Origin of the sequence: Breoghania sp., assembly GCF_030066895.1 — a bacterium.
Classification (GTDB): Bacteria; Pseudomonadota; Alphaproteobacteria; order Rhizobiales; family Stappiaceae; genus Breoghania.
Window position 1 is genome coordinate 111,993 of record NZ_JASJAV010000002.1, and the last position, 57,377, is coordinate 169,369.

At 62.7% G+C, this 57,377-nt stretch carries 49 protein-coding genes, 1 tRNA gene and 13 pseudogenes (1 of these 63 only partly in view); 33 read left to right on the forward strand and 30 right to left on the reverse strand.

Going from position 1 to position 57,377, the window contains the following annotated elements:
* The 6 genes and pseudogenes from QNJ43_RS03675 to QNJ43_RS03700 all read right to left on the reverse strand — a co-directional run.
* Positions 1-36, reverse strand: the 5' end (the start) of a protein-coding gene (locus QNJ43_RS03675) for a hypothetical protein (RefSeq protein ID WP_300467474.1). It extends 738 nt beyond the left edge of the window; only the first 36 of its 774 coding nucleotides appear in the window; it begins with the start codon at positions 34-36; the stop codon falls past the left edge of the window.
* Positions 37-457: 421 nt separating this feature from the next.
* Positions 458-1,009 carry an NUDIX hydrolase gene (locus tag QNJ43_RS03680; protein ID WP_300467476.1) on the reverse strand — a complete coding sequence of 184 codons (552 nt, stop codon included), beginning with the start codon at positions 1,007-1,009 and terminating at the stop codon, positions 458-460.
* Positions 1,010-1,160: 151 nt separating this feature from the next.
* Entirely contained in the window at positions 1,161-1,634 is a 474-nt protein-coding gene (locus tag QNJ43_RS03685; protein WP_300467478.1) for a DUF934 domain-containing protein, read from the reverse strand.
* A 55-nt stretch (positions 1,635-1,689) separates the two neighbouring features.
* The gene (locus QNJ43_RS03690) at positions 1,690-2,346 is read right to left on the reverse strand and encodes a phosphoadenylyl-sulfate reductase (RefSeq protein WP_300467941.1); all 657 of its coding nucleotides are present in this window, start codon (positions 2,344-2,346) and stop codon (positions 1,690-1,692) included.
* A 91-nt stretch (positions 2,347-2,437) separates the two neighbouring features.
* Positions 2,438-4,062: pseudogene (locus QNJ43_RS03695) on the reverse strand (nitrite/sulfite reductase).
* 93 nt (positions 4,063-4,155) lie between these two features.
* Positions 4,156-4,452, reverse strand: coding sequence for a DUF2849 domain-containing protein (locus tag QNJ43_RS03700; protein ID WP_300467944.1), 297 nt, complete (start codon positions 4,450-4,452; stop codon positions 4,156-4,158).
* Here QNJ43_RS03700 and QNJ43_RS26690 point away from each other — a divergent pair, their 5' ends adjacent.
* Positions 4,453-4,611: a hypothetical protein gene (locus QNJ43_RS26690; RefSeq protein ID WP_346432843.1), complete on the forward strand. Its 159-nt coding sequence runs from the start codon at positions 4,453-4,455 to the stop codon at positions 4,609-4,611.
* A 60-nt stretch (positions 4,612-4,671) separates the two neighbouring features.
* Here the strand turns inward: QNJ43_RS26690 and QNJ43_RS26695 are convergent, their stop codons facing one another.
* Genes QNJ43_RS26695 through QNJ43_RS26705 form a run of 3 tightly spaced genes read right to left on the reverse strand, consistent with a single transcriptional unit; the run spans position 4,672 to position 5,778 of the window.
* A complete protein-coding gene (locus QNJ43_RS26695; protein ID WP_346432844.1) occupies positions 4,672-5,175 on the reverse strand; it encodes an SAM-dependent methyltransferase in 504 nt (167 codons plus the stop codon).
* Positions 5,160-5,486 carry a hypothetical protein gene (locus QNJ43_RS26700; protein ID WP_346432845.1) on the reverse strand — a complete coding sequence of 109 codons (327 nt, stop codon included), beginning with the start codon at positions 5,484-5,486 and terminating at the stop codon, positions 5,160-5,162. The genes QNJ43_RS26695 and QNJ43_RS26700 overlap by 16 nt, the downstream gene beginning before the upstream one ends.
* Entirely contained in the window at positions 5,470-5,778 is a 309-nt protein-coding gene (locus QNJ43_RS26705) for an NAD(P)-dependent oxidoreductase (protein WP_346432859.1), read from the reverse strand. The genes QNJ43_RS26700 and QNJ43_RS26705 overlap by 17 nt, the downstream gene beginning before the upstream one ends.
* A 462-nt stretch (positions 5,779-6,240) precedes the next feature.
* Between QNJ43_RS26705 and QNJ43_RS03710 the strand changes: the two genes are divergently transcribed.
* The 9 genes and pseudogenes from QNJ43_RS03710 to QNJ43_RS03750 all read left to right on the forward strand — a co-directional run bounded on the left by QNJ43_RS03710 (position 6,241) and on the right by QNJ43_RS03750 (position 12,879).
* Positions 6,241-6,651, forward strand: coding sequence for a LysR family transcriptional regulator (locus tag QNJ43_RS03710; RefSeq protein ID WP_300467480.1), 411 nt, complete (start codon positions 6,241-6,243; stop codon positions 6,649-6,651).
* A gap of 39 nt (positions 6,652-6,690) precedes the next feature.
* The gene (gene modA, locus QNJ43_RS03715) at positions 6,691-7,230 is read left to right on the forward strand and encodes a molybdate ABC transporter substrate-binding protein (RefSeq protein WP_300467482.1); all 540 of its coding nucleotides are present in this window, start codon (positions 6,691-6,693) and stop codon (positions 7,228-7,230) included.
* The gene (gene modA, locus QNJ43_RS03720; protein WP_300467484.1) at positions 7,169-7,504 is read left to right on the forward strand and encodes a molybdate ABC transporter substrate-binding protein; all 336 of its coding nucleotides are present in this window, start codon (positions 7,169-7,171) and stop codon (positions 7,502-7,504) included. The genes modA (QNJ43_RS03715) and modA (QNJ43_RS03720) overlap by 62 nt, the downstream gene beginning before the upstream one ends.
* Before the next feature lie 6 nt (positions 7,505-7,510).
* Positions 7,511-8,188: a molybdate ABC transporter permease subunit gene (gene modB / locus QNJ43_RS03725; protein ID WP_300467486.1), complete on the forward strand. Its 678-nt coding sequence runs from the start codon at positions 7,511-7,513 to the stop codon at positions 8,186-8,188.
* Positions 8,188-9,308 (forward strand): annotated as a pseudogene (gene modC / locus QNJ43_RS03730) (molybdenum ABC transporter ATP-binding protein). Before modB ends, modC begins: the two are co-directional and overlap by 1 nt.
* Before the next feature lie 380 nt (positions 9,309-9,688).
* The gene (locus QNJ43_RS03735) at positions 9,689-10,042 is read left to right on the forward strand and encodes a hypothetical protein (RefSeq protein ID WP_300467488.1); all 354 of its coding nucleotides are present in this window, start codon (positions 9,689-9,691) and stop codon (positions 10,040-10,042) included.
* A gap of 336 nt (positions 10,043-10,378) precedes the next feature.
* A complete protein-coding gene (locus QNJ43_RS03740; protein WP_300467489.1) occupies positions 10,379-11,059 on the forward strand; it encodes a histidine kinase dimerization/phospho-acceptor domain-containing protein in 681 nt (226 codons plus the stop codon).
* Between the two features lie 6 nt (positions 11,060-11,065).
* Positions 11,066-11,305 (forward strand): ATP-binding protein, encoded by a 240-nt coding sequence (locus QNJ43_RS03745; RefSeq protein WP_300467491.1) that lies wholly within the window; start codon positions 11,066-11,068, stop codon positions 11,303-11,305.
* A gap of 220 nt (positions 11,306-11,525) precedes the next feature.
* Positions 11,526-12,879, forward strand: a pseudogene (locus QNJ43_RS03750) (sigma-54 dependent transcriptional regulator).
* A 12-nt stretch (positions 12,880-12,891) separates the two neighbouring features.
* Here QNJ43_RS03750 and QNJ43_RS03755 read toward each other — a convergent pair.
* The 4 genes and pseudogenes from QNJ43_RS03755 to QNJ43_RS26715 all read right to left on the reverse strand — a co-directional run bounded on the left by QNJ43_RS03755 (position 12,892) and on the right by QNJ43_RS26715 (position 16,546).
* Positions 12,892-14,250 (reverse strand): diguanylate cyclase, encoded by a 1,359-nt coding sequence (locus tag QNJ43_RS03755; RefSeq protein WP_300467493.1) that lies wholly within the window; start codon positions 14,248-14,250, stop codon positions 12,892-12,894.
* 261 nt (positions 14,251-14,511) lie between these two features.
* Positions 14,512-15,801, reverse strand: a pseudogene (locus tag QNJ43_RS03760) (FAD-binding oxidoreductase).
* Positions 15,802-16,040: 239 nt separating this feature from the next.
* Positions 16,041-16,217: a hypothetical protein gene (locus QNJ43_RS26710; protein WP_346432846.1), complete on the reverse strand. Its 177-nt coding sequence runs from the start codon at positions 16,215-16,217 to the stop codon at positions 16,041-16,043.
* Complete coding sequence (locus QNJ43_RS26715) at positions 16,181-16,546, reverse strand: hypothetical protein (protein ID WP_346432860.1); 366 nt, start codon at positions 16,544-16,546, stop codon at positions 16,181-16,183. The genes QNJ43_RS26710 and QNJ43_RS26715 overlap by 37 nt, the downstream gene beginning before the upstream one ends.
* Here QNJ43_RS26715 and QNJ43_RS26720 point away from each other — a divergent pair.
* A complete protein-coding gene (locus tag QNJ43_RS26720; protein WP_346432862.1) occupies positions 16,472-16,672 on the forward strand; it encodes a hypothetical protein in 201 nt (66 codons plus the stop codon). The two genes, QNJ43_RS26715 and QNJ43_RS26720, sit on opposite strands and share 75 nt — an antisense overlap.
* Positions 16,673-16,837: 165 nt before the next feature.
* Here QNJ43_RS26720 and QNJ43_RS03770 read toward each other — a convergent pair.
* Positions 16,838-18,175 (reverse strand): annotated as a pseudogene (locus tag QNJ43_RS03770) (glutamine synthetase family protein).
* A gap of 189 nt (positions 18,176-18,364) precedes the next feature.
* Complete coding sequence (locus QNJ43_RS03775; RefSeq protein ID WP_300467494.1) at positions 18,365-19,114, reverse strand: GntR family transcriptional regulator; 750 nt, start codon at positions 19,112-19,114, stop codon at positions 18,365-18,367.
* Between the two features lie 504 nt (positions 19,115-19,618).
* On the opposite strand from QNJ43_RS03775, the gene QNJ43_RS03780 reads away from it, so the two are divergent.
* The 6 genes and pseudogenes from QNJ43_RS03780 to QNJ43_RS03805 all read left to right on the forward strand — a co-directional run bounded on the left by QNJ43_RS03780 (position 19,619) and on the right by QNJ43_RS03805 (position 25,196).
* Positions 19,619-20,104 carry a hypothetical protein gene (locus QNJ43_RS03780; protein ID WP_300467496.1) on the forward strand — a complete coding sequence of 162 codons (486 nt, stop codon included), beginning with the start codon at positions 19,619-19,621 and terminating at the stop codon, positions 20,102-20,104.
* A 35-nt stretch (positions 20,105-20,139) separates the two neighbouring features.
* Positions 20,140-20,598, forward strand: a pseudogene (locus tag QNJ43_RS03785) (hypothetical protein).
* 170 nt (positions 20,599-20,768) lie between these two features.
* A pseudogene (locus QNJ43_RS03790) lies at positions 20,769-21,869 on the forward strand (polyamine ABC transporter substrate-binding protein).
* Between the two features lie 269 nt (positions 21,870-22,138).
* A pseudogene (locus QNJ43_RS03795) lies at positions 22,139-23,286 on the forward strand (ABC transporter ATP-binding protein).
* 11 nt (positions 23,287-23,297) lie between these two features.
* Positions 23,298-24,203, forward strand: coding sequence for an ABC transporter permease subunit (locus QNJ43_RS03800; protein ID WP_300467498.1), 906 nt, complete (start codon positions 23,298-23,300; stop codon positions 24,201-24,203).
* A gap of 210 nt (positions 24,204-24,413) precedes the next feature.
* The gene (locus QNJ43_RS03805) at positions 24,414-25,196 is read left to right on the forward strand and encodes an ABC transporter permease (protein WP_300467500.1); all 783 of its coding nucleotides are present in this window, start codon (positions 24,414-24,416) and stop codon (positions 25,194-25,196) included.
* A gap of 610 nt (positions 25,197-25,806) precedes the next feature.
* Here the strand turns inward: QNJ43_RS03805 and QNJ43_RS03810 are convergent.
* A complete protein-coding gene (locus QNJ43_RS03810) occupies positions 25,807-26,127 on the reverse strand; it encodes a hypothetical protein (protein ID WP_300467502.1) in 321 nt (106 codons plus the stop codon).
* A gap of 109 nt (positions 26,128-26,236) precedes the next feature.
* Positions 26,237-26,683 (reverse strand): hypothetical protein, encoded by a 447-nt coding sequence (locus QNJ43_RS03815; protein ID WP_300467504.1) that lies wholly within the window; start codon positions 26,681-26,683, stop codon positions 26,237-26,239.
* 220 nt (positions 26,684-26,903) lie between these two features.
* On the opposite strand from QNJ43_RS03815, the pseudogene QNJ43_RS03820 reads away from it, so the two are divergent.
* The 3 genes and pseudogenes from QNJ43_RS03820 (at position 26,904) to QNJ43_RS03830 (ending at position 31,423) form a co-directional block, all read left to right on the forward strand.
* Positions 26,904-28,846 (forward strand): annotated as a pseudogene (locus QNJ43_RS03820) (acetoacetate--CoA ligase).
* Positions 28,847-29,289: 443 nt separating this feature from the next.
* A complete protein-coding gene (locus QNJ43_RS03825; RefSeq protein WP_300467505.1) occupies positions 29,290-30,636 on the forward strand; it encodes a diguanylate cyclase in 1,347 nt (448 codons plus the stop codon).
* Complete coding sequence (locus QNJ43_RS03830) at positions 30,626-31,423, forward strand: EAL domain-containing protein (protein WP_300467507.1); 798 nt, start codon at positions 30,626-30,628, stop codon at positions 31,421-31,423. Before QNJ43_RS03825 ends, QNJ43_RS03830 begins: the two co-directional genes overlap by 11 nt.
* Positions 31,424-31,474: 51 nt before the next feature.
* Here QNJ43_RS03830 and ftsH read toward each other — a convergent pair.
* From ftsH to QNJ43_RS03840, 3 genes and pseudogenes are all read right to left on the reverse strand, one after another.
* Positions 31,475-33,243, reverse strand: a pseudogene (gene ftsH, locus QNJ43_RS03835) (ATP-dependent zinc metalloprotease FtsH).
* Positions 33,244-33,427: 184 nt separating this feature from the next.
* Positions 33,428-33,661 (reverse strand): hypothetical protein, encoded by a 234-nt coding sequence (locus tag QNJ43_RS26725; protein WP_346432847.1) that lies wholly within the window; start codon positions 33,659-33,661, stop codon positions 33,428-33,430.
* 45 nt (positions 33,662-33,706) lie between these two features.
* Complete coding sequence (locus QNJ43_RS03840) at positions 33,707-34,930, reverse strand: iron ABC transporter permease (protein WP_346432848.1); 1,224 nt, start codon at positions 34,928-34,930, stop codon at positions 33,707-33,709.
* 41 nt (positions 34,931-34,971) lie between these two features.
* On the opposite strand from QNJ43_RS03840, the gene QNJ43_RS03845 reads away from it, so the two are divergent.
* On the forward strand, positions 34,972-35,166 hold the full coding sequence (locus QNJ43_RS03845) for a hypothetical protein (RefSeq protein WP_300467980.1): 195 nt from the start codon (positions 34,972-34,974) through the stop codon (positions 35,164-35,166).
* 59 nt (positions 35,167-35,225) lie between these two features.
* Here QNJ43_RS03845 and QNJ43_RS03850 read toward each other — a convergent pair.
* Positions 35,226-36,285, reverse strand: a pseudogene (locus tag QNJ43_RS03850) (extracellular solute-binding protein).
* Positions 36,286-36,824: 539 nt separating this feature from the next.
* Positions 36,825-38,246 (reverse strand): exodeoxyribonuclease VII large subunit, encoded by a 1,422-nt coding sequence (xseA, locus tag QNJ43_RS03855; RefSeq protein ID WP_300467509.1) that lies wholly within the window; start codon positions 38,244-38,246, stop codon positions 36,825-36,827.
* 405 nt (positions 38,247-38,651) lie between these two features.
* On the opposite strand from xseA, the gene QNJ43_RS03860 reads away from it, so the two are divergent.
* Positions 38,652-39,329, forward strand: coding sequence for a universal stress protein (locus QNJ43_RS03860; RefSeq protein WP_300467510.1), 678 nt, complete (start codon positions 38,652-38,654; stop codon positions 39,327-39,329).
* 468 nt (positions 39,330-39,797) lie between these two features.
* Here the strand turns inward: QNJ43_RS03860 and QNJ43_RS03865 are convergent, their stop codons facing one another.
* Entirely contained in the window at positions 39,798-39,986 is a 189-nt protein-coding gene (locus QNJ43_RS03865) for a hypothetical protein (RefSeq protein ID WP_300467512.1), read from the reverse strand.
* Here QNJ43_RS03865 and QNJ43_RS03870 point away from each other — a divergent pair.
* The 3 genes from QNJ43_RS03870 to QNJ43_RS03880 all read left to right on the forward strand — a co-directional run bounded on the left by QNJ43_RS03870 (position 39,985) and on the right by QNJ43_RS03880 (position 42,281).
* Positions 39,985-40,995: a hypothetical protein gene (locus QNJ43_RS03870; RefSeq protein ID WP_300467514.1), complete on the forward strand. Its 1,011-nt coding sequence runs from the start codon at positions 39,985-39,987 to the stop codon at positions 40,993-40,995. The two genes, QNJ43_RS03865 and QNJ43_RS03870, sit on opposite strands and share 2 nt — an antisense overlap.
* A 99-nt stretch (positions 40,996-41,094) precedes the next feature.
* Positions 41,095-41,922 (forward strand): acetate--CoA ligase family protein, encoded by an 828-nt coding sequence (locus QNJ43_RS03875; RefSeq protein ID WP_300467516.1) that lies wholly within the window; start codon positions 41,095-41,097, stop codon positions 41,920-41,922.
* 23 nt (positions 41,923-41,945) lie between these two features.
* A complete protein-coding gene (locus QNJ43_RS03880; protein WP_300467517.1) occupies positions 41,946-42,281 on the forward strand; it encodes a GNAT family N-acetyltransferase in 336 nt (111 codons plus the stop codon).
* Positions 42,282-42,563: 282 nt separating this feature from the next.
* Here the strand turns inward: QNJ43_RS03880 and QNJ43_RS03885 are convergent, their stop codons facing one another.
* Positions 42,564-47,222, reverse strand: a complete 4,659-nt coding sequence (locus QNJ43_RS03885) for an ATP-binding protein (RefSeq protein WP_300467519.1) — start codon at positions 47,220-47,222, stop codon at positions 42,564-42,566.
* A 630-nt stretch (positions 47,223-47,852) separates the two neighbouring features.
* Here QNJ43_RS03885 and QNJ43_RS03890 point away from each other — a divergent pair.
* The 3 genes from QNJ43_RS03890 (at position 47,853) to QNJ43_RS03900 (ending at position 49,508) form a co-directional block, all read left to right on the forward strand.
* Complete coding sequence (locus QNJ43_RS03890; RefSeq protein ID WP_300467521.1) at positions 47,853-48,239, forward strand: phasin; 387 nt, start codon at positions 47,853-47,855, stop codon at positions 48,237-48,239.
* 597 nt (positions 48,240-48,836) lie between these two features.
* A complete protein-coding gene (locus QNJ43_RS03895) occupies positions 48,837-49,244 on the forward strand; it encodes a phasin (protein ID WP_300467523.1) in 408 nt (135 codons plus the stop codon).
* A gap of 187 nt (positions 49,245-49,431) precedes the next feature.
* Positions 49,432-49,508 (forward strand) — tRNA-His (locus QNJ43_RS03900).
* Between the two features lie 178 nt (positions 49,509-49,686).
* On the opposite strand, the pseudogene QNJ43_RS03905 reads toward QNJ43_RS03900, so the two are convergent.
* Positions 49,687-51,371, reverse strand: a pseudogene (locus QNJ43_RS03905) (thiamine pyrophosphate-binding protein).
* Between the two features lie 322 nt (positions 51,372-51,693).
* On the reverse strand, positions 51,694-52,005 hold the full coding sequence (locus QNJ43_RS03910; RefSeq protein WP_300467946.1) for an Hsp20/alpha crystallin family protein: 312 nt from the start codon (positions 52,003-52,005) through the stop codon (positions 51,694-51,696).
* A gap of 522 nt (positions 52,006-52,527) precedes the next feature.
* Here QNJ43_RS03910 and QNJ43_RS03915 point away from each other — a divergent pair.
* From QNJ43_RS03915 to QNJ43_RS03940, 5 genes and pseudogenes are all read left to right on the forward strand, one after another.
* Positions 52,528-52,812: a hypothetical protein gene (locus QNJ43_RS03915; RefSeq protein WP_300467525.1), complete on the forward strand. Its 285-nt coding sequence runs from the start codon at positions 52,528-52,530 to the stop codon at positions 52,810-52,812.
* A gap of 101 nt (positions 52,813-52,913) precedes the next feature.
* Positions 52,914-53,159: a hypothetical protein gene (locus QNJ43_RS03920; RefSeq protein WP_300467527.1), complete on the forward strand. Its 246-nt coding sequence runs from the start codon at positions 52,914-52,916 to the stop codon at positions 53,157-53,159.
* Between the two features lie 273 nt (positions 53,160-53,432).
* Positions 53,433-54,095, forward strand: a pseudogene (locus QNJ43_RS26730) (AAA family ATPase).
* A gap of 138 nt (positions 54,096-54,233) precedes the next feature.
* A complete protein-coding gene (locus tag QNJ43_RS03935; RefSeq protein WP_300467533.1) occupies positions 54,234-54,968 on the forward strand; it encodes a hypothetical protein in 735 nt (244 codons plus the stop codon).
* A complete protein-coding gene (locus QNJ43_RS03940) occupies positions 54,965-55,108 on the forward strand; it encodes a hypothetical protein (RefSeq protein ID WP_300467535.1) in 144 nt (47 codons plus the stop codon). Before QNJ43_RS03935 ends, QNJ43_RS03940 begins: the two co-directional genes overlap by 4 nt.
* Before the next feature lie 257 nt (positions 55,109-55,365).
* On the opposite strand, the gene QNJ43_RS03945 is transcribed toward QNJ43_RS03940, so the two are convergent.
* From QNJ43_RS03945 to QNJ43_RS03960, 4 genes are all read right to left on the reverse strand, one after another.
* Entirely contained in the window at positions 55,366-56,094 is a 729-nt protein-coding gene (locus QNJ43_RS03945) for a TRAP transporter large permease subunit (RefSeq protein WP_300467537.1), read from the reverse strand.
* The gene (locus QNJ43_RS03950; RefSeq protein ID WP_300467539.1) at positions 56,091-56,294 is read right to left on the reverse strand and encodes a hypothetical protein; all 204 of its coding nucleotides are present in this window, start codon (positions 56,292-56,294) and stop codon (positions 56,091-56,093) included. Before QNJ43_RS03950 ends, QNJ43_RS03945 begins: the two co-directional genes overlap by 4 nt.
* 78 nt (positions 56,295-56,372) lie before the next feature.
* Positions 56,373-56,696, reverse strand: coding sequence for a TRAP transporter small permease subunit (locus tag QNJ43_RS03955; RefSeq protein WP_300467541.1), 324 nt, complete (start codon positions 56,694-56,696; stop codon positions 56,373-56,375).
* Positions 56,697-56,976: 280 nt separating this feature from the next.
* Entirely contained in the window at positions 56,977-57,285 is a 309-nt protein-coding gene (locus QNJ43_RS03960; protein WP_300467543.1) for a hypothetical protein, read from the reverse strand.
* Between the last annotated feature and the right edge of the window lie 92 nt (positions 57,286-57,377).

A 57,377-nucleotide genomic window follows, 5' to 3' on the forward strand; every position in this document is an offset into this window, starting at 1 on the left:
CGAGGACTCGATCTTGAAATCCACAACGCGTGCCATCGCCGTGCTTGAAAGCAGCGACGCTGCGACCAAGCCTGCCGCCAGGGCAATGGAATTTGTCATGTTTTCACCTAATCACGATAGTCTAGGCTCCGATTTTGGGGACCTTCCCGGTCGGGTTATCAACTGGTCCGATTTTACGATTACCGGTTGTGCCGTTACGTGCCCCGATCACATGACTGAACGTTCCGTGTACGGTTTTATGGCGCTCTCGCGACGCACTGCCGCAGGCGAGAAAAGAGGTATAAAACACTGAGAGATGAGGGCCTGATCGCCTGTTTCTGAAAATGAGAATCAATCCACGCAATGGGCTGTCGGCCTGCATCGAAAATTGCCGTTGCGGGCCTTCAAAAAGATTTGGTAACGGATTGATTTAGATAAAAAAGCTGAGGGTTTCTCCCCATAAGGGCCTGGGTCAACATCAGCAGTTTGGCGTCGAGGATCTCGCCCGCCTCGAGCATTTTTCTGAGGCGCCCGACAGGCCATTCCAGCACCTCGATTTCCTCGTTTTCCTCCGCCAGTCCGCCGCCGTCCGCGACCCGATCGGCAGGGCAATAGGGGCCAGGTAGAGGGAGATCTTTTCCGTAGAGAAACCTGGAGAAGTATAGACTTGCTCAACTTTTTCCAAGGTCACAAGTCGCGTGCCGATTTCCTCCATCGCCTCGCGGTGAACGGCGTGTTCTGCGTCCTCTCCCTCATCGATCAGTCCGGCGCAGGCCTCCACGAGGCGGGCGTCGTCGCCGTTCAGGTGAACGGGAACGCGAACCTGACGGGTCAGCAGGATGGTGCCGCGCTCCGGATCATAGGGAAGCACGGAGATGGCCGAGCCGTGATCATGAACGATCCGCTCCACCCGCGTACGGCCGCCCGCATCCTGTTGCGACGAACCGGATTTGGAAAGCACCAGCCGCTCGGTTCTGACGCGCGGTGTATCGACCAACGTCTCACGGTCCTCGATGCGGATATCTGACATGATCGGCTCCTCTTCGTTCGGCCGTATTGGACGAGCGTCGGGAGGACCGGTCACGCGGCGCGGGAATGAGACGCAGGCGGGACCGCCGATTTTCTGTGTCGGGGCTCCAATGGTGGAGCAATCGCGCGGCCGCAGCCGTTGCGATATCGCCTCACGCCGGGCGACGCAGCCGCGGGCGGATGCTGGCCGGCATTTCCGTCGCCCGACCCACCGGTTGGTAATAGAGCTCGACCTCCGGAATGCGTCCGGCCGCAAGGTCCGCGCGCGTCGGCGCGTGACTGACCATGAAGGCATCGATCCCGCAACGTCGCATCAAGGCGATCTGATCGATCAGCACGTCGCCGACGGCACGGATCTCGCCTTCATAGCCCGGGTCCTCGCGCAGGATACGCGCGGTGGAATAGCCGTGCCCGTCGGCGAATTTCGGAAAGGAAACGGCAAAGGCCACGATATGGGCGAGATCGTGCGCAACGGTGCGCACATCCTCGCCCGCTTCCACCAGTACGCCGACCGGGGCATTGCGTTCGCGCAAGGTCTCCCGCTCGGCCTGCCAGCGCGAAAGCGGTACGAAAACCGCGTCCTCGGAGGGAAGGGGAAGCCTCCTCGTCGAGGAAGCGCCACGCATCGGCCTGAAACCGGCCGTCCTTGAAGATGTCGTTCATATCTTCGCTCGTTACACCCTAGATCCCGCTGCCGTCGATTTCGCGCCCGTGCGTGGGCAGATGAATGCCGCATTCGATCTTTTCCGCGCCGCGCCAGCGCCCCGCGCGCGGGTCTTCGCCCGGTGCGACCTTGTCCGTGCACGGCATGCAGCCGATGGACGGATAGCCCTGCGCCACCATCGGGTGCGGCGGCAGGTCGTGCTGTTCGGCATACTCCTTCAGTTGAGCGACCGACCAGTTGGCCAGCGGATTGAGCTTGATACGGCCTTCGGCGACCTCGAAAACGTCGAGATCCGCCCGGCCGGAACTCTGGAAGCGCTTGCGCCCGGTGATCCAGGCGTCGAACCCTTCCAGCGCGCGTTCCAGCGGAAGCACCTTGCGGATGTGGCAGCAGGCATCCGTATCCCGCAGCCACAGCGAGCCTTGAGGATCGGCGGTCGCCAGATCGTCCGCATAGGGAAGGATGGTGCGCACGCCGGTCAGGCCGAAGCGCCCGATCAGCGCCTCGCGATAGCGCAGGGTCTCTCCGAAGAGCTTCTGCGTATCGACGAAGAGCACCGGCGCACCCCGGTCCACCTGCGTCAGCAGATGCAGCAGCACCGAGGATTCCGCTCCGAAGGAGGAGACGAGCGCGATCTTGCCCGGGTAGAGCCGGTTCAGGGCGATATCGAGAATTTCGGGCGTATCGAGCCCTTCTTACTGGGCGTTTAGTGCCCGGGCTTCCGCCCTCAGTGCGTTTTCGGGATCGAGTGCGAGAGCGGTCGCGTTATGCCGTGCCATAGAGCGCCTCCTTGAAGGGTGCGTCCCCGACCCTGCGATAGGCCGCGAGGAAGGTTTCGTTGTCGTTGGCGCGAAGCTTCAGGTAGGTCTCGACCACGGTTTCCACCGCATCGAGATCTTGTCTCCGTCGAAGCCGCGCCTGACGATGGAGCCGATGGAGGCGTTCTCGTCGACCGAACTGCCCAGCGTGAGCTGGTAGAGTTCCTGGCCCTTTTTCTCCACGCCGAGAATGCCGATATGGTCCACATGGTGGTGGCCGCAGGCATTGATGCAGCTGGAGATCTTGATCTTCAGATCGCCGATTGCGTGCTGGCGCTCACCACCGCCGAAACTGCTGGAGATCTCCTGCACGATCGGGATAGATCGGGCATTGGCGAGCGCGCAATAATCGAGGTCGGGGCAGGCGATGATGTCGGTGATCAGCCCCTGATTGCCGTCCGCCAGATCGGCGTCGACCAGTGCGTCGTAGATCTTGTCGAGATCGTCGAGCCGCACATGCGGCAGGATCAGGTTCTGCTCGTGGCTGACCCGCAATTCATCGAAGCCGAAGGTCTCCGCGATATCCGCGACCGCCTCCATCTGCTCCGCGCTCGCATCCCCCGGCACGCCGCCGATGGGCTTCAGTGAGATCGTCACCGAGGCGTGGCCGGGGGCCTTGTGCTGATGCACGTTGTGCCGGACTCAGGTATCGAAGGCCGGATTGTCCGCGCGCTTGGCGACAAGTCGGGAACTGGTCGCAGGCGCGTCCGCGAAGGTGGGCGGCGTGAAATAGCTTTCGATCCGGCGTACTTCCTCGTCTGGCAGCTTGAGCAAGCAGTGGCGGATCTTCTTGAATTTTGCCTTGATATCGCCACGCAACGTCTCGATGCCGGTCTTGTGCACCAGGATCTTGATGCGCGCCTTGTACTTGTTGTCGCGATGCCCGTAGCGGTTGTAGACGCGCAGGATCGCTTCCGAGTAGGCGAGCAGATCCTCCTCGGGCAGGAACTCGCGCACCAGCTTGGTGATCATCGGCGTGCGGCCCTGACCGCCGCCCACATAAACCTTGAAGCCGATCTCGCCCGCCTCGTTCCGCACGATCTGTATGCTGATATCGTGCACCTGGATGGCTGCGCGATCATGCGGCGTGCCGGTGATGGCGAGCTTGAACTTGCGTGGCAGGAAGGTGAATTCCGGATGCAGCGACGATCATTGCTGGATGATCTCGGCATAGGGGCGCGGATGGGCGATCTCGTCGGCCGCCGCTCCCGCCAGATGGTCGGCGGTGGTGTTGCGGATGCAATTGCCCGAGGTCTGGATCGCATGCATCTCCACCTTCGCCAGATCCGTCAGGATCGCCGGAATGTCGGAGAGCTTGGGCCAGTTGAACTGGATGTTCTGGCGTGTGGTGAAATGGCCGTAGCCGTGATCGTAGATCCGCGCGATATGGGTGAGCATCCGCATCTGGCCCGAATTCAACGTGCCGTAGGGTACGCAGACGCGCAGCATGTAGGCGTGGAGCTGCAGATAGATGCCGTTCATCAGCCTCAGCGGCTTGAACTGCTCCTCGTTCAGATCTCCGGCGAGACGGCGGCGGACCTGATTGGAAAACTGCGCGATGCGTTGATCCACGAATTCCTAATCGAATTCATCGTAGCGGTACACGGGGCATACTTCTGACGTTGCAACACGAGAGCAACGGATTTCAATGGGGTGAGGCGCGGATCAGGCCACGTCGGAAGCCTTGATTGCCTGCTTGCCGAGATTTGTTCGGAATGTTGGCCCGGTGGCGCGGATGCGTTCGCGAAGCCGGACCGGCACGATGCGGGCGCCCTCGCGGGTGACGTCGATCGTGTCGACGTCGATGACCTCGTTGGCCGCAACGGACCGGGCGGCAGCGGCTTCCACGGATGCCGGATCCTCAAGAACCCGGGTGCCGTCGATGCGCGTCACCCAGGCATCGTTTGCGCCGAGCCAAACCAAGTCGCCGTCGGAGAGGCGATTGGCAGTGACGATCTGCAGATGGGCTTCATGATCGGGCGTCCTTCACGCGGCGTCGAAACGGGATTGGGGGAGGGCGGTCGTCTCGGTGACGGGCGGTTCGGAACGCTCAAGCGCGGCGTGGGCCACGGCCTTGCTGATGACGATGAGGACGGGACCGGGTGTCTCGGTTCGCGCTGAAAACCCGTCGAGATCGCTCAAAAGTCCGGCAAAGATCCGTTCCTCGCGCCGGGCGGCATTCTAGATCGCCATCACGGGCGTATCGTCATCAAGCCCCGCCTCGCGCAGACGATCCGCGACCCGTCCGGCAACCGTGCGGCCCATGTAGACGGCAACGGTCGATCCGCTCAGCGCCAGACCGGCCCAGTCGGGCAATGTCTCGCTATCCTTGTCGTGACAGGTTGCAAACACCAGGCTGGAGGTGAGGCCGCGCAGCGTCAGCGGGATTTCGGCCGAAGCAGCCGCCGCAAAGGCCGCGGTCACCCCCGGCACGATCTCGTAGGGCACGTTTGCCGCGCGCAGAGCCGCGATTTCCTCGCCTGCGCGTCCAAAAATCATCGGGTCGCCGGATTTCAACCGTACCACGCGCAGGCCCTTGCCGGCTTCTTCAGCCAGGATCTCGTTGATCCGGTCCTGGCTGACGGAATGCGCGTCCTTGGCCTTGCCGACCGATATGCGGTGCGCATCGCGTCTGCCCATGGCGACGACCGCATCCGGCACCCAACCGGTCATGGACGATGACATCGGCCTCCTGTAGCAGGCGCTGGGCGCGCAATGTCAGCAGATCCTCCGGCACCGGGCCCTGCACCGATCAGCCAGACGAACCCGCTCTCGTCCGCCGCGCCGTTGACGAGGCGCTGAGCAGCGCTGCGGGCCTCATCAAGGCGTCCCGCATAGGTCGCCTGCGCCACAGGACCGGATAAGAACGTCGCCCACAGGCGACAGCGCGCCTCGGCGGAAGGCACAAACCGCGAAACGGTGTCGCGAAAGTTTTCCGCAAGCCGCGCAAGGCTCCCCGTCTTGCGCGGCAGCAGTGCCTCAGATGTGACGGGCAAGGACCGGACCGACGCCGGTGGATGTGATCGCCACCGCCACGGGCGCCCGGTTGACGAGTGCACCTGTGTAGAAATCGCAGAGTTCCGGTCGGTCGACGGCATTGACGGGAATGCGCATCCCGCGCGCTGTCTCTACCACTGCACGGTCGAGGGTTTCGTCCTTGCGCGCGGAAAAGACGAGCGCAGCGTCGGTGAGGAGCTCCAGCGAGAACGCCACCGCCAGATGCTTTGCGCCCGTACGCTCGACGGCGCGCGCGAGTTCCGACGACAGGGCTGGGGCAATGACGACGATACGTCGTTGGTCTCACCGACGAGGCGCACCTTCGCTGCCGCCTCATCGCCTCCGCCACGACAACGACGCGCTGATCCGCGACCTTGTGGAAGGTTAGGAAGACGTTGGGCGTCGCTCTCGGGCGCTTTCGATAGTGGTGTTGTTCCGGCTCATGGGTCACTCCGCACAAAACGCGTCGATCTTTCCCAAAGGGTAGGGGGCATGGCGCCGGAATGCGGGGCATAGGGTTTCAAGCCGAATTGGAAAGGTAAAAAAGATTTCCGGTTTCAGGCCGAAGCTGAGACCAGGGCAAAGGTTAAGGGCAAAAGGGCAAAAGGGCAAAAGGGCAAAAGGGCAAAAGGGCAAAAGGGCAAAAGGGCAAAAGGGCAAAAGGGCAAAAGGGGAGGGCGTCGCACTTGTGTCCCGGTCTCTTGGCAAATATGTCCCCTTGACCCCTTTCGCCCCCCAGCCGACGCTTGAGCCATGAGCGATTATCCCCAATCCCGCCTCCGTATCGTCCTCGCCCCCGATGTCGCTTTCGGGCCCGGCAAGGCCGATCTTCTGGAGGGCATTCACGAGACCGGCTCCATCCGCGCGGCCGGAAACCGGTTGTCCATGAGCTACAAGCGCGCCTGGAACCTCGTCGGCGAACTCAACCGCATTTTTCGCGAACCGCTGGTGGAAACGGCGAAGGGCGGAGCCAAGGGCGGCGGGGCGCGGCTGACGGAAACCGGTCAGGTCGTGCTCGCTCATTTCCGAGCCGTCGAGGCTGCCTTCACCAAGGCCGCCTCCAGAGACGTTGCCGCGCTGCAAGCTCTGGTGGCGCCGGGTGCGGCTACACCGCACACGGGTGATGAGAAATCAACTCTTGAGGAGACGGAAAGGTATGTATAGGGTTCGATATGTCCGCTCGTACATATCGAAGGATTTGACATGAAACCCGCCCAATTCAATCTCGGAGTTTCCCTCTCCACCCGGGCTCTTCGTCGTGCCGCCGGTATCGCGGTTGCCGCAGGCATTGCGGTCGCGACCACCATGGGTGCCGCACAGGCTGCTGAAAAGCTCACCGTCTTCGCCGCCGCCAGCATGAAGGGCGCGCTGGAAGACATCGGCGCCGCCTACACCAAGGACACGGGGACCGACGTCGTCTTTTCCTTTGCCTCCTCTTCCGTGGTTGCCCGCCAGATTGAGGTCGGTGCTCCCGCCGACATCTTCATTTCCGCTGACGTGAAATGGATGAAATATGTCGACAAGGTCGAGGCGGTCGACGCGTCCACGGTGTGCAACGTTTCCGCCAACATGCTGGTCGTGGTTGCCCCGAAGGACGAGGCCAAGCCGCTCAAACTAACCAAGGAAGCCCTTCTCAAGCGTATCGGTGACGGTCGACTGGCCATCGGCACGACGGAACTCGGTGCCTGCAGGGCGCTACGGCAAGGCCTCGCTCACCTCGCTGGGCCTGTGGGATGCGGTTGAGAGCAAGCTCGCTCCGATGGAAAACGTCCGCGTGACGTTGGCCGCCGTTGCCCGTGGTGAAGCTCCGCTCGGCATCGTCTACGGATCGGACGCCGCCATCGAACCCGACGTTAAGGTGGTTGCGCAGTTCCCCGATGACAGCCACGCACCGATCATTTATCCCGGTGCTGTGACCAAGGGCGCGAACCCCGATGCGATCAAGTTCCTGGACTATCTCTCCAATCCGGCCGCGCACAAGATCTTTGCTAAGTTCGGCTTCCAGTCGATTGATTGATTTCTGATGCAGCCACTGTCCCCTGCAGAGATCGAGGCCGTCGTCCTGATCTTCAAGGTTGGCGGCCTCGCCCTTCTGGTGACCCTGCCGCTGGCCATCTTCGTCGCCTATGCACTGGTGCGCTGGCGGTTTCCCGGTCACGCCATACTCGATGCCCTGATTCATATGCCGCTGGTTCTGCCGCCGGTGGTCACCGGGTATATCCTGCTCATTCTCTTCGGTCGTCACGGACCCATCGGCGGGTTCCTGCACGATTACCTCGGCATCACGCTGGCCTTCCGCTGTACGGGGGCGGCGCTGGCCGCAGGCGTCATGTCCTTCCCGCTCATGGTGCGCCCGATCCGGCTCGCCATCGAGGTGGTCGATCCCAAGCTCGAACAGGCCGCCGGAACGCTCGGCGTGCGCCGCATCGTCACCTTCTTCATTGTCACCCTGCCGCTCGCCATGCCCGGCATTCTGGCCGCCGCGATGATGGGCTTTGCCAAGGCGATGGGCGAGTTCGGTGCGACGATCACCTTCGTTTCCAACATTCCCGGCGAAACCCGCACTCTGTCCCTGGCGCTTTATACCTTCACCCAGTCGCCGGACTGGGATCTGGCAGCGCTGCGTCTTGCCATCACCGCTGCTGTCATCGCCTCTGAGTTCGTTTCGCGCCGTCTGGCTCGTCGGTTGGGAGGGAACTGATGCTTTCCGTCGATATCGAAGCCCGTCTCGGCACGTTCAATCTAAGCGCGAAATTCGACAGTACCGCTGGTGTGACCGCGCTTTTCGGCCGATCGGGCGCGGGCAAGACCTCGCTCGTTCACATGATCGCCGGGCTGTCGCGGCCGTTGCGCGGGCGCATCGCGGTCGATGACATGGTGCTGTTCGATTCCGAAAAGGGCATCAACCTGTCCACCCGGCAGCGCCGGATCAGCCACGTGTTCCAGGAGGCGCGGCTCTTTCCCCATCTCACCGTGCGCTGCAACCTCACCTTCTCGCCCTGGGCGGACGGGCGCACGCCCTCCATGCCGTTCGAGGAGGTCGTTGACCTGCTCGGCATCGGCAAGCTGCTCGGCCGCCGTCCGGCCAAGTTGTCTGGCGGCGAACGCCAGCGCGTCGCCATCGGCCGTGCGCTCCTGTCGGGCCCGCGCATCCTGTTGATGGACGAACCGCTTGCCTCCCTCGATCAGGCCCGCAAGAGCGAGATCCTGCCCTATCTCGACCATTTGCGCCGTGAAGCAGCGAGATCCCGATCGTCTATGTCTCCCATTCGCTGGAAGAGGTCGCGCGGTTGGCGGAAGCGCTGGTCATCATCTCCGACGGCAAGGTCAAGGCAGTCGGCCCCGTCGGCGAAGTCATGACCCGGCTCGATCTCGGCTCCGCAACCGGGCGCCAGCAGGCCGGTACCGTGCTTGAAGGCAAGATTGCCTCGTTCGATGCCGAATGGGGCCTCACCCCTATCGAGGTGGAAGGTCAGGCGATCGAGGTCCCCGCCGTTCGCGCCGAAATCGGCAGGGAGGTTCGCCTCCATCTGCGCGCCCGCGATATCGCTCTAGCGCGCGAGGTGCCGTCTGGCCTTTCCATTCGAAATGCGTTGCCGGTCAATGTGCTGGAAATCACCCACGAGCGCGGCCCCTATGCGGAAATCGTCTGCTCTTTGGGAAAACAGCAGGTGCGTGCGCGCATCACCTGTGCCTCCCAGCAGGCGCTGGGTATCGAGCCGGGCCAACCCATTTTCGCGCTTGTGAAGAGCGTCGCCGTCGATAGTCCGCTCGCCTCTCTCGATACGGACCGTGATCAGGACGGCTTCATGTCGTGCTAGGGGCCACCCCTTAGGACAAGTCGCGATGGACGAATCGCCTCTTCTGACGCGGGAGAGGTCGGGCCGAAAGCCCGGGTGAGGGGATGCGGATCGTTCGTATCCAGGAGAGTTCGATCCCCCTTCACCGTCTCTCTCTCCCAAGGGGAGACAGGACGAACGACGTTGTTTTCTTTCGCTTGAGGGAGCCTTTCCTCCCGCGAGCGTCTGTTCCCTCCGCCGTTAACCCGGGCACGGCGGAGGGAATCCTTTTGCGCGAATTTTGCGTCTTTTTCCCAGTGCGTCAATTCCGCTATCATCCCGGCCATGATCAAGACGCTTCGCACACGCTGGGCCGTTACCGGAATTCTGCTGGCCTGTCTTCTCGGCGGTGCGCTCATTGCATGGGCGGCAGCGCCAGCGAACGGCTGATGCTCGACGAGATCGGCCTGCGCGCAGCAGCCTCCCTCGATCTGCAGGCCGCTGCACTGGAAAGTCTGTTCGACAAGTACTGCATCCTACCGCCGATCGTGTCACGTCGCCCCGATGTCGTTGCCCTGTCGCGCAAACATGATGCGGAATCCGCCCATCGCATCGCCGCGACCGTGGCGGGCATGACCGGGGCCGAAGAGGTCCGCTTCCTTGCAGCAGACGGAACGCTGGTCGGCTCCTCCGATATCGACGCCGTCGGGAATGCGTTTGATTCGGAGATCCGCCAGGCGGTCGAACAGGCGCGCGAGGGTCGGCTCGGACGTTAGCTTCTGGTCACCGTGCCCGGTCGCCCGGCGAGCTACATCTTCGCCTCCTCCATCCGCGACGACGATGCGATTGTCGGCGTAGTCGCCGCCCGCGTCGACCTCGGTCGGGTGAAATAGGCCTGGGCCCTGTCTCGCGATCTCGTTCTGGCGCTCGATCAAAGCGGTGGCATCATCGCCACCAACCGTCCCCATTGGCGCGGTCTCAAGCTTTCGCTGGACGGCGGATCTTCGGAACTGGAAAGCCTGCAGGCACGGCCCCAGCCGTGCGGCGATCATCTGCTCGTCTCGCTGCCCGCCGACGGCGGCCGAAGGCTCTATCTGCAGGCGGTCAAGCAATTGCCGGTGCTCGACTGGTCGGTTGCCGTCTTCTTCGATGCCAGCGCCATTACCCGTCAGGCCACCACCGTCGTCCTCATCGTCGCGCTACTGACGCTGCTCGTCACCGGCCTTGTGTGGATCGTCATGGACCGACGCCTTCGCCTTCATGCGCAATTGCGCGGCGAGCGGGCGGCCGCCCTGCGGCTGGAACGGCGCGTGCTCGACCGCACCCGCGAACTGACCCAAGCGAATACCCTGCTGGGCGAGGAGGTGAAGAAGCGCGAGGCGGCGGAGGCGGAGCTGCGCCGAACCCAGGACGAACTGGTACAGACGGCCAAGCTCGCCACGCTCGGCCAGATATCGGCCGCCCTCAGTCACGAGTTCAACCAGCCCCTCGCCGTCATCCGTTCCCAGGTCGACAACGCGGGCATGCTGGTCCAGCGCGGGCGCTGTGAGGAAGCGGGAGATTCGCTGCGCAAGATCACCGCCATGGTCGAGCGCATGGCCACCATTTCCCGCACGCTGAAAGGCTTTGCCCGAAAGCCCGGCACCCAGACGAGCGCGGTCCCCGTCGGTCCGGTCATCGACGAGACCCTGATGCTGTTGTCGCTACGCATCAAGCGCGGCAACGCGACCCTCGATTTCCGTCGCCCGCTGCGCGATCTCGCCGTCAGAGCCGATGCCGTGCTTCTGGAATAGGTGGTGATGAACCTGATCGTAAACGCGCTCGATGCGGTCGGCGAAGAGGGCGGAACCATCACCGTCGAGATTGATACAGAACCCGGCGAGACGGTGGTGATTCGCGTCGCCGATAATGGGTCGGGCATCGATGAGGAGATGCGTGGCCGTATCTTCGATCCCTTCTTCACCACCAAGGAGGTGGGGGCGGGGGGCTCGGGCTTTCCATCGCTGACAAGATCATCCGCGATTTCGGCGGTCATCTGATTCTGGAAGACCGGGAGGAAGGTGGGCGCGGCGTGACCTTCGCGGTTTATCTGCCGCGCGCGGAGCTGATGGCCGTGGAATAGGAGCTCGCCTTTGACGCAACGGTTTGGTGGATTTTGCAGTGCAGCATCCTCTTCAAACGGTCTGCGCTCCGTGCTACACCGGAATGGTGTCGAAACGCCTCCCGGGCGTGCGCTTTCATGGCAACGGGGCTTCACGAATGGACCAGTCAACCGTCTTGTTCGTCGACGACGAGGTCGACCTGCGCGAAGCTCTGGCGCAGGGGCTGGAACTCGCCGGGCATCGGGTGTAAGCCTATTCGAGCGCGGAAGGCGTGCTCGATCTCATCTCGCGAGACTTTTACGGCGTGCTCGTCACCGACATCCGCATGCCGAAACAGGACGGCCTTGCGCTGATGAAGGCCACTTTCGAAATCGATACCGCATTGCCGGTGATCCTGATCACCGGCAATGCGACGTGCCGTTGGCGGTTGAGGCCATTCGCGCCGGCGACTACGACTTCATGGAAAAGCCCTTTCCGGTGGCGTGGCTGTCAGCGGTCATTGAACGGGCGCTGCATCAGCGTCGTCTGGTCCTGGAGAACCGGGTCCTGCGCGAGCAACTGGGCGATACGGCCGGGCTTGCCGCCCGGCTTGTCGGGCGCTCGCCCGGGATCGAACGCTTGCGGACCGCAGTCAAGGCGCTGGCCGACAACGATGCCGACGTGCTGATCCTCGGCGAGACGGGCTCGGGCAAGGAAGTGGTCGCGCGCGGGCTGCACGAGGAGGGCGTGCGCAAGGACAGGCCCTTCGTCGCTCTCAACTGCGGCGCACTTCCCGCCGACATCATCGAATCGGAGCTTTTCGGCCATGAGCAGGGCGTCTTCACCGGTGCCTCGCGCCAGCGCATCGGCAAGCTGGAACACGCGCACGGGGGAACGGTCTTTCTCGACGAGATCGAGTCGATGCCGCTGGAATCGCAGGTCAAGCTGCTGCGCGTCATCGAGAATCGGTCAATCGAGCGGCTGGGTTCCAACAAGACGATTGATCTGAACGTGCGTTTCGTTGCCACCATCAAGGTCGATCTGGAAAAAAGAGCGAGGCGGGCCGGTTCCGCCGCGATCTCTATTATCGGCTCAGCCTGATGACCCTCGACATCCCGCCTTTGCGCGATCGGCGCGAGGATATTCCGCTGCTCTTCCATCATCTGACGCGTGAGGCTCGCGCCCGCTATCGCCTGGAAATCCCCGATCTGACGCCGGAGGTGATCGCGACGCTGGTGTCGCGCGAATGGCCGGGAAACGTGCGCGAGCTTCGCAATGTCGCCGACCGCTTCGTGCTCGGCGTGGACAAGATCACCGACGATGCGGCGGACGTCTCCGAAGACGGTGCCGCCGCCGGAACGCCCTTGTCGGTGCGGGTGGGAAATTACGAAAAGGCGCTGATCGCGGCCGAACTGAAGCGCCGGGACAGTTCCATCAAAGCCACGTACGAGGCGCTCGGCCTGTCGCGCAAGGCGCTCTACGAAAAGATGAAGAAATACGGGCTTGAGAAGGTTGCCGTCCCGTCGGCCTGACGATTTTCGCGCTCACACGTCGAGCAGAATGCGTTCCATCTGGCTTGGCGCGCACGCCCCGCCGTCCTTCACGACGATCCGGCCGCGGCAGTAATGCTTGGCCAGATACATCTGCTCGTCGGCTGCGCGGATCGCCTCTTCCAGATCGTCTTCGTATCCGGATGACGATCCGATGGAGAGCGTCACCTCCGGCGGCTCCCCGTCAAAGACCAGACCGCGCGCGCAGAAACGCTTGTAGACGGCCGCGCAGTAGCTTCTGGCTTCTTCGATGTTGCAGCCCGGCATCAGCATGCAGAATTCGTCGCCGCCCAGCCGCACCGTCATGATGCTGGCGCCGCACGCCGCGGTGAGGTCGTCGGCAAGGTTCTTGATCAGCAGGTCTCCCGCCTCGTGGCCGTAGCGGTCATTGACCTGCTTGAAGCGGTCCATGTCGATCAGTGCCACCGGAGTAGGGTGGTTGTTGCACCGGCATTCCACATAGGCGCGCGTTCCCGCATCGCACAGGAAGCGACGATTGTGAAGTCCGGTCATGGCGTCATGGTTGGCCGCATCCGTCAGCTTCAGGATCCGGTCGATCGTGTCGAGGTTCTGGCCGACGCGAAGCAGGAATTCCTCCGGCGGGCAGTTTTTCGCCAGCACCTCGTTGGCCTCGCTCTTGAGAAGCCGCACCATGTCCGTCTGGTCTTCGCCGTGCGTCAGCGAGACGATCGCCACCTTTTCCGGCCCGCGACGCAGGCGCACCTGCTTGATCAGCTCGATCGCGTCCACCTGCGACAGGTCCTGATCGAGCACCAGAAGACGGATGTGATCGTGGGTATTGAGCTGATGCAGCCTGTCGGTCGGGTCGGTGACGCGGGTCAGCGAGAGCTGGAGACGGCGCAACTGTTTCGCCGCATCGCCGAGCGGCGCGCCCGAGCTTTCCAGGAGCAGGGCGCCGATGCCACGATTGGCACGCAAGCGCAGCACAAGCTCGCGCAGATAGGAAAGACTGGCCGGGCTGTCCTTGAGCACATAATCGACGATGCCCTTGGCAAAGAGCCGGGATTGCAGTGCGGGATCGAAACGGCTGGAGAAAACGATGGTTGGCACGCCGAAGGACGTCGTCAGATCTACCGATTCAACATCGCTCGTATCGGGCAGGGAAATATCGACGAGGGCGACGGAAAAAAGAGATGCGTTTTCCCGGAGGATTTCCTGCGCCTCGGCGCAGGTCTTGGCGACAACGATGTCAAACCCGTCCGAACGGCGGAAGCTGCGTTTGACAGCCTTCTCGAAAAAACTCGAATCCTCGACGAGCAATAACGTGTCCATGGGCAGGCCCCGTGTCACTTCCGGACGGACGTCGCGCTCCAGCGACGACTTCTCCGGCAAAAAATTGTGCAGCTTCGCCGTGTTCGGGCTTCATCCCCGCAAGCGCATGCTGAATGGCTGTAACTTCCTCCTCGATGTATTCAGCCCCTTCAAAGCCGACTACACCCGAAAATCAGACCGGCGCTTCGAGGGATCCGTCCAATAACCTCCCCGGAACGTTGCGGTCAGTAGGAAACACAATCGGATTAAAGCGGTCTTAATTGACCATTCTAGGTTGCATCTGCGTGCGGACGTAGAGGTCTGGAAAATTGCCTCTACGTCTCAGATGCGGTCCAGCAACGAGGACCACGTCATCGCCAGCGCCTGAATGGGCGTTCTGAGAAATTTCCTCCCGGGAAAGGGTATCATCGGCAGTTTTGCGAAGGTATCGAAGCGGGTTGCATCCCCGTTCCCCGTTTCCGCGACGAGCCGTCCGGCAAGGTTGGCGATGCTCACGCCGTGGCCTGAGAACCCGCCTGTGACATAGAGTCCGGGTCTGGGCCTGCGGAAATAGGGCATCCGGCTTGCCGTGATCGCCAGCGTGCCGCCCCAGGCATGATCGATGCGCACATCCGCAAATTGCGGATAGATCTTCGCCATGTGCCGCCGAACGAACCCGGCCACATCGGCCGGATAGCTGCGCGTTTAGGTCTCGCCGCCGCCGAAGATCAGCCGTCGGTTGGGGCTCATGCGCCAGTAGTGGACGACCCACCGGCTGTCGGCGACCGCCTCGTTGCCGGGAATGGGATCGCGTTCGCCCAAAGGCTCTGTGGCCAGAATGTAGTTGTTGATCGGCAGGACGCGCGCCTCGGTATGGGGGGCCAGTCCGTTCAGGTAGCCGTTCGCCGCCAGGACCACATGCTGCGCGCGCACTTCGCCCGCTTCCGTCTTCACCGTGACCGGCTGTCCCTTGCCGATATTGGTGACGCGGCTTGCTTCGAAGATCCGGACCCCGGCCGTTTCCGCCGCCTTCGCCATGCCGAGAACGAAATTGAGCGGATGCAGGTGGCTGGCTTCCCCGTCGCGATAGCCGCCGAAATAGACGTCGGTGCCGATGGCGGCGGCAAGCTTATCGCGGTCCAGCAGGGTGATGGCGTCGTAGTCGTAGTCCCGCGCAAGCCGTTCCGCGTCGCGTTGTTCTTCTTCCAGCCACTTCTTCTTGTGAACCGCGTGGATCAGTCCGTCCGCCCAGTCGCACTCGATTCCGTGCCGGGCGATACGCTCCTTGACGATCTGCTTGGCCTCTTGTGCCATGTTTCAGAAGAAGCGCGCCTCGTCCTTGCCCACATGTGTTTCAAGCCAGTGCTGGTCGCGCCGCTGACCGGAATGAAGCTGCTCGCCGTTTCGCCCCGACGCCCCCCAGCCGATGCGCTTTTCCTCGCACAGGACGACCGAAAATCCCTTTTCGGCCAGTTCGAGAGCAGCTGTTACCCCGGTGAAGCCGCCGCCGATGACGCAGACATCGGCTTCAAGGCTTTCGCTGAGTGCCGGACGGAGCCGGTCCTCGTTGACGGTGGCAGTGTAATGGGACGTCGGATCGTAGGAAGGCGCGGATATGAACGAAAGCCTCATGCGGATAATGGGGACGATCGAAAGCGGCGAAGAGATCGGGGAGGATAGGGTGCGCAGCCGATCTGTAGAGACGGCCCGGACGGGTCTCCTCAAGAGGACGTCATCTTGTTGTTATTATTGAAGAATCTGACAAAACACACAACGCGATCCCGAGAAGCGCTCCGCGGAGCGCGTCCCGAAGGATCGGTCAGGTATGCTGTCCTTTCCTTGTTCCCGATCAAATCTCCGAATTGCTTCGGTTAGCTGATCTGACCCTCGCGTTTCAGGGTGGCATAGGTGTCGTCGAGGGTCTTTTCGGCGATCCGGACCAACTCGTCCACGTCGTCGTGCGACAGCACCAGCGGCGGCGAGATGATCAGGCTGTCGCGAACCGTGCGCATCACCAGTCCGTTGGAGAAGGAGAAATCGCGCGCCATCGTTCCGACCGTTCCTTCATTCTCGAAACGCTCGATATGGTCGCCCTTGCCCTTGACGAGCTCCAGCGCGCCGACGAGCTCGACCATGCGTGCCTCGCCCACCAGCGGATGATTGCCGAGCGCCTTCCACTTCTTCTGCAGATAAGGGCCGATGTCGTCGCGCACCCGGTCCACGATCTTCTCGTTCTGCAGGATGGAGAGATTGGTGAGCGCGGCCGCACAACAGGCCGGATGACCGGAATTAGGTTCTGCTTGTGAACGGCATCCGCCACCTCGTGTCGTCCGTGTCCGATCTGGGTGCACCACAGCCCGGCCATGCCGTCGAGGATTCGGTTGCCTTCCGAATCCGTCAGCCACACGCCCTCCGCATGGGTGATGATGCGCGAGCCTTCCGCATTGAGCGTCCGGTGTTCCGAAAAGGGATGCAGATGATGCGCCGCATCGAGTTCCTGTAGCGCCTTGGTGGGATAGATGTTGAACTTCACGTTCATGGCAGGCACTCCAAAGGACGGTGTCATTGGTATTGGTTGGGGAGGGAGAGTCCTCGCGTTTCTGCGGGGGCCCTCCGTCCCTGATCTCTCCCCTCGAAGGGGGAGGGAGAAGTTTTCGAACTCTCCCCCTCAGACGTTCAGCAGCAGATATTCACGCTCCCATGCGCTGACCACGCTCATGAAGGTTTCGAACTATTCCTGCTTGATGGCGCGGTAGGTGGCGACGGAAACGTTCGCCGAAGACCTCCATCAATTCGTCGCACTGCTCGAACAGGGTCAGCGCCTCGGTCAGTCCGCGCGGCAGCGTGAAGTGGCCGTTGGAGGAATAACCGGTGCGCGGCGCATCGGGTCTGAGGTCGTTCTTCATGCCGAGCCAGCCGCAGGCGAGCGAGGCCGCAATGGTGAGATAGGGGTTGGCGTCCGACTCCGGCACCAGGTTCTCAAGCCGTCGCGCGCTCGCCTTGGAATTGGGGACGCGCAGGCCGACGATGCGGTTGTCGTGGCCCCAGAAGACGTTGCACGGCGCGGTCGAGTTGCGCCGCATGAAGCGGCGGTAGGAATTGACGTAGGGCGCCGTGATGCAGGTCACGGCGGGCAGAAATTCCTGATGCCCGGCGATGAACGACAGGAATTCCGTTGTCGTTTCGCTTTCCTCGTCGGATAAGATGTTGCGCCCTGTCTCCTTGTCGACGACCGACTGATGGATATGCATCGCCGAACCCGGCTGGCCGCTCAGGTGGCGTACATGTCGTGGCGAAGGGCGGCCTCTCGGATGGTACGCTTGAACAGGAACACCTGATCGGCCAGTTCCAGCGGCGCGCCGTGGCGCAGGTTGATCTCCATCTGCGCCGCGCCCTCCTCGTGGATGAGCGTGTCGACCTCCAGTCCCTGCGCTTCCGATAGATCGTAGATGTCGTCGATGAGATCGTCGAACTCGTTGAGCGCGGAGATGGAATAGGACTGGCGCCCCACTTCCGGGCGGCCCGAACGGCCCACCGGCGGGGTCAGCGGATAGTCGGGATCGGTATTCGGCTTGACGAGATAGAACTCGATTTCCGGCGCGACCACCAGTTCCAGTCCGTCCTTCTCGTAAAGTGCGAGCACGCGCTTCAGGACGTTGCGCGGTGCGGTTCCCACCGGCGCGCCTTCCTGGGTCACCGCATCGTGGATGAGCTGGGCGGTCGGGTCGGTCTCCCACGGCACCACGGCGAGGGTGGAATAGTCGGCCTCGAAGAACAGGTCGCCATCGGTCGGGTTGTGCTTGAAGCGCTCGTCATCCGGCGGATAGTCGCCGGAAATGGTCTGCGCAAAGATCGAGGCGGGCATGCTCATCACCGGGCCGGAGAAGAATTTCTCCGTCGGCATCATCTTGCCGCGCACAATGCCGGCGAGATCGGGCACGATGCACTCGATATCCTGAATTTGACGTCGCCTGAGCCAGGCCTGGGCTTCGTCAATTGTCGCCACGCCGAGAACGGAGTTCGTTGTGTCGTTTTCGGCGCTTTCGGGCGTATCTCTCACGGTAAGTCCTCGGGTTCGGGTTTTCGTGTCGTCCGCGAATGGGGCATGGCCTGCAGCCGTGGGCCGGGCGCATGCATGAAGGGTCTCGTCGGAACCGCGGACGGTGTGCAAATTGTGATCACATTCCGAAAATTGTCAATCGGGCCGGATTCCGGATGCGGCACCCGCTACCGATCCGTTCCGCAACGTTCGCGGTACGTCTTCGGTTTCCGGCGCCTCGGGCACGGAGCGGCCGATCAGACCCATGCCGTCCAGGATATCGCGTTCGATCACCAGGCGCAGCGCTTCCCTATCGCCTTGTTTAATCGCCGCGATGGCCTCCTTGTGCCGGTCTTCCAGCGCGGAGGTGCCGATCCGGGCGTAAACGGTGCGCATGAAGGGGGCGAATTGCAGCCAGACGTGCTCCACCAGCGGCAGGATGATCTCCGATCCGGCCGCGCGATAGATCCGGAAATGGAACTCGTGGTTGTGGCGCATATAGGCGGTGACGTCGCCGTTAACGAGGTTTTCGTCGATGGCGTCGTCGACCCGCACGAGGTCGGGAACGGCCCTGGAAAGGTCGTGAATGGCAAGGGTCGCCAGATGCGGTTCGAGCAGGACGCGGGTATGCAGCAATTCGTTGAAGCGCCGCCGTGTCATGGCCGGCACACGAATGTGGCCGTTGGGCAAGATATCCAGCGCATTGGCCGCCGCAAGCGCGCGGATCGCCTCGCGCACCGGCATCGGCGAAACGCCGAGCCTCGATGCCAGTCCGCGCAAGGTCACCGCGTTGCCGGGCACGAATCCGCCGGTCAGCAGCGCATCGCGCACCGCTGACGGCACCCGGTTGCGTGCGACGGTGACGTTGCCCGAATGCGTTTCCGTTTCGCTCGACTCGCTGCTCATGGGCGGGCTCCTTCGACGTGAACCCTCAATTCTGGGCACCGGGAAAACGGAACGAGGTCCGACGTCTCGACACCCGGGCTGGAACCGGAGCCGTCATTGGGGCCTGCATCGGCGCGAAAGCGCGGCAATGAGCCGGTTGGCAAGGCGATCCCCTCTTCGCATGCATATCTCTTGGGTCTGCCCTTGCGTTGTGCACTGATTGACAGGTTTGCCGATACGTGATCACATTTTTGTCCGCACGGCAATCGTCTGCGGAAGCGTTTGATGGCGTGAAAACGCCGGGGTGGGGGTGTTGAATGCGTCCTTTGGCCCGCGCTGAGTTTAATGCGCCGGATGGCAATATGATGGAAGCTGCGGAGCGCTTTCTTGCCGCCCATCTCGACCTCGACATCGTCGGGGTGATCCTTCCCGACACCAACGGGGTGCTGCGCGCAAGTGGTTGCCGGGAGCAAACCTGCCCAAGATCGTCGAGGACGGGTCGCGTTTCCGCTTTTCGGCCTCGATGTGTGGGGCCGCGAGGTGGAGGAAACGGGCCTTCACATCGAAACCGGCGACAAGGACGGCCTGTGCTGGCCGGTACCGGAAACCCTGCAGCTCGTGCCCTGGGCGGAGCGCAAGACCGCGCAGGTTCTGCTGTCCATGTATGACCGCGACGGCACGCCCTTCGACATCGACTCCCGGCACGTGCTGGCTGGAATGGCGGCGCGTCTGCGCGAGTTCGGCGTGACCGCCACCTGCGCCTTCGAGCTGGAATTCTATCTCTTCGAGGAAGAGCCGGAAGGCAGGCAACCGCGCCCGGTCTTCTCGACCCATCGCGGGCCTGCCCGTCAGAACATGTATGCGCTCTCCGATCTGGAGGCCTTGATGCCTCTGGTCGACGAGATCCGCCGCGGTGCGGACGAGCAGAACATTGCCGCCGATGCGGCCATCTCCGAAGCTGCTCCCGGCCAGTTCGAGCTGAACCTGCACCACACCGCCGCGATCCGCTGACGGTGGCCGACAATACGGTGCTCTTGCGCCGTCTGGTGACCGGGGTTGCCCGCAAGCACGGGCTCAAGGCGTCCTTCATGGCCAAATCCTTCGTGGAATGGCCGGGCAACGGTATGCACGTTCACGTCTCGTTGGAGGATGCGTATGGCAACATCTTCGCCGATCCGCAGGTGGGCGAGGAACGGCTCGGCCACGCCATTTCCGATCTTCTGGAGACCATGGAGGAAAGCCAGCTTCTCTGCATCTCCACCTTCAACGGCTTCCGCCGCATGCAGCCGGGCTCCTATGCGCCGACCTCGATCACCTGGGGCTAAGACAACCGTTCCGTGGCGCTTCGCGTGCCGCCCGGCGGGCCGTCTTAGCGCCGTATCGAGCACCGGATCGCGGGCGCCGACGCCAATCCCTATCTGGTGCTGATCGGAGTACTCGCAGGCATGCTGGAGGGATTGGGAAAGCGCCAGGATCCGCCACGCGCTATCGCCGGAAACGCCTAGCGGGCCGCAAAGAACCCGTGGCGAATAAAAACGCCGTGACTTTTCGCAAGTAAGTGATTCCACCGACGCTTCGCTTGATCTAGGTTCGGCGTTCGGGAACTAACCATCGCGGCCCGGCGGGCATGGCACAGCCTGAAGGGTCCGAAACTGGTTAAACGGGAGCTTCAGACATGCGCATCCTCTTTACCGCAACCGTTGCCGCCGTCGCGCTCGTCGCCGGCAACGCGCTTGCGCAGGAAGACAAGGTCGTCAACGTCTACAATTGATCCGACTATATCGATGAATCGATCCTGGAGGACTTCACGAAGGAGACAGGCATCAAGGTCGTCTACGACGTGTTCGATTCCAACGAGACGCTGGAAACCAAGCTGCTGGCAGGCGGCATGGGCTACGATGTCGTGGTGCCCACCGGGTCCTTCCTCTCGCGCCAGATCCAGGCCGGCGTCTTCGTGAAGCTCGACAAGTCGAAGCTTCCCAACATCAAGAACATGTGGCCGGAGATCCAGGAGCGGGTCCAGAAGTACGACCCGGACAATCTCTACTCCATCAACTACATGTGGGGCACGACCGGCTACGGCTACGGCTACAACCCGGAAAAGGTCAAAGCTGTGTTGGGCGATGATGCGCCCGTCGACAGCTGGTCCCTGCTGTTTGATCCGGAAAACGCCAAGAAGCTTTCCGAGTGCGGGATCTACATTCTCGATGCGCCGACGGAGGTGTTCCCCGTCGCGCTCAACTATCTGGGCTATGACCCCGACAGCAAGGACGTGGACCAGATCCGCGAGGCAGCGGAGCTGTGGAAGAAGATCCGTCCCTACATCGGCAAGTTCCACAATTCCCAGAACATCAACGCGTTGGCCAACGGCGACATCTGTTTCGCGATGGGCTGGTCGGGCGACATGCTTCAGGCCCGCGATCGTGCGACCGAGGCCGATAACGGCGTGACGGTGGAATACTTCATTCCGAAGGAAGGCGCGCTGATGTGGTTCGACCAGATGGCGATCCCGGCCGATGCGCCGCATTCGGAAAATGCGCTCGCCTTCATGAACTACATCATGAAGCCGGAAGTGATCGCCAAGGCGTCGAACTACGTCTACTACGCCAACGGCAATCTCGCGTCGAAGGAGTTCCTCAACGACGACGTGATCGGCGATCCGGCTATCTATCCGGACAACGAAACAATGGGCGACCTCTACACCGTCACCGCCTATCCGACGAAGGTGAAGCGGGCCGTTACCCGCGAGTGGACCTTGGTCAAGAGCGACCAGTAGAGACGAACTTGCCTCCGGCGGCGGCGGGGTGCCGCCGCCGCCGGAGCTGAAATGCCGGGCGCAGTTCGGGTCGACGTGAGGCCTGCCATTCTTTGAGACGGGTTTTCGGCCCTCCTCAGGATGACGTTGTGTGTGTGGATGATCTCATAGAAATTACAACACGATAACGTCATCCTGAGGAACCGCCGAAGGCTGTATTACGAAGGATGGGCAGCTTCACACCACCGGCCCGAAGGATCGAATTCTCGTAGTGCGAGAGGGGTGGGGACTTGGCAAAGAAACCGATCGGTCCGATCAGACGGACCTTTGCGCCGTGGGACGACCCCGAGCAGCGTCTCTTTATCGAATTCAGTGATTTCACCAAGAAGTTCGGGGAACTCACCGCAGTCGACAACCTCAGTCAGACGATCTACGAGCGTGAGTTCTTCGCGCTTCTTGGCGGCTCGGGCTGCGGCAAGACCACTCTCATGCGCATGCTGACCGGTTTCGAGAGGTCGACTTCGGACGAGATCTACCTCGACGGCCAGAATCTGGCAGGCATTCCGCCCTACAGGCGGCCGGTCAACATGATGTTCCAGTCCTATGCGCTCTTTCCGCATATGAGCGTGGAGGCCAATATTGCCTTCGGACTGAAGCAGGACGGTTTTCCGAAGGCTGAGATCGCCGAGCGCGTGGCGGAAATGCTGCGCCTCGTCAGCTGGAGCCTTTCGGCAAGCGCAAGCCGCACCAGTTGTCCGGCGGCCAGCGCCAGCGCGTCGCGCTCGCTCGCTATCTCGCCAAGCGCCCCAAGGTTCTGCTGCTCGACGAGCCGCTTGCCGCCCTCGACAAGAAGCTGCGCGAGGAAACCCAGTTCGAGCTGACCGACCTGCAGATGGAGCTCGGCATGACCTTCCTGATCGTGACCCACGATCAGGAGGAGGCGATGACGGTCGCCGACCGGATCCCGGTCATGGATTCCGGTCATATCGTTCAGGTCGCCACTCCCGCCGAGATCTACGAGAACCCGAACTTCCGGTTCGCCGCCGACTTCATCGGCGACATCAACCTGATCGAGAGCAAGGTGATGGCCAAGAACGGCGAGACGACCCGCCTTCACGCCGACGATTTCGGCATCGATTTCGAGGTCGGCCAAACGACCTCGGCGGAGATCGGCGACACGGTCGCCTTCGGCATCCGGCCGGAAAAGATTGTCGTCTCGCTGGACAGGCTCGAGACGGCGGAATTCGCCGTGGAGGCGGAGATCTGGGATATCGGCTATCTGGGCGATGTCTCCACGCTCCATTGCCGCACCGAGGCCGGGCAGAGCCTGCCCGCCGGTATCGCCAACGTGACGCGGCTGGTGGAACGTCTGCTGACCTGGGATGACAAGGTCTGGATGACCTGGCGCCGCGATGCCGGTGTCATCCTGCGCAACTAGGGGAGGCGGCGATGCGCGGTTTGCTCCAAGGGCTCGGTCGTACACAACTGGCGCAGAAGCTGGGCGGCAGGTGGCTGGTCATTGCCCTCCCCTATGCCTGGCTGCTGTTCTTCTTCCTCATTCCGTTTCTGATCGTCATCAAGATCTCATTCTCGCAGTCGGCGATCTCCATTCCTCCCTATTCGCCGACGATCGACCTGGCCGAAGGTTGGGCGAGCATCCGCGATGCGTTCTCGCAATTCTCCTTCGACAACTACGTCTGGCTGACCGTGTACGATCTCTACTGGAAGTCCTACCTGTCGAGCATCATGATCGCCGGCATCTCGACGGTCATATCGCTCCTGGTCGGCTATCCGCTGGCCTACGGCATGGCGCGCGGGCCTTCCCACTGGCGTGCGACGCTGGTCATGCTGGTGATCTTGCCGTTCTGGACCTCGTTCCTGATCCGCGTCTACGCCTGGATCGGCATCCTGAAGAACGAAGGATTGCTCAACCAGTTTCTGTTGTGGCTGGGCGTCATCGATGAGCCGCTGATCATCCTCAACACCAACTGGGCGGTCTATATCGGCATCGCCTATTCCTATCTGCCCTTCATGGTGCTGCCGCTCTACGCCACGCTGGAAAAGCTCGACATGAGCCTTCTGGAGGCGGTCGAAGACTTGGGCTGCCCGCCGTGGAAGGCGTTCTGGCAGGTCACTCTGCCGCTTTCGCTTCCGGGCATCGCGGCTGGTTGCTTCCTGGTTTTCATCCCGGCGGTGGGCGAATTCGTCATCTCGGACATCCTCGGCGGGTTCGATACACTGATGATCGGCAAGACACTGTGGGTGGAGTTCTTCCGCAACCTCGACTGGCCGGTCGCCTCCGCCGTGGCGGTGATCCTGGTCATTCTGATCGTGCTGTTCCAGAACCAGCAGTAGAAGATGCAGGAGCGCGACGGATGAGGGTGAGTGCTGAGAGGTTCGTGAGGTCGCCACTTGTTCCCTTCTCCCATGGGGAGAGGGCTAAGGTGAGGGGTGTCGGCCTCTCGTGGATACGGAGATCTCTCATCCCCTCACCCGGCACGTTCGCGCCGACCTCTCCCCATGGGAGAGGTGAGGGAGCATGCGGGCGACATGAGGGGGAATTGCATGAATCGCGGTATAAGCTGGTTCAACATCACCTCCATCGTGCTCGGCTTCGCCTTCCTCTACCTGCCGATCGTGATCCTGGTGATCTTCTCCTTCAACGCCTCCAAGTTGGTGACGGTGTGGGGCGGGTTCTCGACCAAGTGGTATGCCGCGTTGCTGCACAATCAGCAGCTTCTGGATGCTGCGTGGGTGACCTTGCGGGTCGGCTTTTCGGCCGCGACCATCGCCACGGTGCTGGGTACGATCGGGGCTCTGGTCATGGCGCGCATGGGGCGCTTTCCGGGCCGGTCGCTGTTTTCCGGCATGGTCTACGTGCCGCTCGTCATGCTCGACGTGATCCTAGGTCTGTCGCTGCTGCTGCTCTTCGTGACGATCAATCAGGACCGCGGTTTCTGGACGGTGATGCTCGCCCACACTACGTTCTGCATGTGCTACGTCACCGTGGTGGTCCAGTCGCGCCTCGTCGGCTTCGACCGTTCCGTGGAAGAGGCGGCGATGGATCTCCGCTGTCCGCCGGTCAAGACCTTCTTCCTCATCACCCTGCCGCTGATCCTGCCCGGCGTTCTTGCGGGCTGGATGCTGTCCTTCACCCTGTTGCTGGATGATCTGATTATCGCCAGCTTCACCACGGGACCGGGCGCAACCACCTTGCCGATGAAGATTTATTCGCAGGTCCGCCTCGGCGTGACGCCGGAAATCAACGCGGTGTGCACGATCTTGGTGGGGCTGGTGACGGTTGGCGTGGTGACAGCCTCGATCACCACCAAACGCCGCGAGATCTGACGCCAGCGCGACGAACGCCTGGCGGCCCCATCGTCGTAAGTGCGTCGGCGGCTCAGCTCTTCCGAGGCGGCGGTGTCGGCCGATGCGGTCACGCGTCCCTTGGCCGAGGCAGCGAGGTCTCCGACGGTCAGGCCTGATGCGGAGAGATTGAGAGAGCCTTGCGCCGTCCCCGCAATCGGCCGCGTTTTCCAGGCATCGAGCGGCAACGTGCTGAGGTCTATGTCGTGCGCGGTGAGATCGCTGGTTACCGAAACCGTCTTGGCGGGGCTGTCGTCCTGATCGCCGCTGTGCTCGGTGGTCGTCGCAAGACGTGCGGTGATGCGGCCGCCGTAAAGCACGGCCTCTCCGATCTCCAGCGCCATGTTCCCGCCTCGGATGAGGAAGGAGGCGGCCGTGCGCCCGATGCGCGCTGCTCCGATCCGGACCTGGCGGACGGAAAGCTGCACGTCGATATCGGCCGCCGCCATCTCCGCCACGGGGATCTCGAAGCCGCTCATCTTCTCAAGATCCGCGCCATGCAGCCATTCGGAGAAGTCGCCGGAAAGATCGAGCTTCTCGAAGTCGAGCGTTCCCTGGACGGAGGGTCGCTTGCCGCGCCAGTCGAGTGCGATCAACCCGTTGCCCACGTTGCCGTCGAGCTCACGTTGGTGCGGTCGAGAACCACCCCGTCCGCATTGGCGCGCGCTTCGCATTCCAGCGAGAAGGGCCCGAGCGTTGCGCCTTCGCCGGGATCCCGTCCCGTCCAGGCGAGCAACCGGCGCAGGTTCGGCGCCACGATCGAGGCCTGTCCGTTCGCCTGCAGATTGCCCGACCCCAGCAGCACGCCCTCGAAATCGGCGCGAAGCGGCGTGGAGATGAGCGACAGGTTGAGCGTTCCCTCGCCGGAACCGGAGAAGACGGCCGTGTCGGAAAGCCTGGCGCGCAACTCCACCGGCTCCTCGTGCCAGATGAAGGAGGCTGACAGTGCCGCCTCGCCGTGTGCCTCCGGCCAGGACAGCGTTCCGTTGATCCGCGAAATGCGTTCCTCGCTATCGCCCGGCTCAAGAATGGTGACACTGCCGTCTTCGATGCGCAGATTGTTTGGTGGCGAACGGCCATTGGGACGGGTTACGTCGCAGGTTGGTTACCGCGAACACTGACGAGCCCGCATCGGCGACGATTTCGGGTTTGCGCAGCAGGAACCGCGACAGCACGATCTGGCCCTTGAGGAGCGGCAACCACTTGATTTCCGCTTCCACGGCGTCGAAATGGGCGGTCATTTCCTGGGCGGCGTTACGCGCTGGCACACCCGGCAGCACCATCGACAGACCGGCGGAGAAGGTGACGTGCGGGCGGCCTTCGACCTCCACTTCCGTGCCCAGCCAGTCCGACAGGATGGCGGCGATGCGGTCCTTGGCGAGTTCCGTGGACACCAGCAGCGGCAGTGCCGCGAAAAAGGCGGCGATGACCAGGACTGCGAGACTGGCGGCAATCAGCCAGCGTTTCATCGGTTTTCCCTGCAATCGCGCGAGATTACGCCATGACGGCGGCATAGGAAGTCTCGGGCGCTATCGCAAGCGATTTGTTGCGCGGTTACACGCTTGTCCGCTTTATTTGACAATGCTAATCGGAACGCATTGTGCACACATGAGAGACCTGTCTGCTCCGGCGGTCCCTGCGGGCCGACCTTGACCAGCGTCAGGTTGAGCCGGCGCTGGAGGGGATCGCATGAATCAGAACGAGCCGCTGTGGGCTCCGACGCCGGAGCGCGTCGAAGCATCCACTATCCACAAGTTCATCGCCTTTGTCGAAGAGCGCGGCGCGCCGAAGCTCGCCGACTATGATGCCTTGCACGCCTGGTCTGTGGCGGAATCCGGCGCATTCTGGGATGCGGTCTGGGATTTTTGTGTCGTTATCGGCGAAAAGGGCGAGCGGCTTGTGGAAAATGTCGAGGCCATACCGGGAGCGGTGTTCTTTCCCGACGCAAAGCTCAATTTCGTGGAAAATCTGCTGCGCAAGAGCGGGCCGGAGGGTGCCCTCGTCTTTCGCGGCGAGGACAAGGTGGAGCGCCGCCTGTCATGGGACGAACTGCACGCCCTCGTCTCGCGCTTGCAGCAGGCGCTGAAGGCGGCGGGTGTCGGTATCGGCGACCGGGTTGCCGGCATGATGCCCAACATGCCCGGGACTATCGCCGCGATGCTGGCCGCCACCTCGCTCGGAGCCATCCGGTCGTCGTGTTCGCCCGATTTCGGCACCCGCGGCGTGCTCGACCGGTTCGGCCAGATCGAGCCGAAGGTCTTCGTCGCCTGCGACGGCTACTGGTACAACGGCGAGCGCATCGAGATCGCCGGGAAACTGGCGGAAATCGTGCCTGGTCTGCCCACACTCGAGGCTGCTGTCATCGTGCCGTATATGGGCGAGGCGGAAACGGTCGCGGCCAGTCTGCCGAAAGTCGTTGCGCTCGATGATTTCCTGGCGCCGTTCAAGGCTCTTCCCGTCACCTTCGAGCGGCTGGAAATGACCCATCCGCTCTACATCCTATTTCCTCCGGCACGACCGGCATTCCCAAATGCATCGTCCATTGCGCGTGCGGTATGCTGTTGCAGCATCTGAAGGCACATCGCTTCCACTGCGATCTTGCCCCCGGCGACCGGCTTTTCTACTTCACCACCTGTGGTTGGATGATGTGGAATTGGCTGGTGATGGGCCTTGCCAGCGAACTCACGCTGCTGCTCTTCGACGGCTCGCCCTTCGCTCCCGGCCCCTCGGTGCCGTTTGATTACGCGCAAGACGAGCGCATGACCCTGTTCGGCACGTCGGCAAAGTTCATCGACGCGCTGAGCAAGGAAGGGCTGCGACCCATGGAGACGCACGATCTCTCCACCGTGCGCACCTTCACCTCGACCGGCTCACCGCTTGCCCCGGAAAGCTTCGGCTACGTCTATGAAGCCATCAAGCCGGGTGTCCATCTGACCTTCATGTCCGGGGGAACGGACACCGCCGCCTGTTTCGTGCTCGGTATCCCGACGAAGCCCGTTTGGACCGACGAGATCCTGGGCCCCGGCCTCGGTATGGCGACGGACGTGTGGGACGACGACGGCAAGCCGGTGAGGGGAGAAAAGGGCGAACTGATCTTCACCCGACCCTTTCCCTCCATGCCGGTGATGTTCTGGAACGACGAGGACGGCAGCAAGTACCATGGCGCCTATTTCGAGCGCTTCGACAATGTCTGGTGCCACGGCGACTTCGCCGAATGGACAGAGCACGGTGGCATGATCATCCACGGTCGGTCCGATGCGACGCTCAATCCCGGCGGCGTGCGCATCGGCACGGCGGAGATCTTCAACCAGGTGGAGCAGATGCCGGAGGTGATCAAGTTCCTCGCCATCGGCCAATCCTGGGACAACGACGTGCGCGTCGTTCTCTTCGTCAAGCTCGCCGAGGATCATCTGGTGCTGGACGAGGCGCTCGAGAAATCGATCAAGGCCCGCATCCGGTCCGGCGCATCTCCGCGCCTCGTGTCTGCCCGCATCGTCGCCGTCGACGACATTCCGCGCACCAAATCCGGCAAGATCTCCGAGCTCGCGATGCGCGACGTGGTGCACGGTCGCGAGGTCAAGAACCAGGAAGCGCTCGATCTTTTCCGCGACCTGCCGCAACTGGGGCGATAGGCGGAAACCTCTCGGCTCCGGGCCTGTGGTGTCCGGAGCCGGCCGGCGTTGTTTCCTGCCATGTTACACGCCCGCATGAAACGTTCCGCCCCGTCCGCTAAACGTCCCAAATGCACGCTATTTCGGGATGCGCGGGTCGCGGATTTCTGTGATCTTCGGTGCGGTGAGGACAGGGAATTATGTCATAAATACTTATAAAAATCGATATTTTCATTATTATATTAACGGCTTGTAAACCCGCCTTTCAGTATAAACCCGCATTATAAATACGAGTGATTCTGACCCTTGGTGCGACGGAAATGGCACATTCTCTCGTATCTGTTAGTGCTGTTCTACAGGGGTAAGGGTATGGCGGGGTGATGACGTGCGCGACTAGTCTTCGCAGGTTTCTTGCGTTGTTATGGTTTCGTCGTATCAGCGTTAGCCTGCGTGCACGCTTCATCATGCTCGTCGTCGGGCTGTTCGCCGGGTTGACGGTCACCATGATTGTGGCCACGAGCTATCTCGATCTGCGTGAGGAAGACAAGAAGTCGATCGACAATGCCGCCACGGTGGCAACCACCGTCGCCCGCCTCGCCACTACAAATCTCATCAGCCGCAACTACCTGACGCTCGAACGGGAACTGGAGAGCATCGCCGCCGATCCGATGGTCCATCGGGTGCGGGTCTTCGATGCCGTTCACCACATCAATGTCGACGGCGCTTTCGCCTCCTCCTTCATCGACGATATGGTTCCGCCGATCGCCACGGCCACGGTTCTTGAATCCGGTCTCCGCGATGTCCAGCTGACGGACGACATGGTGGAGATCACCATGCCGATTACCTCCGGCGACGATGGCCCTCCGCTTGGCGTCGCTTTCGTTGCCTTCGTTCGACCGGATGTCTTCAAGGTCGTAAACGGTATATGGCAGAGCAGCGCTCTCATCGCGGCCTTTCTGATCGCCGGGGCGATGCCGCTCACCTTCTATTTCGGCAGCGGGTTCCTGCACCCCGTCCGGCATCTGACGTGGATCGCCCATCGGGTCAGCACCGGTGATTTCGATGCGCCCTTTCCGGTGGAACGCAGGGACGAGATCGGCGTGCTGGCTCGCGCCTATTGCGAGATGGTGCGCACCATTCGAAGTAACATGGAGCGCATTTATCAACTTGCCTTCGTCGACAGCGTCACCGGGCTGTGCAATCGCGAGTGCTTTCGAAACGAGATGGAGCGTGCGGTCGCGGCAGCCGAGCGCGAGAAGGCGATCTTCGCCGTCCTGTTCATCGATCTCGACCGCTTCAAGCTGGTCAACGACACGTACGGCCACGATACCGGCGACAAGCTCCTTGCAGCCGTCGCCATGTGCCTCAGCAAGGCAGTGTGCGGGGAAGACTGCGATATCGGAGATTGCGTGCGCAAGAGTTCCGCGGCTCATTCGGCCTCCTCGTCGGCATCCGCAAGGGATAAGGCCCGGCCGCTGACCATGCCGGAGGCCCCGATCATCGCGCGTCTGGGCGGCGATGAATTCGCCGTCTTCGTACCCGAATGCCGAACCCAGGCGGAGGCGGCACGGGTGGGGGACGCCGCTTTGATGTCCGTTCGCAACACCGGAGCGGTCGACGGCATTCCCTTTGTGCTCGATGCCTGCATCGGCATTGCCCTTTATCCGCGCGACGGCCGCACCTACACGGTCTTGCTGAAGAACGCCGATATCGCCATGTACGCCGCCAAGCAGATCGGCGGCACGGGATGCTCCTTCTACAATGCCGAGGTTGACCGCGCGGCCGCCGACCGGGTGTGGCTTGGAGGCTGAACTTCAGCAGGCGATCGAGCGTGACGAGCTGGTGCTGCACTATCAGCCGCAGGTCGGTGCGGGCTCAGGTGTGCTCGTGGGCGTGGAGGCGCTGATCCGCTGGCGGCAACCCGAGCGCGGCCTGATCGGGCCGGGAGCTTTCATCGGAGTGGCGGAGGAGACGGGGCAGATCGTCGAGATCGGCCGCTGGGTGCTGCGCAAGGCCTGCGAGCAATGCGTGGTCTGGCATGCCGACGGTCTCGACCTGCGCATGGCGGTCAACATCTCGCTGGCCCAGTTCCGCGATCCGGAAGGCTTTGCCGGAATGGTCATGTCGGCGGTGGAAGATGCCGGGCTCCCGCCCGCGCTTCTGGAAATGGAAGTGACCGAATCCATGGCAATGCGGGATGCGGCGGAGGTCTCGCGGATCATCGATTCGCTGCGCGAGGCGGGCATCCGCTTTGCCATCGACGATTCCGGCACCGGTTACTCCAGCCTGGTCCAACTGACGCGGCTTCCCTTCGACATTTTCAAGATCGATCGCAACTTCACCGCAGGTATCGGGACCGATCAAAGCGCTGAGGTCATCGTCCAGACGATCCTCGCCATGACCAAGAGCCTTGATTACGAGACCGTGGTCGAAGGCGTGGAAACCTACGAGCAACTGACCTTCCTGAAGAGCCACGGTTGCACCATGGCGCAAGGCTTCCTGGTGGGAGAGCCGGTGCCGCGCGAGGCGATGGAAGTCTGGATGAGTGTCCTGCGCCACGGCGACATCGTCATCTGCGACTACGACAATCTCGACTAGGGCAAGCCTCCCCGGGATACGAGACGGTAGGCCGCCGGTGACGTCTTGCGGTCAGGCGGAAGGCGCGGAGCGCTTTTCGATCGGCAGGATCGCCGGGAAATCTTCTTTGGTCAGAGATTCCTTGTCCAGCAACAGGTTCGCCCCCGCGTCCAGATCGCTGCGATGCTCGTTCAGGATATCGATGGCGCGCTGAAAGGCGGCCTCGACGCGTGCCCGGACCGCAAGGTCGATCTCGCGCGTGGTCTCTTCCGCGATCTCGCGTTGTTCGATCATCGGTTGGCCGAACTGGCTCTGGCGTGGGGCGAGATAGACCCGGTTGCCCAGTTCCTCGTCCATGCCGTAGCGCGCTACCATTTCGCGCGCGATATCCGTTGCGCGCTGCAGGTCATCGGACGTTCCGGTGGAAATCTCGCCGAACACGATCTTCTCTGCTGCCCGCCCGCCCATCAGCACTACCATGCGTGCATCCAGATTGGCGACTGTCATCAGGAAACGTTCCTCGGTCGGGCGCTGCATGGTGTAGCCGAGCGCACCCACCCCGCGCGGGATGATCGACACCTTGTGAACCGGATTGACCCCCTTGAGGTTCGCCGCCACAAGTTCGTGCCCCATCTCGTGATGGGCAACGCGCGTGCGCTCGTCCGGCGACAGCACCCGGCTCTTCTTCTCTATACCGGCCACGACGCGTTCCATGGCCTGCGTGAAGTCGTCCATCGTCACCGAGGATTCTCCGCGCTGGGTCGCCAGAAGCGCGGCCTCGTTGATGAGCCCGGCGAGATCGGCTCCGGAAAATCCGGCGGTTATCTGCGCCACCTGATCGAGGTCTACGTCCTCGTCCGGTTTGATGTTGCGGATATGCACGTCGAGGATCTGACGTCGTTCCACGCGGTCCGGCCGGTCGACCAGCACCTGACGATCGAACCGTCCCGCACGCGTCAATGCCGGATCGAGGATCTCCGGCCGGTTCGTCGCCGCCAGCAGGATGATGCTGGAGGAGGGATTGAAACCACCGAGCTCCGACAGAAGCTGGTTCAGCGTCTGCTCCTTCTCGTCGCTGCCGCCCGTCGGATTGGCGATGCGCGAACGGCCCAGCGCATCAAGCTCGTCAATGAAGACGATGGCCGGCGCCTTCTTGCGCACCTGTTCGAACAGGTCGCGCACGCGCGCAGCGCCCACGAACATCTCCACGAATTCGGAACCCGAGATGGAGAAGAACGGCACCCCGGCCTCGCCCGCCACCGCGCGCCAGCAGCGTTTGCCGGTGCCCGGAGGTCCAACCAGCAGCGTGCCCTTGGGTTCGTGCGCGCCGAGGCGGCCGTATTCCTTCGGGTTCTTCAGAAAGGCCACCACTTCCTGCAATTCGCGCTTGGCCTCGTCCACGCCCGCCACGTCGTCGAAGGTCACCCGGATGTCCTTCTCCACATAGACCTTGGCCTTGGACTTGCTGACCGTCACGAAGCCGCCGAGCCCGCCCTGGTTCTTGGCGATGCGTCGAAACACGAACATCCAGACGGCGAAGAAGAAGACGAGCGGCAAGATTCACGAAAGAGATCGGATAGAAATGTGTTCGTCACCACTCCGCGATAAGTGACGTTGTACTTGTCGAGAAGCTGGGAGATGTCCTTGTCGACGCGCACCGTCACGAAGCGATGGCGATCGTTGTCTTTGGGCTTCTTGTAAGTGCCCTCGATCGTGTTCTCGTTGACCCAGATTTTGGCGACCTGGCCCTGCTGCAGCAATTGCTCGAACTGTGAATAGGGAACTTGCTCGACCGTCTTGTAGCTCACCCACCATGACTGGAAGAGGAAGAACCGGAGCATCGCGGCGAGCGCGTACCAGATGTTGAACTGGGTCTGCTTGTTGGGGCGGGCCAAGGGCAAACTCCTTGAGCGTCGGGCGGGCGGGACGTGGACGCGCCGGGAACGGTGACAATAGAATTTACAATAGGTGTTGATCGAGGCGATTTCACCTCACCAGCGACAATTTGACTATGCTTTTCTGCGCTTAAGCCGAGGCTCTCCGCCTGCCTGAGGGCCGATTTCTTTCCGAACTCGTGCGTGCCAGCACCACGATCGGGATCAGTCCGGCAAGCACGATGGCAAGCGCGGACAGCGCCGCATCCTCGAAGACCTCGTGCGAGACGGTCGTCGACAACGTCTCGAAATTGAAGGGGCGCAGCAGGATGGTGGCGGGCAGCTCTTTCATGCAATCGACGAAGACCAGAAGCGCGACCGACAACAGGGCGGGACGGATGGATCGGCAGGTCCACCTGAACGAGCGTCTTCAGCGCGGTGCGTCCGAGCGTGCGCGAAGCCATGTCCAGATGCGGCGAAACCTTGGCAAAGCCAGCTTCGATCGTGCCGTAGAAGGCGGCGAGAAAACGGGTGGAATAGGCATAGACGAGGCCAGCGCCGGACCCGGTGAGCAGGAGCCCCGTGGCGAAACTGAATGTTTCGCGGGTGAACTCGTCGATGAGATTGTCGAAGGCGGCAAGCGGAACCAGGATACCCACCGCGAGGATCGTGCCCGGTACCGCATAGCCGATCGCCGCCACCCGCGCCGCGCCTTTTGCAGCAGGCGGGAGGCGCGCATGCGCTGGGCATAGGTGAGAAGCACGCCGAGCCCCACCGTGATGACCGCCGCGATTGCCGCCAGAACCAGCGAATTGGTCGCCGCAGACTGGAAGGCGGGGGCGGTCAGATCTTCCAGCCGACGGCTGGCGAAGTCGGCCAGAAGAAGCGCAGGCGTGACGAAGCCGAGCAATACGGGGAGGGCGTAGGCCGCAATGGCGACCGCGCTCCAGCCGCGCGACAGCTTGTATCCGGGCAGGGCGTGGTAGCGTCCCGCTGTCGGGTGAAAACGCTGGTGGCGTCGCCCGTGCTGCTCCACCCACAAAAGCGCGAAGACGACCACGAGCATGGCGCAGGCGATCTGCACAGCACCCGCCAGCGAGCCGCGGTTGAGCCAGGTGTCATAGACGGAGAAGATCAGCGTCTTGACGCCGAAGAATTCCACCGCGCCGATATCGTTGAGGCATTCCATCAGCGCCAGCGAAACCCCGACGGCGATTGCCGGTCGTGCCATCGGTAGCGCGACGCGGAAGAACAATCGCAATGGCCCGGCCCCAAGCGTGCGCGAAACGTCGAGCACGCAGGCCGACTGCATCAGGAAAGTCGCCCGCGCGGTGAGGTAGACGTACGGATAGAGAACCAGTTCCATGACGAAGACGGCGCCCGGTAGCGAGCGGATTTCCGGGAACCAGTAGTCGCGCGAGGTGTGGAAGCCGAACAGCGCCCGGATCGCGTCCTGCACCGGGCCGGTGTAGTTCAGAATGTCCACGTAGGCGTAGGCGACGATGTAGGTCGGCACCGCCAGCGGCACCAGCAGCGCCCAATCGAAGAAGGCACGGCCGGGAAACCGGCACATGGTCACGATCCACGCTGTGCCCACGCCGATGATCGTGGTCATCACGCCGACGCCCAGCATCGGCCAGGCGGTCGTCGCCACCGCGCGGCAGAACGGTGATGATCAGATGGTGCCAGACTTCGGTGGATGGTTCGAAGGTGATCAGTACCAGCGAGGCGATGGGGGCCAGCACGAAGGCGGCTGTGATCGCCAGCGCCGCGAGCCAGCCGCGACCCGAGGCCCTGCCGGTGACGGGCGAAGCTGCGACTGCGCTGCTGCTCATGTCGCGATTGCTGAATGCCCGTGCGCCGACGCCTTGCATCCCTCTCTCCCGTTGAAGGGGAAAGGAACCGGCGGCGGTCTCTCGGGTCAGCCTGCATCGTCACCAGGCCTTCCCTCAGCTCGAAGGCCCGTCGTCAAACGTCACTTCGTTGACGAGTTCGCTCGCCTCGTCGCGATGCTTGGCGATCTCGATCAGCGGCAGGTTGTCGGGATGGAGCTTGCCCCAGGAACTGACCAGCTCGGCGGAGGGCTCCACCCGCCGGGTTGAGTGGATATTCGAAATTGATCTCCGCATAGAGCCCCTGCGCCTCCTCGGAGGTGAGGAATTTCATCAGCTTGATGGCGTTTTCGCGGTTCGTCGCGTGCTCGGCCAGCACCATGCCGGAAATGTTGACGTGGGACCCGCGTCCCTCGGCATCGGGAAACAGGATCTTCACCGAGCGCGCCCAGGTTTCCTGTTCCGGCTCTTTGTCGTTGGTGAGCATCTTGCCCATGTAATTAGGTGTTGCCGAGCGCGATATCGCATTCCCCGGCATAGATCGCCTGCGCACGGTCGTTGCCGGTGGGCTTGCGCGCGAGGTTTTCCTTCACCGCCGCCAGCCATTCCTTGGCCTTGTTCCGGCCCTCATGGGCGATGATCGAGGCGATCAGTCCGATCGTGTAATCGTGCTGGCCGGAGCGCGTGCAAAGACGGCCCTTCCATTTCGGATCGGCCAGTTCGGCATAGGTGATGGTGTCCTGCTTCACCCGCTCCCTGGAGGCATAGACGACGCGGGCGCGCCCCGTCAGACCGAACACCAGCGATTGTCGGGATCGCGGAAATTCGCCGGGATGTTGTCCGTGATCGTCGCATCCTCGAGCGGGGCGGCGAAGCCCAGCGTCTCGGAATTTTCCAGCCGTCCGATACCGACCGTCAGCATCACGTCGACGGGCGAGTTCACCCCTTCCGCCTTGATGCGCTCGCCAAGTCCCTTGGAGGCGTAGACGATATTGGTCTTGATCCCGGTCTCCTCCGTGAACCGCTTCAGCAGCGGCTGGATCAGATAGGGCTGGCGATAGGAATAGATGTTGACCGCGCCCTGCGCTGCAGCCGGGGCGGCGATGCCGATCTGTGCGGCTGAGCTGAGAGCGCAGACAACGGCGGCAGCGATCAGGCGCGCACCGCCGCAAGACATATGACGATTGGGCATGGCTCTCCTCCACGCGGCAGGGACAAGGTCCCGCCGTTGTCGATTGTGCCCGCCCGTCTCCGTCGTGCCGAGGATGGCTGAAAGAGGGGTTGGCGATGTGTTCGCGCCGATCCGTTTTGCCGACGTAGCGTCTCCCTTCAGGGACGAACGCACGAACGGGCTCGGAGAAGGCTCCTCACCAAGCGGAATGGCAGTGTAGAGAAAGCCGGAATGTAGTCAAGAAATACACTATTTATAACAATATTTTAGAATAATTCTGAACTTTTAGGTTCAAGTTTTAGCAAGGGCGGGCTGTGGTGATGGTGCGGGCAGGAGGGAGGCTGAAGGAGGAAGTGGGAAGGCTGACGGCGGACGGGATAGGTCTCGCCGCTTCTCAGTGTCTGGTGGTCGCCATGTCCGTGCTTGGTTCGATCTCCATCCCCTTGTTCCATTGTCATCCCCGCCTTCGCGGTGTCTTCCTTTGCCGCCAAAGTAGGGTGCCCGGCAAAGCCCGGTTGTCCTCGGATCCAGAGACAGCTAATGCCTCAGAACAGGTCACCCTGCTCCGGCCGTTCTTTCCGCGTCGTCTTGGCCTTCGGCTTGCGACGCGGGGCGGATCCGGCGCTTCCCGCAGCGACTGCCTCTACCGTGCCGTCGGCGAATTCCACCCTGAGCGCTATGCCGGAGGAGACGCCGGAGGCGCGGGCGATCGGCGCATCCGCTTCATCACGCACCACCGCATAGCCGCGGTTGAGAACGCTCTTGTAGGACAGCGCATCAAGGAGCTGCGCTCCGCCGTCGAGCCGCGCACGCTGGCGCTGGGTGATGACTTTCAGCGCACGATCGGCGCGCTCCGCCAGACCTGAAAGCCGTTCCCGTCCCATATGCACGCTCTGGCGCAGCATGCCGAGATGAAACCGTCCGCTTGCTGCTTGCAGGTGTCCGCGATGGGTGGCTGTATTCGCCTTCAGCGCCTGCCCGAGTGCACCCGCCGCCATGTCGTAGCGCTGGCGCGGCAGGGCGATCAGATCGCGCGGTAGAGCCGCTGCCGCTGCCCTGAGTTCCGTGCGCCGTCCTTGGATGAGCCGCAGGAGACCCGTGCCGTTGCGCCGGGCCAGATCGTCGATGATGCCAACGAGTTCCGCCTTCACCGGCACGGCGATTTCCGCCGCCCCCGTCGGCGTGGGCGCCCGCATGTCGGCGGCGTGGTCGATCAGCGTCCAGTCGGTCTCGTGCCCGACCGCCGAGATTAGCGGAATGTCGCTGTCGGCTGCCGCACGCACAACGACCTCGTCGTTGAAGCTCCACAGATCTTCCAGCGACCCGCCGCCGCGCGCCACAATGATCACGTCCGGGCGCGGGATCTTGCCGCCGGGCTCAATCGCGTTGAAACCGCGAATGCCCTCGGCGACTTCCTCACCGCAGGCCTCGCCCTGCACCCGCACCGGCCAGACCAGCACGTGCAGCGGGAAGCGATCAGACAGGCGATGGAGAATGTCTCGGATGACGGCGCCGGTCGGTGAGGTGACCACGCCGATGACCTGCGGCAGGTAGGGGAGCTGCTTCTTGCGGGCGGCGTCGAACAGCCCTTCCGCCATGAGCTTCTTGCGCCGTTCTTCCAGCAGCGCCATCAGCGCGCCGACGCCCGCAGGCTCGAGACTGTCGATGACGATCTGGTATTTCGACGAGCCGGGGAAGGTGGTGATACGCCCGGTGGCGATGACCTCCAGCCCTTCCTCGGGCTTGAATTTCAGTTTGCCGAAAGCATTGCGCCAGATGACCGCTTCCAGCCGGGTCTTCTCGTCCTTCAAGGAAAAATAGCAATGGCCGGAGGAATGTGGTCCGCGGTATCCGGACACCTCGCCGCGCACGCGCACGTAGCCAAACGTGTCTTCCATCGTCCGCTTGATGGCGCCGGAAATCTCCGAAACGGTAAATTCCGCGGCATTGGTTTGGGCCTGGGCCACGGTGTCGGTCTCCTTTTGTGGCGGCTCTGTGCCTTTTCCGTCTCTTGTCAGGTGGTTGCAGGAGCTGGCGACAAGGTCAAGTGATTCGCGTCGGTTGTGAAACCTTGATGGATTCTCAACGTCAGGATATAACGTTTTTACACATTGGTATATTAATAAATGTCAATTATACGTATCTTACCGAAGAGCACTATCTTAAGGGCGGCCAGGCGGTACCCCATCGCATCGCCCACACGCATGAGGAGGTTTGAAGGCTATGGCATTGAAAGACATCACGGCGCTGGTAGATCTGCGCGGACCGAAGAATGCGATGAACGTCGCGATCGATCTGGCGTCCAAGACGGAGGCCCACGTCACCGGACTTTCTCTGGCGTATAATCCGGTCATGCCCGGTTACCCGCGCCGATGCCGGCGGATTACCTCGAACAGGCCCGTCAGCAGTCCGAGGAGGATGCTCAGGCGGCTCTGAAGGACTTCAAGGAAACGGCTGCGTGCAACGGCGTCAACTTTGAAAGCCGCATGGTGCAGATGGCCGGCGGCGGCGCTGCCGACCCGTTCATCGCCCAGTGTCGCTTGTCCGACCTGATCGTCATGGGCCAGTACGATCCCCAGCGCAGAGACGCGATCGGCGAAGTGCTGATCGAGGCGGCACTGTTCGATTCTGGTGTGCCCGTCATGATCGTTCCTTATGCTGGCAAGTCGAAGTTTTCCGCCGAGCATGTCATGATCGCCTGGGACGGCAGCGCGACCGCCGTGCATGCCATCCGTTTGTCCCTGTCGCTGCTGCAGCTCGCGGACAAGATTTCGGTCGTGATGGTCGACCGCTGCCAGAAGCAGGACGGCGAGCCGGGGGCGGAAGTCGCTACCTACCTGTCGCGTCACGGTTTCAAGGTGAATGTGGAGATGATCGCCTCCCCGGACACTTCCGTCTCCGACGCGTTGCGCAACTTCGTTTCCGACAACGGCGTTGACATGGTGGTGATGGGCGGCTACGGCCACTCGCGCATGCGTGAGTTCGTCCTTGGCGGGGCGACCTACGGCATGCTGAAGTCTATGACCGTTCCGATGGTTATGGCTCATTGACCGCGTTTGCTCTTGGGGGCCCGTGGGGCGAAAACGGCTCGCGTTCCGGCATACGGTATTAACTGGAACCGCGGGCCGTTTTTCTTCAATCGGGCAGTTGCCCGCCCTCATCTCGAACGTTATCCCGATCGCAATGTGGACGGGTTTACGTTGCGGCTGATCCGAAACCCGGATCTCACCGGGTAGCGGCGGGGAACCGGGAGGGGGCGGGCCGGGCACTCACCGCGAAGGCGACGGTCCACAACCCGTTCACCCATCCGGTGTTTTGCAGTTGCGAGAGACCCTGAGGGTGCACATCACGGGGCGCCGGGTGAAAGCAGGGCTTTCATCCGGCATTCGTGTATCTGCGCAAGTTACCGAAAGCGCAGTCCGGTTCGCGCATACCGCTCGCAGAAGCGGATGGGAGATCCGGTCTTGACCCCAACCTCCAATACGCTGTGCCTTAGCGCTGTCATGACAATCATCAACCTAGACGGACTTCTCAAGCCTAAATCGATCGCTCTGATCGGCCCCAACTATCTGGGTGAGGCGGAATTGAGTTCGCTTCTGGAGCGCATCGCCGATAGCGGCTATGTCGCGCCCGTCACCCTTGTCGGGTTCGAGGATCCGCACGGCGCTTTCTCCGAGGCCGACAGTCTCGACGACATGGACGCGCATGCCGGATCTGGCGGTCCTCGCCTGCGGGCCGGAGCGGGCGGCGAAAACCATCGCCAAGCTCGGCGCAGGCGGAACGCGCGCCGCGGTGATGATCGCCTCCGGCTTCGAGGCCTGGCCGGCGGAAGTGCTTCAGGACATTCTGGAAGCCGCGCGTCCCTACAATCTGCGCCTGATCGGGCCGGGCTCTCTCGGCATCGCCTCTCCCAGTCACCGCCTGCAAGTCCACCTATCGGTGGAATCCGTGCCCGGCGGCGATCTCGCCATGGTTTCGCGCTCCGGCATCATCATGAATGCGACGCTGTCCTGGGCGACGGCGCACGGGGTCGGCTTTTCCCACGTGGTCTCGCTTGGTGATCGCGCCGACGTTGATATCGCCGATCTACTCGATTGGTTCACCGGCGACGTGGAAACCCGCGCCATCATGGTGCAGCTCGAATGGGTCAAGAACGCGCGCAAGTTCCTGTCCGCCACCCGTGTGGCCGCGCGCGCCAAGCCCGTCGTTCTCATCCGTACCGGCGCCAGTACCGATGCGCCCGTCACGGCGCATACCGATGCCGGTCGGCTGGCGACCACCGACGCCGTCTACGATGCGGTGTTGAGGCGTGCGGGCGTGCTGCGCGTGGGCGGACTGGACGACATGTTCGATGCGGCGGAGACGGTGACCCGCGTTCACCCCAATCTCGGCCGCAGGCTCGCCATCATCGCCAACGGCCGCAGTCTTGCGACCCTGGCCACCGACCGCGTGGCCGATCTGGGCGGCGAGATCGCGCGTATTTCGGCGGTGACGGAGGAAGCCATCCAGCCGTTGCTGCGCTCCGGCGTGTCTCCGGAAAACCCTCTGATCATCTCCTCCAACGCGCCGCCAGAAACCTATACCCAGCTCATCAAGGCGCTGCTGGCCGACCGCAACGTGGACGGCATCGTCGTCGTTTCCACGCCGACCGCCTTCGCCAATCCGTCCGCCACCGCAGCCGACATCATTGCTGCGGCGGGGCGACAGGCCGGGTAGCCGCGCGCCAAGAAGGTCGTTATCGCTGCGCTGGCCACCGCCGATCTTGCACCCACCCGGCATCTGGAGGCGGCGGGCATCCCCTGCTATCGCACCTCGGTGGAGGCCGTGCGCGCCTTCATGTATGTTGCGCGCTACAGCGAAGCGAAAAAGCTTCTGATGGCGAACCCGCCGAGCTTTCCCGCCGACTTCACGCCCCACACGGAAGTCGCGCGCGCCATCGTGGCGAATGTGCTGGCGGAGCCGCGCACATGGCTTGAAACGTCCGAATGCCGGGACGTTCTGGCGACCTACGACATTGCGACGGGTCCCGTGCCCTCCACCATTCCGCGCAAGGCAGGCAGCAAGGTGCCGGGCGCGTTGTTCGCAGGGCTTGCGGATAATCCGATCTTCGGTCCCGTCGTGGTCTTCGGTCTCGGCGGTTCGGCCGTCGATTTCGCCGACGATTACGGCCTCGACCTCGCGCCTCTCGATCTCAACCTCGCCGAAGCGCTGATCGAGCGCACGCGCATCTCGCGGCTCTTCCGCGATGCGGACGAGAACGAGCAGTCGCGCCGCATCCGTCATGCCATCGCGCTGGTGCTGGTCAAGCTCGCCCAGCTTGCCGTCGAAATTCCCGAAATCCGTGAGATCGACCTCAACCCCTTCTACGTGGACGAGGGCGGCAACGTGACGGTGACGGACATGCGCATCGCCGCTGCCCCGCCCAACATCGTGCCCGGACGTCTCGCCACCTCGCGTCTGGCCATTCGTCCCTATCCGAAGGAATGGGAGCGCTCACTGGAACTGAAGGACGGTCGCCGCTTCTTCGTTCATCCCGTCCGCCCGGATGACGAGGACAGCCTGAAGGCGTTCTTCGAGACGGTGAGCGCGGAAGATCTGCGGTTGCGGTTCTTCGCGCCAGTGCGCGATTTCTCGAGCGCCTGACCCAGCTCGATTATTCCCGCGCCATGGCGTTTTCCGCTTTCGATGCCTCCACCGGCGAGATGATGGGCGCGGTGCGTCTCTACGCCGATCTAGACCACCGTCATGGCGAATACGCCATCATGGTGTGCTCGGAGCTGAAGGGCCGGGGGTTCGGCTGGATGCTGATGAACCTGATCATCGAATATGCGGCGCGCGACGGCATCGAGACCATTACCGGCGAGGTTCTGAAAGAGAACTCCACCATGCTCGACATGTGCCGTTCGCTGAGCTTCAAGATCCGGCCGTCATCCGATGACGACGCGGTTTCCATCGTCACCCTGTCGGTGGCCGATGCGCATACGGATACCGCGGTTCTCTGAAAGGCGGGAAACGGAGGTGCTGTCGCGCCGCTGATTTCTGGATTCCGGATCAGCGCTCGGCTGACGCCTCTCTTGTCCGGAATGAAGGAGTGTGGGGAGAGTTGTAACCACACGCCGATATTGAAGCCGGATGCTGCTCGCACATGGTTCCAGTGTGCTTACAACTCACCCCTTGCGCATCATTCCGGGCGATCTGCGGCGAAGCCGCATGGCCAGACCCGGAATCCAGCGTGACAAGTCGCAGCAACGCAGCGCCGTATCACTTCTCTTCGGTCCAGAAACCTACTCTACCAGCACCCGCTGCGAGGGGAAGGTGATCTCCACCAGTGTGCCCTGGTTGGGTTCGCTGTCGATGGAGAATCCGGCGCGGTTGGCTTCCACCAGCGCCTTGGTAAGCGGCAGGCCTAGCCCCGTGCCGCCGCCGAGTCGTGCGGTATGGAGCTGGCGGAAGGGTTCCAGCGCCGCCTCGATGTCCTTCCTCGACATGCCCATGCCCGTGTCGCGCACGCGCATCACCATCTCGCCCTTCGGCTCAAGCGCGGTGGAGACGATCACCTGTCCGCCCGCCTGATTGAACTTGATGGCGTTGGAGAGAAGGTTCAGCACGATCTGGCGCACTGAACGCGGATCCGCCACCACCTTGGGCACGGATTCCGGCAGGCTGGTGCGGATGATGACTCGGTCGCGATTGGCCTGGGGCTGCATCAGCGCCACGCAGTCGCGCAGAACCTTGTTGATCGGCACCGCCTCGAAAGCCAGCTCGAACTTGCCCGCCTCAACCTTGGAGAGATCGAGCAGATCGTTGATCAGGCTTAAGAGATGCGTGCCGGAGGCGTGGATGTCCTTCAGATAATCCTTGTAGCGCTTGTTGCCGATGGCGCCGAAGCGCTCGTCCATCATCACTTCCGAAAAGCCGATGATGGCGTTGAGCGGCGTTCGGATCTCGTGATTGATCTTGGCCAGGAAATCGGATTTCTGCGACGACGCGTTCTCCGCCTGGCGTTTGGCGGTGGTGAGTTCTTCCTCCACCTTCTTCCATTGGGTGATGTCGCGCAGCACCGCGCAGAACTTGGCGTTGTCCTTGTCGGCAGGCTGACCGATGCGCCCGATTGTCATGAACAGCGGAATGAGCCCGCCGTCGGACAACTGGCCGATCACTTCCCGCCCATCATTGAGCACGCTCACCACCCCGTTGTGGGCCAGCCCGTCGAGATAGTCGAGCGCGGAGCGATGGCTTTCGGGTGCCAGATAATCGGTGATGGTCGCACCCTGCATCATCTGGCGCGATGCATTGAAAAGCGCCTCGCCGGACCGGTTGACGGAAATAATGCGTCCGTCGGCATCAAGCACGATCACGCCGTCGGTGGCCGTCTCCAGAACGGATTCCAGTTCCGAAATCCGTTCGCGGGACTGTGCCAGCTCCGCACTCGCCTCTTCCGCACTCGCGTCGCGCTTTTCGCGCAGCGAGATCATCAGCCCGCTGCCGCCCTTCCACGGCACGGTGTGCATGAAGGCGTCGATCGGATGGGGCGTGCCGTCGCTCAGCCGCACACACAGCGTGCGCTCGATGGTGGCACTGCCCGCGGGCTTCGGCGGCCATTCTTCCGGCGGGGCGAACACCGCTTCCAGACCGCCGGCTTCCGCCAGTTCACCCAGATCGGCGTAGCCTAGCATCTTCAAAAGCGACTTATTGGTGTATTCCACGTCGCGGTCGCGCACGATGGGCAGCCGGTCGAGCAGGCGCGGATGGATCGGTGCCGCCTGTTCGCTCGGAACCTCTTCCTCCGGCGCCTTGGCGCGTGGCGTGGGCCGCGGAGCGATCGGCATGGGGATCGGCGGAACGTCCTTGCCTTCCGGCTTCTCGTCTCCCGCCTTGTTGGTTTCCTCGATCCGGGCGCCCAGAGCCTCCGCGATCTTGCGGAAAGCTTCCCGTTCGGGACGCGAAAGCTGGGAATCGGGCGGGATCACCTGCCGTTCGGCAAGCCGCACGACCGTTTCGGTGAAACTCTCGTCTCCCTCCACCTCGGGTGCGGCCTCTGCTTCAGGCGCGGGCTCCGGTTCCGCTTCAGCTTCCGGTTTGGGCTCAGACGCAGTCTCGGCTTCGATCTCCTCGTCCGTCGCCGTCCGGGCATCGACGGGTTCTTCGGCCGTGTCGGTCAGATCCCCCATCGGCAAAAGCGGCTCGGGCTCTTCCTCGACGAGGTCCTCCGCCGGGCCTTCCAGGGCCTCGGAAACCGGCTCCACGGATGTTTCATCCGTCTCCTCGGGAAGCCCCCCCGTCTCTTCGACAGCCTCCACCTCGGCTTCAGCTGCCTCGATCTGCTCCGGTTCGACGTCCGGCGCCTCGATCTCCAGAGCTTCGCCGTCCGATGCTTCGCTTGTCTCGGCAGCGGTTGAGCTTTCGTCTTCGCTCTCGGATTCGTTCAGGCGCCGGATTGCTGCCAGTCCGGCTGCGGCGGCCGCAGCAAGACCGGCCGTGGACGTCGCGGATATGTCGCTGTCGCTCCCGTCCGGCTGCGCTTCCTGCGCGGGCTCTGCGCCGAGGACTTCGCTTTCGTCCGTCTCGACGATCACGACAGGCGAGGGGGCGGGCTCCTCGTCATCCGTCTCAACAAATTCCTGACGCTCGAGGGCGGCGACGTCGCCCTGCGCGCTCTCATCCTCGGCCGCTGTCACCGCATCCTGCGAATTGGCGGCCTCGGGAAGGTCCCATTGCGGCGCGGTCTTGGTGCGCTCGTGATAGAGCCCATAGGTTGGAGACGGCTGGGAGCGGCCGGGGAGATCTGCGACGCGATGCTCTTCGTCGCTCTGCGTGGCGACGGGCTCAGTAGGTTCGGGCAGCGTCGTTTCTTCGACGATCTCCTCACCCTCGTCTTCCGCCCCACTTTCAGCGGTGACCGGCCCTTCCGGTTCCGGCTGAAGATCTTCGTCCGTTTCCTCGGCGTGCTCTTCATCCGCGACCATTACGGCCTCTTCGATCTCGTCGGCGGGTTCTTCAACCGGTTCTTTGGCCTCAGGCGTTGCGGCTTCCGCTTCTTCAGATGCTAGCAGGCTCACACCCGCCATCCCGGCAGCGGTCGCAGCCGCTACCGCGACCGCGGTGTCGGTAGAAGACGCTTCCGGTTCTGTCGCCGCCTCGTCGTGATCTGCAACCTCCGGGGTCGCGTCCTGCGGTGGGGTCAGATCCTCGCTTGCGGGCTCTTCGGGCGCATCCTCTTCGACGGGCGCGCTCGTGCGCATGCTTTCCATGGTGACCGCGTCGGCCGGACGGCAGACGCCGAAGCCGCGATAGCCCTTGAACTGGCGAAACCTGTCGAAGGCGGGGAGTGCTGCCAGATCCACCGGCACGGCCAGCGGATTGTCGCTCACAGGCCATTCCACGGTGACGCCGCTCCACGTGTCGCGCCGCACCAGAGCAGCTGCCACCCGGCCTTCTGGATCGAGATTGAGCTGTTCGGCCACATCCGCCCAGTTCCGCCCGACAGTATCGGCTGCTTCCGGGCCGATCACCTGCGCAAGCTCGGGCGAAACGCCGGTAAAGACCTGCTCGACATTCATCTGCCAGACGAACCGCACCGGCCGCCCGTCATTGTCGAACTCAAAGGCGGGAATGGCGGGCGTTTCCGCATCCGCCGTTTCATCGGGCACGGGCATCGTCTCCTGTGCCTCATCGGCCGCAAGCGCGCTCTCCGTCTCTTCGGTGATCTCTTCCGCAACCGCGTCGTCGACCTCTGCGGTCGCCTCAACGGGGGTCTCGTCCTCGGCGCGCGCCTCTTCCTCGTCCGCCGTCGCCGCCACGGCGCTTGCGGCAAGGGCAGCGACCGCGGGGGCAGCCGGAGCGAAAACATCGGCTTCCCGCTCGTCGGGCGCAATCTCGGCCTCTTCCTCGTGAGGCTCGGAGATAACCGGTGCAACCTCTTTGGCCGCCTCCTCGATCTCGTCCGTTTCCGGTTCGTCCTCGGGTTCTGGGCTCACGAGCGGTTCGACCGGCAACGGAGTATCCGCATCGACGGCGTCCGTTTCCGCGTCGGCTTCCGTCTGAACCGTGTCGCTCTCGTCGGTGTCCTCATCCGGGCTTTCGGTGCGCAGCTCCGGCTCGCTCGCCGGTTCTTCCGTCACCGGCGGGAGCTGATCGTCCTCATCGACGAGCTTCTGTTTGGCCGCACGGGCCTTCGCGAGCAGGTCGAACGCCTTGGGGGCCGGGGTAGCTGGGACCTCTGCCGACGGTGCGGGCGCGGTGTTCGCGTTCTCCGCACCTTCGGGGGCGGAGGTCTGCGCCTCGTCTTCGCCCGCCTCAAGACCCTTGAGGAAACGGCTCCAGGGAAAGAAGGAGCGCGGGAAACTCGACGTCGCGACCGTGTGGTCCGTCTCTTTGGCAGTCTGGTCCGTCGCCGTCGTTCGATCCGTCGTCGTTCGGTCCGTCGTCGTCCGATCCATCGGGGGCACCTGTTCCATGGGGGACTGCTCGTCGGGGGCTTCTTCTGCCTGCCTGTGGGCCACGATCAGCCGGGACGTGGGAGCGTCGGGGGCAAAAACCGCCACCTGGGCGGTATGACGGGCGGTGCCGATCCGCACATGGGTCGCATCGTCTTTCTCGCACGGCGTGTCGGCCGTCGTCGGCCAATCGCGGCCAGCAGCCTTCAGCGATCCGTTCTTCGCGATCAGCACCGCACACACCTCGTCATCGGACAACAGGGTGCAGAAATCCTGCAGGGGATCGGCAATGTCGAGCTTGGTGTCACCGGCAACGACGAGGGCTGCCCGGTCTCCGTTGCCGAGTTCCAGCGCGCCTGCCTGGGCGGTCAACTGGAGGGCGCGCACACCGACGAAAAAGCGCAGCCGTTCCACAGTCTGCCGGCCCGGCTCGCCGCTGGCCAGCCGTTCCAGATGGCGCCGCGCGGACGCGGTGTCGGCGAGCGAGCGCGCCATCAGCGTGCGCATGGACCTTTCGCGGAAAAAACGCACGCCTGCGGCATTGGCCCACAGGATGCGACGGCCGTCAGCCGACCATACCCAAGCGGGTCGGGTCTCGCTAAACAATCCGGTCACCGCCGGTAATGCGCTGATTTCGAAAAAGGTTCGGCCGTACGCGCTCATTGCTGCAGCAACTCCGCCTCTGCACTTCGCTGGATGCAACTTCCGTCTCCGGGATCACCTGCCGCTGGCCTTCGGCAAAGATCCAACGCACCCTTTCCCCCGCCGAAAGGACAGGTCTGCTCGACGGTCCGGTCATTGCCGGATTAACACCTTGTTAATAACCGGAATACCAATCAGCGTCCATGCGCAGATGTCCGATCTCAAGACCTCGTTGGCGGCGTGGTTAATCCGTATTTGTCGTTATGGCGTCACGCTTCGCCGGTATCGCTTGTCGAGGTCCGCGTTGCGTTCACGCCGTTGTTGACGAAGCATAACCGCATCGGATCGAGCCGATCCGCTCGCACGCATCCGGTAAATCTTTGATTCGTCACAGACGAACGCCGGCCATATACCGGCATTGTGTTAACGAAGATTGCCCGGGCGACGTCGTTTCGTCGTCGCAATCCGTATCTAGAGCGGCAGAAGGAGCCTTCCATGACGACCCCGAAATTCGATTTCGAGATCCCCGAGCACATGCGCGACTTCGCCGAGAAGAGCGTCGATCAGGCGCGCAAGGCGTTTGATACCTTCATGGATGCGACGCAGAAGGCTGTCACCACCGTGGAAGAGCAGACCAACGCCGCCCAGTCGGGCTCGCTCGACATGAACAAGAAGGTGCTCGACTATGCGGAGGAACATGTCGACGCCGCCTTCCAGCTTGCCCAGAAAATCGTGTGTGCCAACGACGTGCAGGAGATTTTCAAGCTTCAGAACGACTATCTGAAGGCGCAGATGGAAGCACTCGGCGAGCAGGCGCGCGATCTGAGAGAAAGCGCCGCCCGCACCGCCGGAGATGTCGGCCGCAAGGCAACGGACAAGTGATCTGACAAGAGATCCGGCAGGCCGGTAAAGTGACGGGGTCGCAGATCGGCGGCCTCTTCTGCCTCCGGGTTTGCCGGTGGATGGGGTAGCATCGAATTTTCCCGCCCCGCGTTTCACCGCAAACCCGTACCCTTAGGCGGGGAAGGGCAAAAAACCCAGGATTTCCCAGGCTTGTGAAATAAATATGGTGCACTGCAAAAAATATTGCAATGCAATAAAAATACATTATCTTCCCTTGTGTAAAGATCACGAGCCGAACGCTCAGGCGGCAGCCACTCAGATGAGCCGAATGCCCGAGAGCCGATGCGTTTGCGGCCGGATGGCGGAGGGTCGGAAAGGGGCGTCTCATTTGGACGTCAATGCTGCCGACAAGACCGGTAAAAACCGCCGAAACAAGCTGCAAGACGCCCCCGCGAGACAGAGCGGGTCGGCCTGAAAATTATAGCCCCGAGTGGCGGAAATCCGACAATCGCTACGGGGACAGCAAGTCCTAGGAGAAGTGATTATGACCGCAGCCAAGACCGAGACCACCACGACCAAGTCCCGCGCCGGTTCCGCCAAGCAGGCGCCGCTGCGCCGAGCTTCGAGGCTTTCTCCATGCCGAAGACGGAAATGCCCGCTGCCGTTCGCGAGATGACCGAGAAGGGCCTCAACCAGTCGCGCGAGGCTTACGAGAAATTCAAATCCGCCGCCGAGGAGGCAACCGACATGATCGAAGACAGCTTTGAGACGACTCGCCAGGGTGTTCTGGAACTCAATACTTGCGCCCTCCACGCCGCCAAGGCGAACACCGACGCCACCTACGACTTCATGAAGTCCCTGGTCGGCGCCAAGTCGCTTTCCGAGGCGATCGAGCTTCAGACGTCTTTCGCCCGCACCCAGTTCGACGCCATGTCGAAGCAGGCTAAGGAAATGCAGGAGATCTCCAGCAAGTACGCCACGGACCTCTCCAGCCCGATGAAGGACGTCTTCGACAAGGCGGTCAAGGGATTCAAGGCCGCCTGAGCAATCTGCCGTCGGGCGTGAGCGCCCAGTGACATGATTTCAAGCGTCACGATTCCGCTGCGCCCGTGGATCTTCCGGATCCGCGGGCGTTTTGCGTCTTGAGCAAGCCTGTGCATAACAGGCCGAAAATCGCCACTGCGGGCTCTTGAAATCGAAATCGAAACTCCATACGGTCCGCTCACTTCGCGCCGCCTTAGCTCAGTTGGTTAGAGCGCTAGATTGTGGATCTAGAGGTCCCCCGTTCGAACCGGGGAGGCGGTACCATTCTCTCCCGACATTTTTCTCGCGCTGCGGACGCCCCGATGGGACGGCCGGTTTTTGCGTGCGCGTTGATGTGTGGGGGAGGGGCTGTTGGAGCGGCGCGTCTTGAAGGATGGGCTCCGGCAAGAACCTCACGAAGCGAGGCCCGCCCCGAAAAGGCACGGACCTCAAAGCGCGTCCCTTAAGCCCTTTTCAGCGCCGCCTTGTGAATGGCCGACAGTGTCGTGGTCGGCGTGATCACTTCCGGGTCGAGGCGCAGGTGCAGCAGCGACAGCTCACCGGAGGCCCGCACGCGTTCGAAGGCGGGGCCGAATTCCGCCGTCTCGGTCACCGTCTCGCCGTGTCCGCCATAGGCGCGCACGAGAGCTGCAAAATCCGGGTTGGTCATCGTCGTTGCTGAGATACGGCCGGGATATTCGCGCTCCTGATGCATACGGATTGTGCCGTAGATCCCGTTATCCACACAGATCACGATGACGGCCGCGCCTGCCTGCTGGGCGGTGCCCAGTTCGTTGATCGTCATCTGCAGGCAGCCGTCGCCGGCAAAGCACACGACGTCGCGGTCCGGATAGCGCAGCTTGGCGGAAATCGCCGCCGGCAGGCCGTAGCCCATTGAGCCGGAGGTCGGCGCAAGCTGGGTGCCCAACTTGCGGAAGCGGTAGAAGCGATGCACCCAGGTGGCGTAGTTGCCCGCCCCGTTGGTGAGAATGGCCTCGGGCGACAGATTGTGGCGCAGCCAGGTCATCACCTCGCCCATCTGCAACGGGCCGGGCGTGGCCGGGGGCTGATCCGACCAGGCGTGATAGGCGTCGTTGGCGATCTTCGTTTCCTCAGGCCAGGGCACGCAAACCGGCGGCTCCACCCCTTCCAGCGCGGCGGTGAAGGCTTCCGGCGAGGCGTGGATGGCAAGGCTCGGCTGATAGACCCGGCCGAGTTCCTCCGCCCCCGCGTGAACATGAATGAGCGTCTGCGACGGGCTCGGAATGTCGAACAGCGTGTAGGACTGGCTCGGGATCTCCGAGAGCCGGCCGCCGATGAGCAGCACGAGATTGGATGCCTTGATGCGTTTAACCAGCTTGGGGTTCACGCCGAGCCCCAGGTCGCCCGCATAGTTGGGATGCTCGTGATCGAACAACATCTGGCGCCGGAAGGGGCACACGACTGGCAGCTCGAACCGTTCCGCGAACCGCCTCAGCCGCTCCGTCGCGGCCTCCGACCAGCCGCTTCCGCCCGCGATGATCACGATCGGCCGTTCGGCATGCCACAGGCGCTTTTGCAGGTCCGCCATCTGGCTGAGGCCGGGATGGGTCTCGACCTGCGTGGCGGGCACGGCGGCGGCCGAGGCCATTTCCGTCAGCATGTCCTCCGGCAGGGCCAACACGACGGGGCCCGGTCGGCCCGAGCAGGCCCGGAAAAGGCGCGCACCACCATCTCCGGCACGCGTTCCGCCTCCTCGATCTCCGCCACCCATTTGGCGATGGAGCCGTACATCTTGGTGTAGTCGACTTCCTGGAAGGCGTCGCGTCCGCGCACGGAGCGGTCGATTTGGCCGACGAACAGGATCATCGGAGTGGAATCCTGCTGGGCGATGTGCAGTCCCGATGCCGCGTTCGTCGCGCCCGGCCCGTGGGTGACCATGCAGATGCCCGGCCGATCCGACATCTTGCCCCAAGCCTCCGCCATCATCGCCGCGCCGCCTTCCTGACGGCAGACGGTAACCGGAATGAATGCATCGACGAGTGCGTCGAGGACCGCTAGGTAGCTTTCTCCCGGAACGCAGAACACGCGCTCCGCCCGGTTCGCCTCCAGAACCGCCACGAGGAGCTGGCCGACGGTCTTTTTGTTTTCAACCGATGCGTCGGTCATGAATCACCCTCTGTATGTGTTTGAACCGGATCATAGAAATCCGACGCGGCTCCGCCAGAGAAAATCTGCAGCGCACTGCATGGAAATCAGGCGACGGAAACAGCCGGGCGAAATCAGTGCGTTTTTCGGGGCAGCGGAGGTGGTGGTCTGTTTCTCGTGACTGGGGACGGCGTGTGTCGTCTCGAAGGATGGGCAACACGATGACAACTCGGTGCCAATCTCTCGCGCGCCGCTCCCAAAGGAACAACCGAAAGCACCCGGGACATGAAAAAGCCGCGCCCTCGGCGGGCACGGCTCTTGGGTCGTCTTCGAAAGACGAGCGTTACTTGCCGATCTTGATCTTGGTTTCGGCCTTGGCGAGTTCGGGCGGTTTGGGAAGGTTGATCGTCAAAATACCCTTGTCGAAGTCTGCCTTGATCTTGTCGGCGGCAGGCGCATAGGGCAAAGGCAGCGTGCGGCGGAACGAGCCGTAGCTGCGTTCGCTGACGTGATAGTCCTTCTCCTTCGTCTTGCTCTCGTGCTTCTTCTCGCCCTTGATGGTGAGATACCGCTCGGCGATGGAGATATCGAGGTCCTTCTCCTCAACGCCCGGCAGTTCGGCCGTCACCACCAGATCGTCCTCCGTCTCCTTGATGTCGACGGCGGGGAACTTGTCGGTAAAAGCGGCTGTTCCGGTCGGTCAGTTTTTTGCGAAATCGGAAAAGACCCGATCGATTTCCTTGTGCAAAGATGCGAAGGGGCGTTCCTCTCCGCCTCAGAAATTCGGCAGAATAGATTTCATGTTACGCACTCCCATCAATGCGGAGGCGCCTCGCAATCACAGCTCACGGCAAGTATCGCGAGGCGTGACCGATGTTCACGAGTTTATTGACTATTGCGAATATAAGTATTCGCAACGGTCGGTTCCAATCGCCGGCACCCTGAAAAGACGCTTGCGGGCCTCCCCGGTCAGCGGTCGCTGTCATGACAATCTTGCCCCTCCGGTGTGGAGCTGCTGCCCGGTGCAATTTATCCTTGCGTAAGTGATGGAAAATTAAGCTATATTGTTATAATTGTCCGTAGCGTCATTGACAAAAGTTAGCGCAGTTGCAAGCTGGCGGTTTATGATGATACCGCCCATCGCAATGGCGCGCGCGTTCAGGGAAGTTCTTTCGATTTGAACCACGATCCGCAAGCCCACGATCCGCAAGCCGAGGTGCTGGCTCTGTTGGAAGATCCGGCCACTTATGGCGTGACGGGACTAGTTACGCGCATCGATACGCATGCGGCGGCAGTTTTCCTTGCGGGCCGCGAAGCGATGAAGCTGAAGCGGGCCTTCACCTTATCCCTTCCTGGACTATTCGACGTTGGAATTGCGCAAGACGGCGTGCCAGCGCGAGATCGAGGTCAACCGGGCGAATGCGCCGATGATTTACCGCGATGCGGTGCCGATCACGCGTGAGGCGGACGGGCATCTCGTCATCGCGGGCGAGGGCGAGCCGGTGGACTGGCTCGTCCGCATGAGCCGTTTCGACGAGACCAACACGCTCGGATCATCTGGCGGTGAAGGGCCCCTTGCCGGACGGCGTGGCGGAGGAACTCGCCGATATCTTTGCCGTCTCCCATGCGCGTGCACCGGTGGTCGATCAGGAGGATGGCGAACTCTGGATCGACGATCTGGAAAGCTATGCGGAGCAGAACAATGCCGCCTTCCTCGATGCGCCCGACCTGTTCCCACCGGAACGCACCCACATGCTCTCCGCGGAAGCGAATGCCATGCTGTCCTGGATCCGCCCGCTCCTGAGCTAGCGCCGCTGCACGGGCGGGGTCCGGCGCTGTCACGGGGATGCGCATCTCGGCAATATCGTGCTGATCGACGGCAAGCCGGTGCTCTTCGATGCCATCGAGTTCGACGATCGCATCGCCACCGGCGACGTGCTCTACGACCTCGCCTTCCCGCTGATGGACCTGTCGGTGCGTGGCCTGGCGGGGGATGTCAACCGTCTGCTGAACCGCTATCTCAACCACACGCACCGGCTGACCGATCTGGAAGATCTGGCCGCGCTGCCCTTCTTCCTGCTGATGCGGGCCTGCATTCGCGCCAAAGTGGCCGCTGCCCGGCTGGCCCATGTGAGCGGCGAGGCGGCGGAGGATGCGCGCCGCGATGCCGTCGAACATTTCCACTTCGTCGAGCGGTTCCTGGAGCCCGCAGACCCGATCCTGGTGGTCGTGGGCGGCCTGTCGGGCACCGGAAAATCGACCGTGGCGCGCGCAATCGCCCCCGGTCTCGGTCTGCCACCGGGCGCGGTGGTGCTGCGCTCCGATGTGGAACGCAAGCTGCTCTTCGATGTGGAGACGAGCGAACATCTGCCGCCGGAGGCCTAAAAGTTCAACGTGACCCGCGAGGTCTACGTGCGGCTTTGCGAAAAGGCCGAGGTGGCGCTGGCCGCGGGTGCCTCCATCGTGGTCGATGCGGTTTTCGCCGCGCCTGAGGAGCGCAGCCAGATCGCCGCGATCGCCCGCAAACTGGAGGTGCGCTCCAGAGCCTTCTGGTTGGAGGCGGACTTCGCCACCATGTCCGGCCGCGTCGAACAGCGCGCCAACGATGCCTCCGATGCCGATGTCGCGGTGTTGCGTCGCCAGCTTGTTTACGATCTCGGCGAAATCAGTTGGACCCGGATCGATGCCTCCGGCACGCGGGAGGAAACGCGCGCCAGGGTGGAGGCGGCGCTGGCCTCCGCCTGAGCGTCGACGTGCTCAACCGGGCCTGCCTCGCTCTCAACCTGTCGAAAAATTCCGGATGCGCTAATGCTTGCGATTCCGTGGGCGGGGGGAAGTGCTCTAAGTTCGCCGTACACGGGGTGTCATGAAAAGGTGGATGACATGGGTGGAACACGGAAGCTCGGTGCGCTTTTCTTCGCGGCGGCGATCTGGGGCGGAAGCCTCGTCGTAAATCCGGCCGAAGCCCAGAAGCCGCCGCGCGCGGATCTGTCGGATGTCCTCCCGGCGGCTGAAATCGTGCAGGGAGATCTGCGCGCGCGCGTTTCCATGGTTGCCGCCTCCGAGGATCCGTCCATGAAGGCGCCGATGCTGGAGGTCGTTTTCGGAAACCAGTCGGTTCTGCGCATCGAAGGGGTGCCGAGCGGCTGGGACAGTCCGCAGGGCACCATCGAAATTCATGAAATCGATCCCGCCAACAACACGCCGGAGGTGGTTTTCACCTCGTTTTTCGGCGGCGCGCATTGCTGCACGCAAGTGCACGTGGCCAGCGCCGACAAGGCCGGCGACTGGCACGATGTTGATGTCGGCTTTTTCGACGGCGAAGGCGGCACGTTCGCGGATCTCGACGGCGACGGCGAGGCGGAATTCAAGAACTTCGACAACAACTTCCTCTATGCCTTCGATTGCTACGCCTGTTCGGATGCGCCGTTGCTGATCTATGCCGTGACCGGGGGCAAGGTCGTCGATGTGAGCCGCAAGGAGGCGTTCACCCGCTTCCATCGGGAATGGCTTGCCGGGATGGAGGGGCGTCTGGCAGAGGCCCAACGGGGTTCTTCGCAGGCTGGATCGCGCAAAAGGCGCTGCTGGGCGAGGGCTATGAAGCCTGGGAGGCGATGATGGCGGTCTATCGCGGTTATCTCGATGAGGGCTTTGAAAGCTGCCCGACCGAAAAGCCCGATTGCGCCGACAACGAGCGCGTGACGCTTCCCTTTCCCAAGGCTCTGACGGTTTTTCTGAAGGATCTGGGGTATCTGTGAGAGCGGCCGCAGCCGCCCCCGCATTTTTTCGTGTTCCTGTATTCTCGTTGTGTTTGGCAGGCGGCGGTATGCCCTCACCTCAGCGAGGGCAGCCACGTCACGATGCTGGGGAAGGCGAGCAGTCCCGCAAAGCCCAGAAAGCGCACGTAGCACAGGACGCCCCAGATCAGCGTGAAGATATCATCACCGCAAGCTTGGCCGTCTCGTGCAGTACCTGGCGAACTGCCTGAACCGCATGCCCTTGAAGATGGCTGTGATCAGCACGACGAAGGCACCAAGTGCGCCCGCTTCCGTCGGCGTGGTGGAAAACGAGAAACCGCCGATCTCCCCCCCCCCCCCGAAAAGGTTGATGAAGATGATCGCCACCACCGCGAAGATCGGCTGGTTGCCCGGCAGTTAGGCGAAACGCTGGCCCCATGTGAAGCCGTGGATTGCCGGAGAATCTCCCCGCCACGCCGCCATGCCGATGATGATGGCGATATAGACGACGGCGGGATCAGCGAGGCGAGCGTGTCGCCCGTCGCCACGACAGCCGCCGACAGGCGCTTGGAATAGTCTTCCGCCAGCATTTCGGGAATGGCGACGCGGGCGAAGACGGCGGCCGTGGCCATGCTTGCTCCCGAAACGGCGGCGAAACTGGCTGTGGCGAAGATCGTTCCCACCGTCATACCGCCGGGCAACCAGCCGAGCCAGCGTTTGGCCGCTTCGAACAGCTGTCGCGTCAACCCCGCATGAAAGGCCAGATAGCCGATCAGCATGAAGGTCGGCAGGACCGACAGGGAATAGGTGAGCGATTTGGAATGCGGTACCGTGCCCGCCATCTTCAGCGCGGTGATGAAACCGCGTTCGAACCCCATGCGCATGGAGAAGATGACGATCAACCCGGTAACGCCGACTAAGGCGGCGGCGAAGGCGACCCGCATGCCGAGTATGACGAGGATCAGCAGGACGCCGGTCATGATCAGTCCGACCTCGAAAGGCGTCATCGCGAACTCTCCCCGTTTGCGTCATTGGCATCGAATTCGTCGCCGAACGTCTCCTCGATTTCGTGTCGCGCCGTTTCGGTGATGTCCTCCACTGAGGGCAGGTCAACGCCCGGTCTGGCGGTCGGGTAACGGATCAGCCGCGCATAGCCGACGAGTTGCAGCACCAGCCGCAGGGCCAGAAGAGACAGCGCGACGGGCACCAGCAGCTTGGAGGGCCAGGTCGGCAGACCGATATCGATGGTGCTGTCGCCGATGGTCCAGGCGCGCTCGAAATGGAACTAGGAGCCGTAGATAAGCGCCAGCACGACGGCCAGAATGAGCAGAACGCTGAGGAATTCCTCTATCCAGAGGAGGCGTCCGCGCAACGTTCCGAGCAGGATCTCCATGCGGATATGTCCGCCGACCCGCTGGCAATAGGCGACGCCGAGAAAGGTGAACACGGCCATCGTCTGCTCGGTGATGTCGATGAAGCCCGATACCGGCTGGTTGAAGAAGGTGCGCGCGAAGATCTGCACCACCGCCAGCAGCATCAGGGTGACGATCTCTGCCGCGGCGATCAGGTTGAAAACATTTTCGATGCGCGCAAGCGCGCCGGAGAACACCCGATACGTTTCGGGGTCTCCTGGGGAGTTGATCGGACGGCGTCATGCTGGACCGTTCGCTTGAAGGTTGGAACGCGCCGGAGGCGGGATGGGGCCGTCTTACGGTCTCTCTCCCCCGTCATTGCCTGGCCTTTTCCGGGGCATCCATCACGGGTTTTCAATCCCGCCGGGCAACGGATGACCCGGACTGGGCCGGGTCATGAGGGATGAGAGGTCTGGTGAGCCGCGCGGCGGCCGGACCCGATGTTCCGGGTGACGGCCGCGGGCCTTGTGTCCGGCCTCAGCCCTTGATTTCGGCCAGCATCATGTCGAGCAGGTCCTGTCCCGGAATGCCCTGGGCGTCCACCTTCTTCACCCATTCATCCCAGATCGGAGCTGCCTTGGCCTTGAACCCGGCCAGGCCCTCGTCGGAGAACTTCACCTGGGCGATGTTGTTTTCCTCAAGCGTCGGCCACCAGCGGTCGTAGACCTTGCCGTAATTGGCGATGTAGTGGTCGATTGACGGCTGGATGCTGTCGTCGAAGATCTTTTTCAGGTCGTCCGGCAGGGCGGCGTAGGCGTCGGTGCTCATCACCACCGGGCACTGCACGGTGCCGGGGCTCAGGTTGGTTGGCCGTCCACCAGTTGCCGACTTCCACGGTATTGAAGGCGAGGTGAGCGTGCGGGGCGAAGGATGCGGCC

Bases quoted from the DNA above. Each gene is read 5' to 3' on its own strand.
- QNJ43_RS03680 (WP_300467476.1), bottom strand. From the start codon at position 1,009: ATGTCAGATATCCGCATCGAGGACCGTGAGACGTTGGTCGATACACCG.
- QNJ43_RS03685 (WP_300467478.1), bottom strand. From the start codon at position 1,634: ATGCGTGGCGCTTCCTCGACGAGGAGGCTTCCCCTTCCCTCCGAGGAC.
- QNJ43_RS26690 (WP_346432843.1), top strand. From the start codon at position 4,453: ATGGGCTTCATGATCGGGCGTCCTTCACGCGGCGTCGAAACGGGATTG.
- QNJ43_RS26695 (WP_346432844.1), bottom strand. From the start codon at position 5,175: ATGTCATCGTCCATGACCGGTTGGGTGCCGGATGCGGTCGTCGCCATG.
- QNJ43_RS03710 (WP_300467480.1), top strand. From the start codon at position 6,241: ATGAGCGATTATCCCCAATCCCGCCTCCGTATCGTCCTCGCCCCCGAT.
- modA (WP_300467482.1), top strand. From the start codon at position 6,691: ATGAAACCCGCCCAATTCAATCTCGGAGTTTCCCTCTCCACCCGGGCT.
- modB (WP_300467486.1), top strand. From the start codon at position 7,511: ATGCAGCCACTGTCCCCTGCAGAGATCGAGGCCGTCGTCCTGATCTTC.
- QNJ43_RS03735 (WP_300467488.1), top strand. From the start codon at position 9,689: ATGGGCGGCAGCGCCAGCGAACGGCTGATGCTCGACGAGATCGGCCTG.
- QNJ43_RS03745 (WP_300467491.1), top strand. From the start codon at position 11,066: ATGAACCTGATCGTAAACGCGCTCGATGCGGTCGGCGAAGAGGGCGGA.
- QNJ43_RS26710 (WP_346432846.1), bottom strand. From the start codon at position 16,217: ATGGCGCGCGATTTCTCCTTCTCCAACGGACTGGTGATGCGCACGGTT.
- QNJ43_RS03775 (WP_300467494.1), bottom strand. From the start codon at position 19,114: ATGAGCAGCGAGTCGAGCGAAACGGAAACGCATTCGGGCAACGTCACC.
- QNJ43_RS03800 (WP_300467498.1), top strand. From the start codon at position 23,298: ATGCGCGGTTTGCTCCAAGGGCTCGGTCGTACACAACTGGCGCAGAAG.
- QNJ43_RS03805 (WP_300467500.1), top strand. From the start codon at position 24,414: ATGAATCGCGGTATAAGCTGGTTCAACATCACCTCCATCGTGCTCGGC.
- QNJ43_RS03815 (WP_300467504.1), bottom strand. From the start codon at position 26,683: ATGAAACGCTGGCTGATTGCCGCCAGTCTCGCAGTCCTGGTCATCGCC.
- QNJ43_RS03825 (WP_300467505.1), top strand. From the start codon at position 29,290: ATGCTCGTCGTCGGGCTGTTCGCCGGGTTGACGGTCACCATGATTGTG.
- QNJ43_RS03860 (WP_300467510.1), top strand. From the start codon at position 38,652: ATGCCGGCGGATTACCTCGAACAGGCCCGTCAGCAGTCCGAGGAGGAT.
- QNJ43_RS03870 (WP_300467514.1), top strand. From the start codon at position 39,985: ATGCCGGATCTGGCGGTCCTCGCCTGCGGGCCGGAGCGGGCGGCGAAA.
- QNJ43_RS03865 (WP_300467512.1), bottom strand. From the start codon at position 39,986: ATGCGCGTCCATGTCGTCGAGACTGTCGGCCTCGGAGAAAGCGCCGTG.
- QNJ43_RS03880 (WP_300467517.1), top strand. From the start codon at position 41,946: ATGGCGTTTTCCGCTTTCGATGCCTCCACCGGCGAGATGATGGGCGCG.
- QNJ43_RS03885 (WP_300467519.1), bottom strand. From the start codon at position 47,222: ATGCGCACGCTGATGGCGCGCTCGCTCGCCGACACCGCGTCCGCGCGG.
- QNJ43_RS03890 (WP_300467521.1), top strand. From the start codon at position 47,853: ATGACGACCCCGAAATTCGATTTCGAGATCCCCGAGCACATGCGCGAC.
- QNJ43_RS03895 (WP_300467523.1), top strand. From the start codon at position 48,837: ATGCCGAAGACGGAAATGCCCGCTGCCGTTCGCGAGATGACCGAGAAG.
- QNJ43_RS03935 (WP_300467533.1), top strand. From the start codon at position 54,234: ATGGGTGGAACACGGAAGCTCGGTGCGCTTTTCTTCGCGGCGGCGATC.
- QNJ43_RS03940 (WP_300467535.1), top strand. From the start codon at position 54,965: ATGATGGCGGTCTATCGCGGTTATCTCGATGAGGGCTTTGAAAGCTGC.
- QNJ43_RS03945 (WP_300467537.1), bottom strand. From the start codon at position 56,094: ATGACGCCTTTCGAGGTCGGACTGATCATGACCGGCGTCCTGCTGATC.